Raw genomic sequence first — 56410 nt, 5'->3', positions numbered from 1 at the left:
CGGTCGGCATGAGGTCGAAGATGTCTCGGATCTGCTGCGGCGGCGACTCGATGACGTTCAACGCCCGGAGCGGCTCACCCGCCGCGTGCTGCTCGAGCGAGAGCCGGAGCCCCGCGGTGAGGTCGGCGCGCGTGACGGCGTCGACGGCATCCTGCACCGGCGCGGCCTGCAGGGCGTCGAGCGTCGCGCGCTCGACGCCGGCCAGTGCCTGCGCGCCCTCGGGCGAGTAGTCGGGGAGGCGCCCGTTCTCGGCGGTCCGTCCGATGTACGTGCCGATCGTGGGCTCGTGGGCGACGAGGGTGTCGACCCACCGCTCGGCGAGGGCATCGATGGGGGTCTGCGGGCGTGGTGCGGTCATGCCTCCAGCCTATTGCGAGCGCGGCCGCCGAATCGGGATAGGATGGTGGGGATCGGCGCCCCGGCGCCGGAACTGTCAGGAACCCGCGAGGAGTCAACGTGAAGATCCGCACCCGCATCGCAACCGCCGTCACCGTCGCCCTCGCGTCGGTGTTCGTGGCCGCGCCCGCATTCGCCTCGGGCGGCGAGCAGGACAACTCGCACTCGATGTTCTCGTCGGCGGGCCACCCGGTCGACGTCGTCGCGATCTCGATCGTCGGCGTGGTGCTCCTCGCGATCGTCCTCATCGGCTCGACGCTCGTGGGGAACCTCTTCCAGAAGAAGTAGCCGCAGACGCGGAAGGGGGCGGCGCCGATCTCACATCGGTGCCGCCCCCTTCTGCGTACTCGGATCCTCCGCGATGCGATCACCGCACGACGCGGATGCCCTCGACCGCCGGATCCACCGCACCGCGCACGTACCCGGTCGGCGACGCCGCCACGGCGCGCAGGAACGCCACCGTCTCCGCGGTGACCTCCTCGCCGGGGATCAGGTTCGGGATCCCGGGCGGGTAGGCCGCGAGGGTGTCCGCCGACACCCGGCCCACCGCGTCCACGGCCGGCACGATCTCGCTCGCGCCGAAGTAGGCGTCGCGCGGCAGCATCCGGAGCGCACCGGCCGCGGGAAGCGCGGGAAACGCGTCGGGGGCACCCGCGTCAGACGCCCCGCGGAGCGCATCCGCCTCGTCCGCGACCGCGCGCAGGGCGTCGATGAACCGCTCGGTGTCGGGGGTGGCGAGCGCACCGATGACCGCGACGACACTCGTCGCGGTGGACATCTCGAGGTAGATGCCGTGCGCCTCGGTCATCCGCTTGCGCACCCAGTGCCCGCTCTGCCCGGTCCCCGAGACATCGATCGGCACCCGGAGTGCATCGGTCTCGACGATGTCGGGGAACGCGCCGAAGTCGTCGCTGATGACGGCGAACCGCGGATCGGCCCGCACCCGATCCCGTACCTCATTGGCGGTCCGGATCGCGCGGCCGATCGTGGCCTCGCCCGTCACGAGCGCACGGCGGGCGACGTCGAGCGAGCCCATGAGGATCGCACTGGCCGACGTCGACGAGGTCATCGCGTAGGCGCGTTCGACGAGCGGTTCGAGTCGCTCCGCGAACGGGCCGTTGCCGAGGTGCAGCATGGCGGACTGGGTGAGCGAGCCGGCGAGCTTGTGCGTGCTGGAGACGACGAGGTCGGCGCCGAGGCGTGCCGAGGATTCGGGAAGGTCGGGGTGGAAGCCGAAGTGGGCGCCCCAGGCGCCGTCGACGATCAGTGCGGCGCCGTGCGCGTGCGCGACTCGGGCGAGGCCCGCGACGTCGGCGACCGACCCGAAGTAGCTCGGCGACACCGTGTACACGCTCGACACCGGACGACCGGCGCGATGCTCCGCCTCGAGTGCGGCGTCGAGCGCGTCGGGGGTGAGGCCGTGCGCGATGCCGTGGTGGGTGTCGATCGTGGGCGACACGAACGCGGGGACCAGGCCGGCGAGCAGCACACCGTCGGTGAAGCTCGAGTGCGAGCTGCGCTGGATCATCACGCGCTCGCCGAGGCTGCGGACCGCGATCGCGGCGGTGCGGTTCGCCTGCGAGGCGCCGTTCGTGAGGAACCAGGTCCGCTTCGCACCCCAGGCCTCGGCGGCGAGCCGCTGCGCCTCGACCAGCGGGGAGTCCGCCCCCAGGTCGATGCCCTCCAGCATCAGCGGCGCATCGAGCTCGGCCACGCGCTCGCCGAAGAGCTCGGCGAGGTGCTGCCCCCCGGCCTCGGGCGCGTTGCCGTGCCCCGGCACCATCAGCGACATGGGGTGCCCCGCTGCGAATCGCTGGAGCGCCTCCGCGTAGGGTGCGCCGCGTTGGGCGTCCGGTACCGCAGAGGTTCTGGTCACACGCCGCGCGGGGATCGAGGCCGAACGGACGCTCGGAGCATCGGCGGCCCCGCTCGAGACGGGGCTGGGGTCACGCGATTCCTGGTGCAGCATGTCCCCCAGACTGCCGCAGCGCCGGGGTCGGGCAGAACCCCGAATGCACTCGCGGGAACCATAGGGCGTCTTGAACGAATAGGGTGGAAGTACCGGAACAGCTCCATACGACGTTGGGAACCCCGTGATCGATCTCCGACAGCTCCAGGCACTCAGTGCGGTCGCGGCGGAAGGCTCCGTCGCGCGGGCCGCCACCCGCCTCGGCTGGAGTCAGCCGACCGTCGACTACCACCTCCGCAACCTGGACCGGCTCGTGGGGGCGGATCTCACGACCCGCAGCACCCGCGGCAGCAAGCTCACGACAGCGGGCACGCTGATGCTCGAGCGCGGCGAGGAGATCCTCGGACTCGCCGATCGTGCGCTCACCGACGTCCGCGACCTCTCGCAGCTCGGCCGCATCCGGTTGCGGTTCGGCACCTTCCCGACCGCGGCGGCACGCCTGCTGCCCGGCATCGTCGCGCGCATCACGGAGCTCGGGATCGAGCTCGACGCCACGCTCGAAGAGGTCTCCCCGCTCGTCACCCAGGTGAACCAGCACACGCTCGACGCTGCGCTCGTCTACGCCGCGGGCGGGTACCGTCTGCCGTTCCGAGCGGAGGTGCACACGACGCACCTGTTCACGGACCCGATGCTCATGGCATTGCCGTCGCACCACCCCGCCACGCAGCATCGGTCCTTCACATCGGAGACGCTGCTCACCCTTGCCGCGGACAACTGGGTGACGGGATCGACCCCGGGTGACACGCTGGACGACCTGGTGCGCGAGACCTTCCAGGCGGCCGGTCACCAGGTCAACGTCGCGATCCGCACGGACGACTACTCGGTGGTGCTGGGGCTCGTGGCGGCGGGGATGGCCGTGGCGCTCGTGCCGAGCCTCGTCGGCAACGATCTGCCCGACGGAGTGGTGCTCCGCCCCATCGAGGATCCGCGATTCGCCCGCGAGCTGCTCCTCGCCGCCCCGGCGGGCCCCGGCGGACCGTCCGCCGCCGTGCGACAGCTCGCCGAGGTCGTGCGGAGATCGATCACCGCGCTCGGCTGAGCTGGCCCCGCGGCTGCTCAGTGCCCACCGATCAGTGGCCGCTGACGGCACCCGCCTCGGTCGTCCGCGGTGCGGGATCCCGCACGAAGAACGCCACCACGACACCCACGGTGGCCGCGAGACCTCCGATGAGGAACGCCGTGCGGGTACCCGCGGCCAGCGCGTGCGGATCGACCGCGTCCGGGGAGCCCGCGACGGCCGTCGACACGATGGTCATCACCGTCACGAAGAGCGCCGTGCCCGCGGCGCCCGCGACCTGCTGCACCGTCGAGATCACAGCACTGCCGTGCGACGCGAGCTGGGGTGGCAGGGACCCGAGCGACACCGCGAACAGCGGCGTGAACACGCCCGACAGCCCGAGGCTCAGGAGCAGGTGCGTCGCGAGCACCTGCCAGATCGACGTGGTGTCGGTGAACAGGCCCATGCTCCAGAGCGCCAGCGCCGTGATGATCGTGCCCGGGATCAGTGCGGCCCGCGCGCCGCGGGAGTCGACGATCCGCCCCACGATCGGGCCCATGAGGCCCATCAGCAGGCCGCCCGGCAGCAGCAGCAGACCCGTCTCGAGGGTGTCGTGCCCCAGCACGTTCTGCATGTAGATCGGCAGCAGGATCAGCGAGCCGAAGAGCGCCATCGCGCTGAAGGCGAAGAGGATCACCGAGAGGGTGAACGGCCGCGAGCGGAACGTGCGCAGGTCGAGCAGCGCCCGGTCCTCGCGCTGGAGCCGGGTCTGGCGCCACACGAAGAGCGCCAGTGCGAGCGCGCCGACCACCGTCGGGACCCACGGCGGCATCGGCGCGTGGCCGTTCGCCGACTCGCCGATGAGGCTGAGGCCGTAGACGAGCCCACCGAAGGCCAGCACGGACAGGAGCACGGAGACGAGGTCGATCCGGGCCTTCCGCTGCACTCCGACATTGGGCATGCGGATCATGCCGAGCACGAGCGCGATCACGGCAATCGGCAGCACGGCCAGGAAGAGCCAGCGCCACGTCAGCACCTGCAGGATCAGCCCCGACAGCGTCGGCCCGAGCGCCGGCGCGACGGAGATCACGATCGCGATGCGTCCCATGAGTCGGCCGCGCTGGTGCTCGGGGACGAGGGTGACGACCGTGGTCATCAGCAGGGGCATCATGATCGCCGTTCCGCAGGCCTGCACGACACGACCTACGAGCAGCACCTCGAAGCCGGGCGCGATCGCGGCGATCAGGGTGCCGGCGGAGAAGAGGCTCATGGCGATGATGAAGAGCGGACGCGTCTGCACGCGCTGGATCAGCATGCCGGTGATCGGGATCACGACGCTCATGGTGAGGAGGAAGGCGGTCGTGAGCCACTGGCCGGCCGCGGCGGTGATGCCGAGGTCGATCATCAGCTTCGGAAGGGCGACACCCATGACCGTCTCGTTGAGGATGACGACGAAGGCGGAGATCAGGAGCAGCCAGATGGCGAGACGCTCGCGCGGCCCGAACTCCCGCTCAGAGGTGGTGGGCACGGGTGGAGAGGTTTCCTCGGCGGTGTGAGACATAAGAGATCCATCTTACCGAATCCGCGGAACGCCTCACGGCGACTTCGAGGATGAATTCTTCGTGTCCGACGCGCCCGGTTCGGGCTTCTCCGCCTCAGGCTTCTCTGACTCGGGCTTCTCCGCCTCGGGCTTCTCGGCCTCGGGCTCCTCGGCCTCCGCGCTCGCCTGCTGCTCCGCCCACTGCGCGCAGGCCGTCTCGGCGTCGGCGGGAAGCCCGAGCGCGGCGCGCGCGTCCGCGGCCGCCGTTGCGATGTCGTCACTTCCCTGCCAGGTGTACGCCACGATCTTCGATGCCGACATCTTCGAGACGGTGAGCGCCTGCCGCTCGTCCGCGGTGAGCGACGCACGCACCGCCGCGATGGCGGACGACGCCGACTCCGGCCACGACTGGCGTTTCGGCCCGAGCTCGTCGGCAGCCTCCGCGCTCGCGTCGGCGACGTCGCGCAGCGCCTCCGCAAGAGCCTCGGTGTCCGCCTCGCCGCGGCCGAGTGCGAGTCGCAGCCGGTCGAGCTCGAGGTCTGCGGCGTCCCAGGCATCGTTCACGGGGCAGACGGCAGAAAGATAGAGACCGCCCGCTCGCGTGGCGCTCAGCGGTTCCGGTTCCACGGGATCGGGGTCGCCCGATCCGCAGCCCGTCAGGAGCAGCACGACGGCCGCGAGCCCCGCGAGTCCGGCGCGACGCGTCCGAGAATGGCGCAGAGAGGTTCCCACACCCCGAGGATAGCCGGTGCGGATGAGGCCTGGCCGAGGGTCGGATCGGCGGTTAGGCTGTGGACATGGCGACCTACAGTGACGAAACCCAGGCGGCTGCAGCGGGATTCCGCATCGAGCACCAGCCCGAAGCGCAGCGCTACGCCGTGCTCCAGGCGGGCGACACCGGGGACCGGCTCGTCGGTGAGGCCCACTACACGCTCATCGGCGGCGCGACGATCAACTTCGACCACACGGTCGTGCTGCCCGAGTTCCGCGGCTCGGGACTCTCCGGACTGCTCGCGCACCACGCACTGACGGGCGAGGCGGTCGGGGATCGCCGGATCATCGCGTCCTGCTCCTACATCGCGGGGTACCTCGAGCGGCACCCGGAGCTGCAGCGCAGCTGAGTGACCGCGACCGACGGCGATCCGCCTACTCGAAGGGATCGCGCAGGCGCCTCAGGAATTCGCGCGTCTCCGCACGTTGCGGGCGCTCGAAGATCTGCTCGGGGGTGCCCGACTCGATGATCACCCCGTCCTTGAGGTACACGACCCGGTCCGCAACCCGGCGCGCGAACGACATCTCGTGCGTCGCCATCACGATCGTGGAGCCGCCGGCCTTGAGCTCGCGGACGAGGTCGAGGACCTCGCCGACGAGCTGCGGATCGAGCGCGCTCGTGATCTCGTCGAGCAGCAGGAGCTCGGGATCCGTGGCGAGTGCACGAGCGATGGCCACACGCTGCTGCTGGCCGCCCGAGAGCCGATCCGGGTACTCGTACGCCTTGTCGGCGAGTCCGATGCGCTCGAGCAGCGCGAGTCCGGTGCGCTCCGCCTGAGCGCGGGGCGTCCGGAAGACCTGCCGGGCCGCGAGCGTCACATTGCCGAGCACGTGCATGTGCGGGAACAGGTTGTAGTGCTGGAAGACCACACCGATCCGGGCCCGCACGGCGTCGACGTTCACCCGCGGGTCGGAGATGTCGTCGCCGGCGAGCACGATCCGGCCGTCGTCGATCTGCTCGAGCAGATTGACGGTCTTGAGCAGCGTGGACTTGCCGGAGCCCGACGCGCCGATGAGCGCGACGACCTCGTGGCGAGCCACATCGAGGTCGATGCCGCGGAGCACCGGGTGCTCGCCGAAGCGCTTGTGCACCCCCTGGATGGAGAGCACCGGGAGCTGCCCGTCCTGCTGCGCGCTCATACCGTGCCTCCGATCTGTTCGCGTCGCTGCGCCCGAGCAGTCAGCCAATCGGTCAACCGGATGAACGGCAGCGACAGGAGCACGAAGAGCACCCCCGCGAGCACGTACGGGGTGAAGTTGTAACTCGAGGCGACCTCGATCTGGGCGGCGCGGATCGCGTCGACGGCGCCGAGCACCGAGATCAGACCGACGTCCTTCTGCATCGACACGAAGTCGTTCATGAGCGCCGGAGTGACCTTGCGGACGGCCTGCGGCAGCACCACGAGCCGCAGCGTCTTGCCGTGGCTGAGACCGAGGGACCGCGCCGCGAGGCGCTGGGAGGGATGCACCGCGTCGATGCCGGCGCGGAGCACCTCGGCGACGTACGCCGAGTAGCAGAGGATCAGTGCGATCGTTCCCCAGAACTGCGCCGGAAGGCGGCCGGTCAGCTCGAGTCCCGGGATCCCGAATCCGACGAGGTAGAGCACCAGCAGCACCGGGATGCCCCGGAAGATGTCGGTGTACCCGGCGGCCAGGAGCCGGATCGGGGTGAACACCGCACCCTTGAGCGTCCGGGTGACCGCGAGCAGGGTGCCGAGGATCGCGACGCCGATGGCGGCCGCGACGAGCACATGGATGTTGAGCCACAACCCCTCGATGACCCGGGGGAAGGCGCCGATCGCGACCTCGAGGTCGAAGAAGGTGTCGCTCACCCGCTCCCAGCCGGGACTGTTCACGAGGATCACCGCGATGACCGCGGCGAACACCAGGGTGCTGAGCACGCTGACGAGCACCGAGCGCTGCTTGCGCACGCGGCGGTACGCGCGGCGCTCGAGTTCGATCTGGCTGACCGGGAGGGTCACCGCGCGCACCTGCGCACCGCGGCCACCGCGGAGCCCTCCGCCTGGGTGGTCACTTCAGGACCGGCGCGCCCTGGTCCGCGATCCACTTCGCGGCGAGCTCGTCGAGCGTGCCGTTCTCGCGCAGCGCGTCGACGGCGGCGGTGACCTCGGCGGTCAGACCCGAGTCCTTCGGCAGCACAAACGCGAACTCGTCGCCGCCCGTGCTCGAGTCGAGCTGTCCGACGATGACGCCGTCATCGAGCTGCGCGTCGCGCACGTAGAAGGCGCCCGGCAGATCGGTGACCATCGCGTCGATGGTGCCGTTCTGGAGCGCGGCGACCACGTCGTCGACGGTGTTGAAGACCTGCAGGTCCTGGGTCGGGGCGATCACGTCTTCGACGACGGTGAGCGACGTCGTGCCCGAGGCGACGCCGATCGCGGCGTCCTTCAGGTCGGCGATGCTGTTCGCGTCGGCGGCGTCGGTGCCCGCGGCAGCGACGACGGCCTGGGTGGTCGTGTAGTACGGCGAGGAGAAGTCGACGGCCTTCGCCCGCTCCTCGCTCACCGAGAACTGCTGGATGTTCAGATCGAAGTCCTTCGGGCCGGGCGCGATCGCGGCGTCGAAGCTCGTGCGCACCCACTCCACGTCGTCCGCCTCGTAGCCGAGTTCCTCGGCCACGGCATACGCCACGGCGGCTTCGAAGCCCTCGCCGCTCTCCGGGGCGTCCTCCAGCACCCAGGGCGCGTAGGCGGGCTCGCCGGTGGCGATCGTGAGCTTGCCCTCGGTGATGGTCGCGGAGGCGTCGCCGCCGTCCGTTCCCCCGGCGGTGCAGGCGGAGAGCGCGAGGATCGCCGCGGCTCCCGCAGCGATGAGCGCGGTACGTCGAAGGGTGCGTGACATCAGGAACTCCTAGAGCGTGAGCGGCGGTTCGAACGCGGGCGGACCCCGCGAAAGCCGTCACTCAGTGTAGCCGTGCTCTCCCCCGACACGATCACGGTTCGGACATCTCCCGACATCTGGCGGCGTGCTGGCCGGTGATCGCGTGAGATCAGGGGCGGCGGAAGCGCTCGACGCCCGCCACGACCGTGCGGGTCACCCGCCCGGCGCCCGCCTCGACGAGCTCGGCCAGGGCGACGTCGGCGTCGTGGGTCGGCACGTCGAAGCTCGCGAGGTCGGCGACCGCGCCCACCCCGAGCTGGCCGATGCGGCGCTTGCCGACGTGGAGGCCGAGCGCCGCTGCGCCGCCCAGGGTCGCCGCGCTGAACAGACGCTGGTGGAGGTCGTTCGCCCGGTAGCCCTGCTCCCGGGCGACCCGGTACAGCGCGGCGACGTCGGCGAGCAGGTCCAGAGATGGTGAGGACGACAGCGAGTCGGTGCCGACCGCGATCGGATTGCCCTCGCGCAGGTATGCGGCGACCGGGGGCATGTCGAGTCCGATGACCTCGTTCGAGCGGGGGCACAGGGCGACGCTCGACCCGCGGGCGCGGAGCAGCGCGCGATCCTCGGCATTGACGTACACGCCGTGGGCGATGTGGCAGTCGGGGCCGAGCACCCCGAGGTGGTCGACGAACTGGGTCGAGGACACCCCGATGCCGTGCGAGCGCAGCGCACGGAAGCTGTCGGCCGCGAGCTCGGGCCAGCCGCCGTGGCTGCCGGGCGCGGCGTACCCGTCGATGCCGTCGAACTCGCGCTCCATGTGCGCCTCGGCGAGGTGGATGTGGAGCCGCAGCCCCTCCTCGCGCACGATGTCGGGGATCTCCAGCAGCGGCTGCACCTCGAGCGAGTAGGGCGCGTGCGGGGACACGCCGGCTCCGGGCGGGGTCGGGATGCTCCGGATCTGCTGGCGCACCTCCTCCCGGGCCTCCGGGCTCCAGTCCGCGTTGCTCTTGCCGTAGACCTCCCAGTAGGCGATCCCGTGCATGCCGGCGTCGTGGAGGGCGCCGAGCGCGGACTCGTCGGTGACGACGTCCGCCGCGGCCGTGACCCCGGCCTCGAGGCTCAGCCGCGCGCCGTCCGCGGACGCCGCGGCCCAGTCGTGCCCGTTGCGGGCGTAGGCGAGGTCGAAGGCGTCACCCCAATCGTCGAAGCCGGTGTAGTTGCGCGCTGCGACCTCGGCCATGTGGGTGTACTGGAGGTGCGTGTGCGCGTTCACGAGCCCCGGGGCGAGCACACCCTCGCAGCGCTCCTCGTGCACGGTCGCACCCCGCGACGCGAGGGTCTCGAGCACCCAGCGGCGGTCCCCCACGTGCACGATCCGGCCCTGCTCCACGGCGACCGCGCCGTCCGCGATGCGCGGGCTGGTGACGGGGAAGACGAGGTCGGCGCTGTAGACGACGGTCGAGTGTGCGGTGTTCACTCGGACGAGTCTAGGGGCTCGTCGGGGCGGTGCCGGTAGCGGTGCACGGTCCACGGCTGGGCGGCGCCCCCGGGTCGCGCCGGCTCCGCTTCGGAAGGGCGGCGGGAACTCGACTCGGCACCGCGGTTCGCGCTGCCACTGCCATCGCCCTCGATCCCGCCCTCGGCGCGCTCAGCCGCAGCGCCGTCGCGCGCCTCCAGCGCGATACGCGCGACCCTTCGCTCATCGGCGGCGTCGAGCGTGTGCACGCCGGGCGTCAACTCGTCGTGCAGCAGCCGGGACAGCGCGGCCAACTGCGTCGCGAACGAGAGGTCCATCACCTCGATGGGGTTGCCCTCGGCCGCGGAGTAGTTGACACCGCCGCCGTTCGCGAGGAGCAGCACCCCACGATCACCGCCCGGCGGGCACCACTCGGCGACCGACGCGGTCCGGGGAGTGCTCGTCCAGCCGGCCGCGCGCAGCTCGTCCAGTGCGACCTCGTCGTCGATCCCGCCGGCCACCGCCACCGCGGTGCCCGGCCGGAGCGCCGCAACGGCGGCCGCATCGAGGGTGTGCCACACCCCGGTCGCGCTCACGACCACGTCCGAGGCGGGCAGGGCCTCCGACGCATCGCGGGCCTCATGCCCGTCGTGCAGCGCCGCGAGGGCCCGCACCGGATCCCGCTCCACGACGGTCACGGCTGCGCCGAGTGCCGCGGCGAATCGCGCCACCCCCACGCCGACGGGACCGTACCCGATGACCGTCCAACGCGACCCCGCCTGGCCGCGATACGCCGCACCGGCGGCCTCCTCGAGGCAATCGGCGATCGCGAAGACGCACGACTGCCCGGTCCCGATCAGGTTGTCGAAGTCGGTTTTGGTGCGGGCGTCGTTCACCGCGATGACGGGGATCGTCAGCGCTCCCCCGGCGACCATCTCGTGCAGCGGGCGCACGCCGCTCGTCGTCTCCTCCGCGGCCCCGCGGAGCGCGACGAGCGATTCCGGGAGCTCCGTGTGGGCGAGCCGGATCAGGTGCGATCCGTCGTCGATGAGGAGGTCCGGGCCCCAGCGCAGGACCGCCGCGGCGTGCGCGGCATCGACGGCGCGCGCATCCGCGGACGGATCCGCGACCGTCGGGTCGAGCAGCGCGCCGAGCGCCGTCGGCGCGAACACGGCGATGCGGCCGTCTGCGGCGAGCGCCCGGGCGACCTCGGGGTCGGTCTCGCTCGCCGCGCTGAAGACGGCGACCTCGCACCCCGCGTCGGCGAGGGCGATCGCGAAGGCGGCGGTCTTCGGCTCCAGGACGAGACTCACCGCGATCCTGAGGATCGGTCGCTCGCGCTCCTCCGCCCAGGGGCGGAATCCGCTCGCACCCGGGTTGGCCCGGAGCGTGCGCGCGAGTCGGGCCGTGACCGGCATGCCCCGGGCGGCCCATGCGATCCGCGACGCCGCATCGGACGCGCGCCCCGAGCAGGCATCGCCATCGACGGCGATCACGGTGGCCGGAAGCTCCGCGGCCGAGGCGCCGGACCCCTCGACGCGCGGTGCCGGCTCGGTGCGCAGGTGGGGGTCGATCGAGTCGACGAAGACGAACTCGGCGGCGGGAGGAGGCTGGTCTGCGGTACCCGATCTGATCCGGACCCCCATACGGCCGAGGACCGCCGCGAACGCCTCGCGGAGGTGCGGGTCGCTGACCTCGAGGCGCGCACGGTGCCCCGAGAGGAGCCGGTTGCCGGTGCGAGCCGCCGCGCGGACCGACCGCTCGACGATCAGGGCGCGCGCGGCGTGCTCGGGGGCCGGGTCGAGCAGCGGAGGCACCTAGGAGCCGTCCTTCCGACGGGACTTGCGCCCGCGCGCCGGTGCCGGGTTCTGCTGCTGCATGAGCGAGGTGAGGTCCTTCTCGATGAGCTGCTGGATCCGATCCTCCCGCGCGCTCTGGTATTCCGCGTTGTCGCCGCCGCTGTAGTACGGGTGCGTCGCGCGCTCCTTCAGCGAGTCGCCGATCTCGTCCCAGGCGAGGGCGTGCGCCCGCTTCGCGGTGCTCTGCAGGTACTCGGGATCCTCGGAGCGCGACCGGAGCTCTTCGGCCACCCGCTGGTACACCTCCTGGCGGTGCCGGAGCGTGCGGTTGTCGTCGTTGCCGTAGTCGGACTCGCTCCAGGAGCTGCGCCCGGTGTCCCGGATCTCGTCGCGCATGTGCGCGATGTGCTTCGCATCGCGCTCGCGCTCGACGGCGAGATCCTCCGTCGCACTGCGCACCATCTCGATGATCTGCGCCTCGTTGTAGTCGGCGTGCTTGTGCAGCGCGTTCATGATGATCGCGTTCTTCACGGTCATGCGCACGGCCACGTCCGCGACGAGCAGCCCCTGCTCGACGATCTCCTCGACCGGCGCGAGCACGCGTCGGGGCAGTCGCCGCGGTGGCCGCGACCCCTGACGCTTGCGTTTCTTCAACCAGCCGAACACTGTGCTCCTCCCGAGTGGGCGATGGCCCGGGTTCAATTATCGCGTATTCGGCGGCCCGCAGGCGTATGGGTTGACCGACGCACCCTGGGCAGCGCCTGTGCACGACGAATCGCCCCGTGTGCGACACTGATCTCAGACCCCGCGACATGGGGTGCGGACGAGGGAGCAGTACCCGCACACTGACGACTGCCAGAGAGAATCCCCATGTCACTCGCATGGATCGCACTCATTCTGAGCGGGATGCTGGAGGCCGTCTGGGCCACCGCACTCGACGCCTCGAAGGGCTTCCGCAGGTTCTGGCCGTCGGCGATCTTCCTGCTCACCTTCGCCGCGAGCATGGCCGGGCTCGCCTACGCCATGGGCGAGATCCCCGTCGGCAGCGCATACGCCGTGTGGGTCGGGATCGGGGCCGTGCTGACCGCGGCCTGGGCCCTGATCACGCGCCAGGAGCGCGCGACGGTGCTCCGCGTGGTGCTCCTGCTCGGGCTGATCGGCTGCGTCGTCGGTCTCAAGGCGGTGAGCTGACCATGGCGCGCTCGATGCAACCCGCGGAGTCCCCCACCCCGTTCGCCGCCGAGTCGACCCGCGTCGCGGCCGAGAAGGTCGCGAAGCCGAGTCACTGGCCCGTGCTCCTGGCGAGTGCGGTGCTCGAGGCCGTGTGGGCCATCGCACTGGCCGAGTCCCAGGGCTTCACCGTGCTCGGGCCGAGCATCGTGTTCTTCGTGACGAGCCCGCTCAGCATGGTCGGCCTCGCCTACGCGATGCGCGGGATCCCGGTCAGCGTCGCCTACGCCGTGTGGACCGGGACCGGGGCCGCGCTCACCGTTGCCGCCGCGATGGTGATGGGCAGTGAACCGGTCTCCGTGCTGAAGCTCGTGTTCCTCGCCGGCATCATCGGGTGCGTCATCGGCCTGAAGTTCGCGAAGGCGCCGCAGGAGTGAGGTGAGTGTGCAGGTCTCCGCGCTACAGCACCGAGACCCACACGGACGCGGCCGCCGCGGGCCCGAGGCTGACCGGGGAATCGCCGACCTGAACCGTCACCGTCTCGGAGTACGGTTCCCCGGGCAGCACCCGGAGCTCCGCGTCGACCACGATCCCGCGGCTCGCGAAGTACTGGAGCATCTCGTTGTCGGCGTCGGAGATACGCTCGACGCGGGTCCGGCACGGCGCCGGGGCATCCGCCAGGATCACGGCGTCGGGCCGGTGCACGAGCCCATCCGCGCTCGGGATCGGGTCGCCGTGCGGATCCCGCGTCGGGTACCCGAGTGAGCGATCGATGCGGTGCATCAGCTCGTCCGATACGGCGTGCTCCAGCCGATCCGCCTCCGAGTGCACCTCGTCCCACTCGTAGTCGAGCATGTTGACGAGGAAGGTCTCGAGCAACCGGTGGCGCCGGATCATCGACACCGCGTGCTCCCGGCCGAGCTCCGTGAGCGTCACGGTGCCGTAGCGGACGTGCTCGATGAGCTCCTGATCGGAGAGTTTGCGCAGCGCATCGGAGACGGTGGAGAGCCGCACGCCCGCGGCCTCGGCGATCGCCGAGTTCGACACCGGTTGGTCGGACCACTCCTGCAGCCCCCAGATGACCTTGAGGTAGTTCTGCATGCTGGGCGACAGCTCGTCAACGCTCACCGCACCAGGATACCGGCGTTCCCCCGGGCGTCCCCGGCACGACCGGGGCGCGACCCGTGCCAAACCGATTTGGCAACCCCTCCGCAGAAGAAATATCCTGAAGAGCATCGCCGCCGACCCGTCGGTGAGAGATCGAGGGGATGGCATGACGACGAGTGAGCCGGCGCGGGTCGACGGGAATCCGCCCCTTCCCACGGGCGAGCGGCTCGACGACACGATCGCGTCGATCGCCGCGGAGATCTCGGCCCGTCTCACCCGCGTGCTCGCGGGCGTGTCCGTCGAGGTGCCCGAACACGAGCTGCTCACGCTGCTCACCGGCGGCAAGCTCCTCCGATCGCGGCTGACGATCCTCGCGGCCCACGCCCTCGGCACCCCGGATCCGGCCGTGCTGCGCCCGGCGTGCGTCGCACTCGAGCTCCTGCACACCGCGTCGCTCGTGCACGACGACCTGATCGATGGCTCGCAGACCAGGCGCGGGCTGCCCACGCTGCATCGCCGCGCGAGCCCCGCGTCCGCGATCCTCCTCGGCGATCTCCTCGTCTCCACGGCGTTCGAGGTCGCGGCGCCGCTCGGCACGGACGCGACCGCGGCCATCGCGCACGCCTTCTCGCAGCTCTGCCTCGGACAGCTCGCGGAGGCGGGGCTCACCTGGGGATCCGATGCGCAGCCCCGCATGGAGGAGTACGCCCGTCGCAAGACCGGCGGGCTCTTCGGCGCGGCGATCGAGCTCGCGGCGCTTTCCTGTGCGGTACCGACGGCGAGCGCCGTCGAACTCCGCGCATCGGGCGAGGTGCTCGGCATCGCGTTCCAGCTCGCCGACGACCTGATCGACGTGCAGGACGACCTCAGCGCGCTCGACAAGGACCACGGTGCGGACCTGCGCAACGGCATCCCGACGCTGCCCATCTGGCACGCGACCCGGGCCCTGCGGGCCTCGGGCGCGACGGAGGCCGATCCCGACTGGGGAGAGGCGCTCGCGCGCGCGGCCGGCTCCCCCGAGTCCCGGGCCGTCACCCTGCGGCGGATCGCCGAACTCGTCGCGCTGTGCCGCGACCGGCAGCCCGAGCTCCGCCGCCCCGCCCTCATGGACGACGCCGTCGCCGTGGTGCTCGGCGCCCTGCCCGAGTACGCCCCCCGCGATCCGGAAGGCACCGACCGATGAAAGCTCGCCGCGTCACCATCAAGGACGTCGCCCGTGAAGCGGGAGTGTCCGTCGCGACCGCCTCCGAGGCGCTGAACGGCAAGGGCCGCGTCGCCCCGGCGACCCGCCAGAACGTGATCGAGGTGGCCGGGGCGCTCGGCTACACGGCGAGCCGCACGGCGAAGAACCTCAATGCCGGGCGGACGGGATCCCTCGTGCTCGCCGTCTCGCCGATGTCGGCCTCCGACGCGTCGAAGGGACCGCAGCCCGAGTGGGACGTGGAGTACTACTTCCGCGTGCTCAGCGGTGCCAGCGCCCGCGCGTTCAGCCGCGGCTTCCTGCTCTCCATGCTCCCGTTCCGGAGCCCCTCGAGCGAGTTCCTGATGGCGACCGACGGGCTCATCCTCGTCGACCCGAGCGAGGAGGACGACCTGCTCGACGAGGCGGTCCGCACCGGCGTCACCTGCGTCACGATCGGGCGGACCGCCCGGGACCTGAGCTGGGTCGACAACGACTTCTTCACCGGCACCACGGCGGCGCTGCAGCACCTGAGCGCAACGGCCCCGTCGCGACCGGCGCTGTTCCTCAGCGAGACGACCTCGTCGTACGTCCGCGATGAGCTCTCCGCCTACCTGGAGTGGTGCTCCACCGCGGGCCTCGAGCCGATCATCATCCGCTCCCCCGGCCCGCGCGTCGACGAGGCGGAGCCCGTCATTCGTGCCGCGCTGTCGGCATCGGATCGCAAGTTCGACGCCGTGGTCACCACGCTCGACACCCTGGCGAGCGCGACGGAGCGGAGCGCCCGGGCGCTGGATCTGCAGGTCCCCCGCGACCTGCAGATCCTCAGCCTCTCGGACAGTCGTACCCTGGACTACGGCCTGCACCACTCGATCACGGCGCTGGATCTTGATCCGGTGCGCCTCGGCGAGCTCGCGGTCGACCTCCTCATCGCCGAGGTCGAGGGCGATGCGGCGCGTCGCCGCGAGCTCGTGCCGGCCTCCCTTACCGTGCGGGATTCGACGCTGGCGCAGTAGCCGCGCCGTCCCCGCGCACGCCGGGGCCGTCCTCGTCGTCGTCCGACTCGTCGCGCTCGACGATCACGAGGGTGGTGCCGGTCGCGGCGGCGTGCAGGCGCTTCCGGTGCACCCAGGCCTCCACGAGGATCCCCGCGACGGCGACCACACCCACACCGATGACCGTCGACCAGTCCGTCGCCCATCCGGCGCCGCTCTCACGCGGCCACGCGACGTTCACGATCTGGAACAGCAACCACACGAGCGCGAGCCAGCTCACAGCGCGTCCCGCGCGCCCCAGGAAGAGCGACGGGTCGTCGCGCCACGCGCCGCGTGCACGGGCGATCGCCATTCCGAGGATCGGGAACAGGAACGAGACGAAGAAGCCGACCGACGAGAACGAGATGAGCGCCATCTGGATCCCCTCGCTCTGGAACGGGATGAAGAGCAGCGCGGCGATCACAGCCGTCACGATCACGGCGACACGCGGCAGACCGGTGTCGCCCGAGAGGCGGGTGAGCACCCGCGCGAACGGCAGCTCGCCATTGCGCGCGGTCGCCCACACGATGCGGGAGACGGTGATCTGGATCGTCATGAGGCTGGCGGCGAATGCGATCACGAAGAGCGCGAGGATGCCGCGGAAGATCGGCTCCGGGAACGTGGCCGCCATGATGGCGACCGCGGGGTCGGCGGCGTTCTCGGGATCCTGCAGGAAGGCGTCGTTCGGCACGGCGAGGGTGAACGCGAGGGTGCTCAGGATCACGATCATCATGATCGCGAAGAAGGACACCACCATCGCGCGCGGCACAGCGCGCTTCGGCCGCTTCACCTCCTCCGCGATCGAGCTCGCACTCTCGAAGCCGATGGCGAAGTAGCTGGAGAAGGCGATCGCCATCACGAGCGGCGCCGAGAAGAACACCCCGTCGAACCCGCCGAGCGACGCCGGCGAGAGGTAGCTCAGATCCTGGTGCCGCTCGAAGAACAGCAGCCAGATCGCCACGCCCACGGAACCGATCGCCTCGGCGACGATCACGCCGACCATGAGGATCTTGATGAACACGCGGCCCGCGAGATTCACGACGGTGCTGAGCACGAGCAGGCCGACGGCGAGCCAGGTGACGAACCCGGGATCGGCGGCGGGAATGTCGAAGATCGGCGGGATCAGCACGGCCCCCGCGTAGGCGACGGCGGGCAGGGTGATGAGCAGGGTGCAGATGTAGGTCCACGATGCGAACCAGCCGTAGCGGTGCCCGAGCAGGCGCCGCGACCACTGGTAGATCCCACCCGAATCGGCCCACTTCGACGCGAGCACCCCGAGGGTGAGCACCACCACGAACTGACCGGCGTAGAGGATCATCCCGCCCCAGATGAAGGCGGGCCCGGAGGCGGCCAGCCCCACGCCGAGCACGCTGTAGAGCGCCACGATCGGCGAGACGAATGCGAACGCGACCGAGAGCGCTGAAAAGGTGGTGAACTCGCGTTTCATCACCGTCGTCGTCGCTGTCATGGAAACTCCCTTGCTTCAGACCTGCGGGGTCACGGTGCGACGACCATCGGCGCACCCCGCCGGCGCGACATGCCAGCATCGATCGAGCGGGCCGCGTTCCAGCGCACCTTCACGGTACCCAATGCCGAAACGTTTTGGCAAGTCTGTTTTCGACTTTTATTGAGGCTAGGATGGGAATTCGAAACGCTTCGCCACTCCGGCGGCTCGCTCTTCGCAGCGGCCGACGAAGCCGGAATTCCTGTTCACGAACCGTGCCACCGACCGAAGGAGCCCGCATGACCCCCGCGCCATCCACCCGCACCGTGAGTGTCGTGCAGGCCGCCCCGCGCTCCCGCGACCTCGCCGCGAACATCGCGGCGACGGTCGAGCGGATCGCCGGGAGCGGGGTCGATCTCGTGGTACTGCCCGAGCTCTTCCTCACGGGATACCAAACGGTCGACCTCGACGAGATCGGCCTCACCGTCGCCGACCCGCGCCTCGCGCCGCTCGCCTCGGCCTGCGCCGAGCACCGCACGGCGCTGCTCGTCGGGTTCGTCGAGACCAGCGCCGAGGGGGCCTACGACGCGATCCTCGCGATCGACCGCGACGGGCGGATCCTCCCCGCGATCCGGAAGACCCACCTCTTCGGCGACGAGGGCGACGTGTTCCGCCGCGGCGACACCCTCGACCCGATCGACCTCTGCGGGGTTCGGATCGGGGTGCTCAACTGCTTCGAGGTGGAGTTCCCCGAGGTCGCCCGCACCCTGGTACTCAAGGGCGCCGAGCTGCTGGTCGCGGCGTCGGCGAACATGCACCCCTACGAGCCGGATCACCGCATCGCCACGATCGCGCGCGCCCTGGAGAACCGGGTGCCGCTCGCGTACGCGAATCGGGTCGGCTCGGAATCGGACCACGACTTCTGCGGCGCGAGCCGACTCGTCGCCGCCGACGGCACCGTCCTCGGCCAGCTCGGCACCGACGACGCGGGATCGGCGACCGCCGAGCTCTCCATCGGGGCACCGACGGCGCCCGAGACCGACATGCTCGCGCAGCGGCGCCCCGAACTGTACGCATAGCGCGAAGGGCGGGCCGGCGATCCTGCCGACCCGCCCCCTCGGACGTGCACTGCGGGGGTCCGCTACCCCACGCGCACCGGCGTGCTCGGGCTGCCGGCGTGGAACGCCAACGCCTCGAGGGCGATGCGCGCCGCGACGAGCTGCGTGCGCGTCGAGTGATCGAGCGACGGCGCGGGCTCCGCGATGTCCAGGCCGATGAGTCCCGCGGGGGCGATGCCACGAATGATCTGGATCGCCTCGCGCATCGTCATGCCCCCGGGGGTCGGTGCGCACGTGCCGGGCGCGAAGGCCGCGTCGAGCGCGTCCACGTCGAACGTGAGATAGAACCCCTCGTCGCCGACGCGCTCCAGGATCTGCTCGGCAGCCCACACCGCGCCGTGCTCCCAGATCTCCTCGAGCCAGATCACGCGGATCCCGTGATCGCGGCAGTACTTGAGCTCGGTCTTCGGGTTCATCCAGCCGCTGATGCCGACGAGCACCATCTTCGCCGGGTCGTAGCCGTTGTCGACCGCGCGCGTGATCGTGCAGCAGTGGTTGAGCTCCTCGCCTCCGACGTTCGGCGCCGCATCGAGGTGCGTGTCGAACTGCACCCAACCGGGGCTGGTGCCGGGCTTTTTCGCGGCCTTGCCGACGGGGATGCTCACGGAGTGGTCACCGCCGAAGACGACCGGGATCGCCCCCGCCGCGACGATCTCCTCGATATCGGCCTCGACCCGGGCGAACGTCTTCGGCGTGTTGCCGAGCGCCACGTGGCAGTCCCCGCCGTCGAACAGCGGCAGGTGGGCGAAGAGGTCGAAGTCGAAGGTCGCCTGGAAGTTGGTGAACTGGACCGAGGTCTCGCGGATCGCGCGCGGCCCGTAGTTCGCGCCACTGCGGCTGATCGTGGTCGCGTCGAACGGGAAGCCGTAGACGACCGCCTTCGCTCCCGCGGCGCGGATGGCGTCGCGGTTCAGCTCGACCTTCGGCACCCCCATGAAGGTGCCCCCGAGCCCACCGTGCAGGAGACCGTTCCACATGGTCTCGTCGAACGATCCACCGGCATCTGCAGTCATGATTCCCTCTGTTTCTCTCGTGACGGTCCCGCGGGGCCGCGCAACAACGTTGTCAAAACGTTTCGAGCAACTGCGCCAACGAGTAGTCACGGGTGCCGAAACGCTTCGGCAATCGTAGCATTGTGCAGGATCCCGTGTCCATGACGCCGCGCGGTGCGAGGATGGACGGATGGACATCGTGGTGAAACGCGTCTACGACCCGCCCGGTCCAGATGACGGCGTGCGGGTCCTCGTCGATCGCCTCTGGCCTCGCGGGGTGTCGAAGGCTGCGGCGAGTCTCGCCGAATGGGCCAAGGACGCCGCGCCGAGCTCCGGGCTCCGTCGCACCTGGCACGGCGATCCCGCGCAGCACTCCCCCGCCCACTTCGAGGCGTTCGCCACGGCGTATCGAGCCGAACTCGCGCGAGAACCCGGTGCGCGCGCACTCGACGCGCTGCTCGCACGGGCGGCCGGCGCGGAACGGCTGACGCTGCTCACCGCGACCCGGGATCCCGAGCAGAACCACGCTCGAGTGCTGCGTGCCGCACTGCTCGAGCGCGCGACGCGACCGGATCGCGCCGAGGGCTAGGCGAGCAGCGCGCGCAGCTCTGTGAGCGCCGTTCCGAACTCGGCGTCGTCCGCGCCGCCCATCCCGATCACGAGGCCCGCGATGCCGGCGTCTGACTCGCGCTGCTGCCAATAGCGGCTGAGCGCCTCGGCTCCGAGGCCGGCGGCGTCCGCGCGCGCGACGACCGCGGCCTCCCGCGCCCGCTGCGCGCCCCGATCCGCACCCGTGAACTCGATCACCGCGTGCAGACCGCCGTCCATCGGGCGCACCCGCACCCCGGCCGCACCCGCCAGCCGGTCGGAGACCTGGTCGCGCCGCGCCGCGTAGCGCCGGAGCATGCGGCTCGTGTGCCGTCGGAGCTCTCCGCTCGCGAGGTACTGGGCCAGCGCCTCCTGCACGATGGTCGACACCGGTCCGCCGAGCTCGCGCCGGATCGGCTCGATGCGCGACCGCAGCCCCTCGGGCGCGAGGAGGTAGCCCGCCGACAGCCCCGGCGCGATCGTGCGCGAGAAGGTACCGAGAAGCACCACGACCCCCGAGACCGGGTCGTCGAGCGCGGCGAGCGTCGGCAGCGGGCTCCCCGTGTACCGCAGCTCGGAGTCGAAGTCGTCCTCGACCACCAGGACACCGGCGCGACTCGCCCAGGCGAGGAGCTCGCGCCGCCGGGTCAGCGGGAGCGATCCTCCGAGCGGATACTGATGGCTCGGCGTGACGATGACCACGTCGAGCACACCCTCCGGCAGACGCGTCGTGTCGAGCCCCTCGGCGTCGGCCGGCAGGGCCACGATCCGCGCTCCGTACCGGGCCGCGACGGCGCGGAGTGACGGCAGCCCGGGATCCTCGACGCCGACCACCAGACCGTGGCCCCGGGTCGTGCCGAGCGCCGTGAGCAGGAGGCCCAGCCCATCGCGGGTGCCGGCGGTGACGAGCACGTCGTGAGCCGGGCGCGCCGTGCCGCGCATGCGACGGAGGTGGTCGGCGATCTCGGTGCGAAGCCGCGGGTGCCCGAGCTCCGGCGCCGTCAGGTGCGCCCGTGCGGCCGCGGCGCGCCAGGCGGAGCGCCAGGCCGCACTGTCGACGGCGTCCGTGATCGGGCGCCCGGGGGCGAGCGGACGGGTGGTGGGAGCGGGGTCGGACCGGTCAGTGAGCAGAGCGGGATCCCGAAGCACGGTCGGCTCCGGCGTCTCGACGGGATCCCGGCGCGAAACCCGATCCCGAGGTTCTGCCGACCCCACCTGCACCGCTTCGAGCGCGGGATTCACCCGGGTGCCCTGCCCGTGCGTCGCTGTGAGGTAGCCCTCTGCGACCAGCTGCTCGTACGCCGCGACCACCACGCCCCGGGCGACTCCGAGCCGGCGGGCGAAGGCGCGCGTCGCGGGGACGCCCTCCCCGGGCCGCAGCGTGGCGGCGTCGATCGCCTCGCGCAGCGCCGCCGCGAGCTGCACCGGGAGCGGCGCATCGGCGTCCCGGTCGAGGTGCACCGGGATCGAGCTCACCGCGCCGCCCGCGGGCGTCTCCCCCACCCGGCGCGTCACCGGAACTCCACGGACCGGCCGGCGAAGCGCCGCTGCATGACCTCGAGCGCCTCGGAATTCTCATCGATCAGCAGGAAGCGCCGATCCAGTTCCTGCGCAGCGGCACCCGTCGTGCCGCTCCCCGCGAAGGCGTCGAGCACCCAGTCGCCCGGGCGGGACGACGCCTGCACGATCCGGCGCAGCACCCCGACGGGCTTCTGCGTCGGGTAGCCGGTGCGCTCTTTGCCCGTGGGCGATACGATCGTGTGCCACCACGTGTCGGTGGGGAGCTTGCCGAGCGCCGCCTTCTCCGGCGTGACGAGGCCGGGGGCCATGTAGGGCTCGCGGTCGACGGCGGCTGCGTCGAAGTGGTAACCGGCCGGATCCTTCGCGTAGACGAGAATGTTGTCGTGTTTCGTGGGCCAGCGCTTCCGGGTGCGCGAACCGAAGTCGTACGCCCAGATGATCTCGTTGATGAAGCAGTCGGGGCCGAAGAGCGCGTCGAGCAGCACCTTCGCGTAGTGGACCTCGCGGTAGTCGAGGTGCAGATACAGCGTGCCGTCGTCGGCGAGCAGTCGCCAGGCCTCGATGAGACGCGGTTCGAGAAAGTCCCAGTAGTCGCCGAAGCGATCGTCGTAGGCGAGGGTCATCTCCCGGGTCACCGCGTACCCGCGTCCGCGGAAGCCGAGGCGCCCGCCCTCGGCCGGGTCGACCGGCACCCCGCGCACGCGCTCGGCGCGGCGCGCGCGGCCCGTGTTGAAGGGCGGATCGAGGTAGATCAGCGTGAAGGCGCCGTCGGGGAGCCCACGCAGCACCGGGAGGTTGTCGCCCCGGACCACCAGATTCGGCCCCGCCGGATCCCAGTACTCTGCCACGTCCCCAGCGTAGCGCGCGCCACTGTCGGAGGTGCGCGATAGGGTGCGGAGCACCGACTCGACGAAATGGAGCCCGCATGATCACCCTCGGCATGGTCACACTCGACACCCCCGATCCCCGCCCGCTGGCCGCCTGGTGGGCCGAGCGCCTCTCCGGCGAGATCGTGCACGACGCCGACGGCTGGTTCTGCATCGTCCGCGCCCCCGGGATCCCCGTGGCACTCGGCTTCCAGCGCGTGGACGAGCCGATCGTCGGCAAGAACCGCATGCACCTCGACCTCGATCGTGGCACCGACCTCGATCGCGCCGCGGTCGTGGCGGAGTGGGTGACGGCGGGGGCGACCCACCTCGGCCAGCGCGGTGAAGCGGACTTCCACTGGGACACCTTCGCCGATCCCGCGGGCAACGAGTTCTGCATCGGCGACCCGCACTAGGCGCGACGGGGGTTGCTGCTGGGGGAGCACGCCTCGGCACCGCACTCGCAGAGCGTGCGCGACGGCGGTTGCTGTCACAGTGCGAGCGCGACCTCGTCGTCGTGGAGCGGCGCAAGGATCCGCCGGATCTCCGCGGGGTCGAGGTCCTCGATCCGACCCGGATTCCATGCCGGGTTGCGATCCTTCTCGATCACCTGTGCGCGCACCCCCTCCGCGAAGTCGGGTCGGTGTGCGAGCCGCACGACCACCCGCAGGTCATCCGCCAGCACCTCCGCCAGGCTCAGCGCATCCGCGCGCGTCCGCGCGATCTGCGCGAGGGTCACCACGATCGACGTCGGGCACATGGCCCGCACCACACTCGCAACGCCCTGCGCGATGGGGTTCGGGTCGTGCTCGAGCGCTGCGATCAGGCGCACGGCACCGTCCAGGGCGGCATCGGCCCGGCTGTCGGCGGTCTCGCCGATCCCGCCGCCACCGATCCCACCATTGCCCAGGGCGAGCGCGGCGATCGGCTCCCACCACGTCATCTCCTGCAGCATCCGGGAGGGCGGCGCGGGCTCGGCGACTCCGGCGACCGCGGTCTCCGGATCCTCGCCCGAGGCGAGCGTGCGGCGCAGTCGCTCGAGTCGATCGGAGGGCACGTAGGCGTCGGCGAAGCCCAGCGCGATGGCGTCGCCCGCGTCCATCTCCCCCGAGGTGATGGCGAGGAGCTCGCCCAGCCGCCCGGGAGCGCGGGCCAGCAGGAGGTGCCCACCGACGTCGGGCACGATGCCGATCCGTGCCTCCGGCATCGCCAACCGGCTGCGCTCCGTGACCACCCGGATCGCGGCGTGACCGGTGAGGCCGATGCCGCCGCCCATCGTGATGCCGTCCATGATCCCGACGACGGGGATCCCCGAGGTCGCGACCGCGTGATCGAGCACGTACTCCGTGGAGAGGATCTGTCGGGGGTCGCCGGTCGAGATCTCCTTGACGTCTCCCCCGCCGCAGAAGCCGCGGTCCCCTGCACCGTCGAGCCACACGGCCGAGGAGCCGTCGGCGTTCGCCGCCGCGAGATCCCGCGTGAGCGTCTCGAACATCTCGAGATTGAGCGCGTTGATGGCGCGCGGCCGATTCAGGGTGATGCGGGTGATCGCACCGTCGCGCCGCGTCAAGATCAGGGCGTCGGACTGGGGGGCGTCGGAACGGGAAGTGTCGGACTCGGAGGCATGGGGAGTCGAGGCATCGGGTCGCATAGCAGCACCGTAGCAGGATGGCCCGGCCGGGCTCGGGTCACTATGGCGTCGGCATGAAGGCGTCGTAGTGCTGGAAGCCGCGTGCGATCCGGAGCAGCACCAGCATGAGCGCCACGATGATGAGCCCGCCGATGAGCGCGGGGGCCCACAGCGCGATCGCGGTGGCGACGGCGCCGGCGAGCAGGTCTCCGATCCGCGGGCCACCCGCGACGACGACGTAGAAGAGCCCCTGCATGCGGCCGCGCACGTCATCGGGAGCGGCGGCCTGCAGGATCGTGGTGCGGAACACCGCGCTCACGTTGTCCGCGGCCCCCGTCCCGGCGAGCGCGATCCCGGCGAGCACCACCGCGGGCACGTTGACGCCCTCCGGACCGGCGGACCCGACCATCATCCCGGTGACGAGCAGCACCACACCGAAGAGCGCAGTGAAGAGACCGAACACCGCGATGGCGAGCGTGACGGCGCGGCCCTGGCGCCGGACGCGCCCGAGCGGACCGGACACGAGGCTGCTCAGCAGGGCTCCCGCCGCGAAGGAGGCCGTGAGGACGCCGACCGTGACGGGCCCTCCGCCGAGGATGAGCGCCCCTGCCGCGGGAAACACCACACGCGGGGTGCCGAAGATCATGGCGATGAGATCGAAGATGAAGGTCGCGCGCACGTTCGGGGCGTTGCGGAGGAAGCGCATGCTCTCGACCACGGAGGAGAACCCCGGGCTCGCGGATCCACCCTCGGGCGTCATCGGCGGCAGGCTCAGGATCCCCAGGAAGGCGCCGGCGAAGAGCACTGCGTCCAGCAGGTACGTCCAAGGGAAGCCGACGGTCGCGACGAGCACGCCGGCGACCGCCGGGCCGACCGTGATGGCGAGGCCCATGGTGATCCCGCTGAGCGCGGCCGCGGCGGGCAGGAGCTGGGTCGGGAGCAGCCGCGGCAAGATCGCACCCCGCGTCGCGCCGAGGATTGTGGCCGACGCGGCGTTGATCGCGGCGAGGACGTAGTAGGGCCACGTCTGCGTCACGTTGAGGAACGCGATGAGGGTCATGGTGCCGATGCTGAGCCAGGCGACCGTCGCGGTGACGAGCGCGACGGTGCGGCGGTCGAACATGTCCGCGAGCGCGCCGCCGACGAACCCGGCGAGGATCATCGGGCCGAGGGCCCACAGGGCGACGAAGGCGACGGCGAGCGTCGAGCCGGTGAGGTCGTAGACGTGCAGCCCGACCGCGACGATCGTGATCTGCGCCCCGATCTGCGCGACCGAGGTGCCGGTCCAGAGTTTCGCGAAGGACGGGCTCGTGCGGAGCGGGGTGACATCGACCAGCAGGCCCCGCCACCCGGTCCGATCAGTTCGCTCGCGACTCTCCGGCGTCTCCTCGTTCCCCACCGCGCCAGACTATAGGCTCGGAGCGTGTGTGATGAACGCTACGACCGCGACGTGCTCGCCGACATGCGGCCCCGGCGAGGACCGGTGCAGCGCACCGAGGTGCCGCTGGCGAAGGGGCTCGTCGTCGAGCACACGGAATCCGAGTGGTGCGGGGCGGTCGTCGGGGCGCGCGAGGGGCTCGTGCAGCTCGAGGACTACCGGGGCAAGGTGCGGGCGTTCCCGATGTCCGACGGTTTCCTGATCGACGGGAAGCCGGTGTCGCTCGTCATGCCGAAGCGTGCGCCCGCGGGGCGGCAGCGCACCGCGTCCGGTTCGTTCGCGGCTCCCGAGCAGCGCGCTCGCGTCGCGATGCCGAGCCGGATCTTCGTCGAGGGCAAACACGACGCCGAACTCGTCGAGCAGGTCTGGGGCGATGACCTGCGGGTCGAGGGCGTCGTGGTGGAGCTGCTGCAGGGCGCCGACAACCTCGCCGACGTGCTCGCGGAATTTCAGCCCGGGCCGGATCGACGCGCGGGGGTGCTGCTCGACCACCTCGTGCGCGGCAGCAAGGAGACACGCATTGCGGAGGCGATCTCCCGTGGGCCGCACGGCGCGCACGTGCTCATCGTCGGACACCCGTTCGTCGACATCTGGCAGGCGGTGAAGCCGGAGCGCGTCGGACTGCAGGCGTGGCCGACGATCCCCCGCAATATCGAGTGGAAGAGCGGGATCTGCCGTGCGCTCGGGTGGCCGGGTGACGAGCCGGCAGATATCGCGGATGCGTGGTCGAGGATCCGCGGGCGCGTCCGCACCTTCCGCGATCTCGAGCCGGAGCTCGTCGGCCGGGTCGAACACCTGATCGACTTCGTGACCGTCGCGCCCTGAGCGGAATCGGGTGATTCCTCCCACCCCGGGCGTACGATGGAGTGGCTCGACAATCACCAGGAGGAACGCGTGCCACAGCCGGTTTTTCTACTCATGCCCGAGTGGCAAGGTTCCTCGTCGTCGCGTGCGATGCAGCTCGCCGAGGGCGCGGCGCTCCTTCGAGAGGACCTGCCGCAGTCCGCGCTCCGCGAGGTCCCCGTGCCGCTCGAGGCCGGGGATGCCATGGGCACCCCGGTCGCACGACTGAGCAGCGTGCTCCAGGCGAGGGACGCGGCCCGACGCACCCTGTCCGAGGTCGCGGACAACGTCCCGCTCATCGTCGGGGGCGACTGCGCCTCGTCGCTCGCCGGGCTCGAAGCGGCGCGAAACCGATTTGGTGACGACCTCGCCGTGCTCTGGTTCGACGCCCACCCCGACCTGCAGCACCCCAGTACATCACCGTCCGGATCGGCCTCGGGGATGACGCTCCGCCACGCCCTCGGCGACGGATCACCGGACCTCACTGCACAGCACGCGATCACCGCCTCTCAGCTCACCCTGATCGGCACCCGCGTATTCGACCCCGAGGAGGAGTTGGAGCTGGAGCGGCGCGGAATCACCGTGCTCGGCGCGACGCCATTCGAGATTCCCGAGGTTTTTGGGGCTTCTGAGGCTTCTGAGGCTTCTGAGGTCGCAGAAACTCCCGGGGCTCCTGAGACTCCCGAGGCTCCCGAAGCTCCCGAAGCTCCCGAAGCTCCCGAAGCTCCCGAGCAACTCGCGGAGCGTCTCACCGCGATCCTCAAGGACTCAGGTGCTACCCGCGTCTACATTCATGTGGATCTCGATGTCCTCGACCCCGCGGAATTCTCCTCGGTTCACGCTCCGGTGCCGTTCGGACTCACCGTCGCCCAGCTCACCTCGGCGATCCGCGCGGCCGTCGCTGCATGTCCTCTCGCTGGAGCGTCGATCTGCGAGTTCGCCCCAGCCGATCCCTCGATGGCGGCCGAGGATCTCCCCTCTGTGTTGCGGATTCTCGGAGCACTGACCTCTGGAGACCGCGCCTGATGTCGAAGCCGGTGACGCGTCCCTCGAGTGAGACGACGCACACTTCGGTCCCGGAACGCGCCACATTGTATGCAGACCGGAGACCCCTTCCCTTTGCGCGCTTGGGGTATATCTACGCGACGGCCGTCGGTTTCGTGTGGGGGTCGATCATGAGCACCGGGAAGGTCGAGTACCGGAACGGACTGTGGATCTTCCGGGGCATGCCGCGCTGGGCCTTCGGCCGAGGCGGAAGCTGCGTGGGCTCGTGTTACCTTACGGATCACAACGTGACCCCCGCGATCGTCCGACATGAACTCGTCCACCGCGATCAATGGCGTCATTACGGCCTGGCTCTTCCTCTCCTGTATTTCCTTGCCGGTCGGGACCCGCTGAAGAACCGCTTCGAAATCGAGGCGGGGCTGCACGATGGCGGCTATCTTCGCCGCTGACCGTTTCTCATCCCATCGTCATGTCGTTTCTCCTTTCGACCCCTGAGTGATGTCTCGTGCTCTTGGCTTCATCATGGCGTGATAGGACGACTTCGGGGCCGCTGCCGTCGATCTGTGGAGAGCCATTTCGGGAAACTTCGATGCACACTTTCCTGTGGGCGACAAAGCGTCTGCAGTCAACTCTCAGCGCATATTCGGATTCGAGAATATACCTGTGACGCTCCCTGAAATTCGGGGACTCTGGTGCCGTGAATGTCGGTGGGTGCTGGTTGACTGCGGGCATGCGCACCAGCACCGAGCCTCCCGTCACGGACCGCAGCACCGCGGGCCCGGACGCTGGTCGCGCTGCGTCTGGCGGGCCTGGTGGGTCTTCGGCTGGCCGGGTGGCGGATCTTGCCGCTCCGGCGTACGCGATCCTGGCCGAGTCGCTCGTGAAGATCCGCGCCCAGATCAACACCCTCCACGCCGCCGAGGCCGCGCTGCTCGTTTTGGGTGACGAGCTCGCTGCTCTGGTTGCGGCGCGGGATGGGCACACGGATCATGGGGAGTTCGAGCATCGTGCGGTCGCGGCGGAGTTCGCGGCCGCCGTGCACGAATCGGACCGGACCATGGCTGGCCGGATCAGCCGGGCACGCACCCTCGTCGAGCACTACCCGACGGTCATGGCGGCACTCACAGCCGGACGCATCTCTCACGCCCACGCGGCGGTGATCACTGATGCCGGGAGCACCCTCACCGATCCTCAGTCCCGTGCCGGATACGCGGCCGCGGTGCTCGAAGTTGCTGAAACCAACACGGTGGGCCGGTTGCGGCCGGTCGCTCGTGAGTTCGCGGAACGGTTCGCAGACCGCACCCTCGACGACCGCCACACCGAAGCCCGCGCCTGCCGCATGGTGCGCGTGACCGAACTCGACGACGGCATGGCCGACCTCACCGCCACCCTTCCCGCCGTGTACGCCTCCGGCATCAAAGACCGACTCACCCAGATGGCCCGGTTGGTGAAGCAGCACGAACAGGCACGGGCCGATGATCAGGCCCATAACGTCTCTGGCTTGGGTACCGAACCGGGCAGCGGCGCACCTTCAGGGGAATCCGAAGGGGAATCAGCAGCCACGACCGCGACGGTCCGATCCATGGACCAGATCCGCGCCGACCTCCTCACGGACCTGCTCCTCGCCAGCGACCCCAACCAGGCCGCCACCAGCGGCCTCACCGGCATCGCGGGCATCCAAGCACGGATCCAGGTCATCGTGCCGAAGGAGCACGCCACGGGCGAAGATGAACCCTCACCCCCGGGCACCGAGTCCGGCGGTCACCGAGCAACAGGCACCCCGCCGGCCACCCTCGCCGGATACGGGCCCCTCGATACCGACACCGCGAGACACCTCGCCGGCAACGCCACCCACTGGGAAGAAGTGACCGTCGACCCCGACACCGGCACCGTGCTCTCCGTCGACACCTACCGACCCAACACGAAACTCAGACAGTTCCTCCGAGCACGGGACCTCCACTGCCGGTTCCCCGGCTGCCACACCCCCACCGCACACTGCGACATCGATCACACGGTTGATGCCGCACACGGCGGACCCACCACCAGCACGAACCTCGCACACCTCTGCCGCAGGCATCACACTCTGAAGCACCACAGCAGGTGGACCGTGACCCAGGCACGCGACGGCACCCTCACCTGGACCAGCCCTGCTGGCACCGCATACCCCGAACGAGCACCCAGCACGGTCAGATTCCGGAGGATGCCTCTCCCCGGCGTTGATTCAAGAGAACGCCAAGCACCTCAGCCACCAGGAGAATCGGACTCCAGAGCATCCGATCCGCCAGGCCGGACCAACACCGGGCCTTCTACTCCACCGGGTGACGCCAGCACCGGAACATCAGCGGCGTCCCCTTCTAACTGAGCAGTCATTGTCGATTCGGCGGGTGCCGATGCCGCCGATCTCGACACGGCCGGTGTGGCTGCGGCTCCTGCAGAGACCTGCACCGCAGCCGCCAAGTCCACAACGCAGCGCTGCCCACCGACGCACCAGCTCATCCATCACACTATCTCGGCAGGCTCAAGGAACGACCATCTAGGCTCGAAGTGTGAACGACATCATCACATGGATCCTCGAGACGGTGCAGAGCGTCGATCCCGCGCTCCGCATCCTCATCGCGGGGATCGCGATCATGCTCGAGACGAGCGTGATGATCGGGTTGATCGTTCCTGGAGACACAATCGTGATCGTCGCGGGAACCGCCGTGAGCTCCCCCACCGAGGGTGCCTTCCTCGTGCTCGCCTTGGTCGTCGGCGCGCTCATCGGCGAGAGCATCGGCTTCTGGCTCGGCCGGTGGGCCGGACCGAGGATCCGCGCCTCGCGCCTCGGCCGCAAGCTCGGCGAGCACAACTGGATCCGCGCCGAACGCTACCTGCTCCGACGCGGCGGCGCCGCGATCTTCCTCTCGCGATTCCTCCCGGTGCTGCACTCGCTCGTTCCGCTCACCGTGGGCATGAGCGGCTACTCGTACCGGCGCTTCCTGGCCTGGACCGCTCCCGCGTGCGTCATCTGGTCGGTGCTCTACGTCACCGTCACCGCGACGGCGGCCAACTACTACCGCGACCTCTCCGACAGCCTCCACTACGCCGGGTACCTGTTCGTGGGCGCGATCGTCGTGTTCCTCGCCCTCGTCTACCTGGGCAAGCGTCTGATCCAGCGACGCGAAGCCGCGCACCTGCTCCCCCTGCACCCCGAGTCCCCGGAAGCGACACCCGGCGCCGCACCCGGCGCCGACGCACCTGCCCAGCCCCGCTCGGTCGACTGACAAGGTCGGATCCCGCCCCGAGCCACTTCCCCGCCTGGAGCGGGTTCCGGGATAGTCTGCAGGGGTGATCGATGACGAGTTCCGCTTCCTGCCGAGCGACGCCCAGCGTGTGGGCCGCACTACTCCGCTCCCCGCGGTCGAACGCATCTCGACTCCGGTGGGCGACGGCCGACTACTGAGCGGCCTGCGCTTCGGCGCACCGGATGCCCCGCGGTTCGTCATGCTCCACGGCGCCGGCCTGAACGCGCACAGCTTCGATCCCGCGCTCCTCGCACTCGACCAGCCGGCCCTCTCCCTCGACCTCCCCGGCCACGGGCGGAGCGACTGGCGGGCGGACGCAGACTACCGGCCCGACCATCTCGCCGCCGACGTCGCGACCGCGCTCGAGCAGTTCGCGCCGGATCCCGTGACCCTCGTCGGCCACTCCCTCGGCGGGCTGACCGCAGCACTCGTCGCGTCCGCCCTTCCCGACCTCGTCCACCACCTCGCCATCGTCGACATCACCCCCGGTATTTCCCCGCAGGGCGACGCGGGCTCGGTCACCGAGTTCATCACCGGGCAGCGCGACTTCGGATCGGTCGACGAGATCGTCGACCGCGCCATCCGATTCGGGATCGGCTCTGACCGCGCCTCGCTGACCCGCGGCGTCGCACTGAATACCCGCCACCGCCCCGACGGCCGCCTGGAGTGGACGCACCACCTCGCGCATCTCGATCGCCTTCCCGCTGGCGACCCGGCCGATCCTCAGCCGTACGCGCCGATCTGGGCGTCGCTCCAGTCCCTCGACATTCCCGTCACTCTCATCCGGGCGGAATCGGGCATGGTCTCGGAACCGCTCGCCGCCGAGTGGCGCGAGCACCTGCCGGGGAGCAGCATCATCACGCTCGCCGGCCCGCACAACCTCCACGAGGCCGCACCGCGCGAACTCGCCGCCGTGCTGCGCGACCTGGGGCCAGCGGCAGGCTGAGGCCAGCTGCAGGCCGGGGCGCGGCCGTCAGCCGAGCCCGGGCCGCCGGCGCCCCACCCGACCCACTCTTCGTAACAACCCTGCAACAAGGCGGCGCTCACCGCGACTTCCACTCCGAGTGAGCGTATTCTCGGCTATCGACACCCGCGCGAGGCCGCGCGCACTCAGCGGTTCCGCTGACCGTATCTGTGACCTGCCGCGGCCCCGCCCCGCGGCGCAATCCGAGGAGTCCTCACCGTGACCGAGTCCCCTGCTGCCCAGGGCCAGTCCCCTGCCGCCCAGGGCGAGACCCGAACCCGCCGTCCACGCCGCATCACGCGAACGGTCGCGATGATCGCCGTCGCGGCCATCGCCGCGCTCGGTGTGACCGCCTTCGCCCTGAACCGCACGAGCGGTGGCACCGGCGAGACCCTCACGGTGGGCATGATCCTCGAACCCACGAGCCTCGACGTCCGATCGAACACCGGCGTCGCGACCAGCCAGATCCTGCTCGACAACGTCTATCAGGGCCTCGTCGGCATCGCACCGAACACCGTGTCCGAGATCGTCCCCGTGCTCGCCGAGGAGCTCCCGGAGATCAGCGACGACGGCCGCGAGTACCGCTTCGCACTCCGTGACGACGTCAGCTTTCACACCGGCGCCGCGCTCACCGCGGACGATGTCGTCGCGTCGCTCGAGGAGACGCTCACGGACGAGACGGTCGGTTCCGATCCCGAGGTGACCGCGGAGCGCGACGGCACGATCCTCATCACCCTCGAGGAGCCGAACAGCGAACTGCTCTGGCACCTCGCGAATTTCGCCGGCACGATCCGCGAGGCCGGCGCGACCAATCCCCTCGCGAGCACGGCGAGCGGTACCGGCCCGTTCCGCTTCGAGAGCTGGGAGCGCGGCGACCGCCTCACCCTCGTCAAGAACGACGACTACTGGGGCACCCCCGCGACTGTCGACACCGCGGTCTTCCGGTTCCTCCCCGAGAGCCGCGCCGCCCTGGCCGCCCTGCATGACGGTGAACTCGACGTGCACACGGCTCTCCTGCCGCCGCTCCGCGAGGAGTTCGTCGACGACCCCGACTTCACGCTCCAGCGCGCCGCGGGAGCCGACGTCTTCACGCTCGCGTTCAACTCGGAGAAGGCTCCGCTCTCCGATCCGCGGGTCCGCACGGCGCTGAGCCTCGCCATCGACACGGACGCGATCATCACCTCGCAGAGCGGCGACGGCGCCCCGCTCGGCAGTCCCATCACGGCACTCGAACCGGGGTACGTCGACCTGAGCGACGTGCATCGCTTCGATCCCGAGGCCGCACGCGACCTCCTCGCCGAAGCCGGCCAGCCGAACCTCAGCCTCACGATCACCGCTCCCGATCACTACGACGCGACACCGCTCGAGCTCATCAAGAGCCAGCTCGCCGACGTCGGGGTGTCGGTCCGGGTGAAGCAGGTCGAGTTCCCTGTCTGGCTGGAGCAGGTGCACGAGAACCACGACTTCCAGCTCAGCTACGTGGATCACGCGGAGGCGCGGGACTTCCGGGCCTACGCGACGCCGGACTCCTACTTCGGCACCGACAACCCGCGCGTCCAAGAGCTGTACCATCAGGCGCTCGCCACGACCGATCCCGCCACCGAGGACGACCTCCTGCAGCAGGCCGCGCGGCTCGTCGCCGAGGACGCGCCGGCCAAGTGGCTCTTCAACTACACCCCGACCAATGTCGTCGGAACGCACGTCTCCGGCTTCCCGTCGGTCAACACGAACTCGCGGTTGAACCTCGAGGGTGTGCGGCTGGGCTAACCGGCGCTCTCGACGCGCAGGCCGCGCAGGATCGCGTCGCGCAGATCCACGGGGGCGCAGTTCTCGCGCTCTTCCTCGCAGGCCCGTCGTACGACCTCGGTCAGCTGGATGCAGACCGACTGCTCGTTCTGGCAGCCCGGGCAGGTCTCCAGGTGCTCGCGGATGGGCGCCGACTCTTCGGCGCAGAGCTCCCCACGAAGCAGTTCGTACAGATTGGCCTGTGCCTCATCGCACCCGCAATCGCTCATCGTGCGGCTCCTTTCTGTGATTCGCCAGACACGTTCCTAGTCAGTCCAACGCCCTGCTCGCGCGCGTATTCCCCCAGCGACTTCCGGAGCCTCGCGCGACCGCGGTGCAGCCGACTCATCACCGTGCCGATCGGCACCTCCGCGATGTCCGCGATCTCCTGGTAGCTGAACCCCTCGACGTCCGCGAGGTAGACCGCCATGCGGAAATCCTCGGGCAGGGCGTTGAGCGCGTCGCTCACGACGGCGTCCGGGGTGCGATCGATCGCCTCCGCCTCGGCGGACCGGGCGGACATGGCGGTCGTCGACTCGGCTCCGCCCAGCTGCCAGTCCTCGAGCTCGTCGACGGCGCCGAGGTACGGCTCGCGCTGCTTCTTGCGGTAGGTGTTGATGTAGCTGTTGGTCATGATGCGGTACAGCCAGGCCTTGAGGTTCGTGCCCTCCTCGAACGAGCCGAACGCGGAGAAGGCCTTCATGAAGGTCTCCTGTACGAGATCCTGGGCATCCGGCGGGTTGCGCGTCATCTTCATCGCCGCGCCGTACAGCTGATCGAGCAGCGGCAGCGCCTCCGCCGTGAAGCGCTGCTCCAGCTTCGCCTGTGCCCCAGAATCACTCACGGTGACGATCCTATCCCCGGGCTCGTGGGCCGCCCCTGATTGAATCGGGCTAAACTCGTGAGCGATGCTGATTGCGAAGCTTAACCAGGGCAAAGACGGTGACGAGACCGGGATCTCCGAGGGTGCCGACGAGGCGCAGGAGGTCTGGCCCGCGCCGCTCGCCAGCGCACGGCTCGGCGCCCGGATCGCGCTCCCGGGATCCAAGTCCCTCACGGGCCGCGAGCTGATCCTCGCCGCACTCGCCGAGGGCCCCGGGATCCTCCGCGCTCCCCTGCACTCGCGGGACTCCGCGCTGATGATCGACGCGCTCCGCGCGCTCGGCACCGGCATCGACCCGATCGCCACGCCGACGGAGCGCCCCTTCGGGGCCGACCTGCGAGTGACCCCCGCCGCCGAGCTCACCGGCTCGACGTCCGTCGCCTGCGGTCTCGCGGGCACCGTGATGCGCTTCGTCCCGCCCGTCGCTGCGCTCGCCCTCGGACCGGTCGCCTTCGACGGTGACGCCTACGCCCGGAAGCGGCCGATGCGACCGGTGCTCGAGGCGCTCCGCGCGCTCGGCGCGGATATCGCCGACGAGGGCCGCGGGGCCCTGCCGTTCACCGTGCACGGCGCCGGTTCCCTCCGAGGCGGCCGCGTCGAGATCGATGCCTCGCTCTCGAGCCAGTTCGTCTCGGGGCTCCTGCTGTCGGCGCCCCGCTTCGAGGAGGGCGTGCACGTCGTCCACACCGGTGCCCGCCTGCCGAGTGTGCCGCACATCGAGATGACCATCGCCGCGCTGCGCGCCCGCGGCGTCACGGTCGATGCCCCCGCTCCCGGCGAGTGGCGGGTGCAGCCCGGTCCGATCCGCGCGATCGACACGTCCATCGAGCCCGACCTGTCGAACGCCGCCCCCTTCCTCGCCGCCGCGGTCGCGGTCGGCGGCAGCGTGACCGTGCCCGACTGGCCGACCGTCACGACGCAGGTCGGCGATCAGCTGCGGCGGCTCTTGCCCGAGTTCGGCGCGGAGGTCGCGCTCGGGGCCGACGGGGCACTCACCGTCACGGGCGACGGTACGGTGCGCGGCGTCGAGCTCCACGTGCCCGAGGCGGGAGAGCTCGCTCCGACACTGGTCGGCCTCGCGGCCCTCGCCGACGGTCCGAGCCGCATCACCGGCATCGGCCACATCCGCCACCACGAGACCGATCGCATCGCCGCGCTCGTCACGGAGATCCGCGCGCTCGGCGGCGACGTCGAAGAGCTCGAGGACGGCATCGCGATCCGCCCCGCGACACTGCACGGCGGGCTCTGGCACAGCTACGCGGATCACCGCATGGCGACCACCGGCGCCCTCATCGGATTGCGTGTGGCCGACGTCACGATCGAGGACATCGCGAGCACCGGCAAGACGCTGCCGCAGTTCCCCGAGATGTGGCACCGCCTGCTCGGGATCGCCTCCCCCGCGGCCCCCGATCCCTTCGGCCTGCCGGGTGGCGGGAGCATCATCCTCTGATGAGCTGGCTCACCCCCGACGACGAGGACGAGGACGTCCCCTACGGCGAGTACGCGGATCACACCGTGCGTGCGCGCCCGAACCCGAAGTCGAACCGGCCGCGGACGAAGCGGCGGCCGGAGCACGCCGACGCCGTGATCGGCATGGTGACCGGGGTGGATCGCGGACGGTACAGCGTGCTCGTGACCGCGGACGCCGACCCCGCGGATCCTCGCGAACGCTCGCTGACCGCCGCGCGCGCCCGCGAGTTGCGTCGCACGTCGATCGTCACGGGCGACCGGGTGCAGCTCGTCGGCGACACGAGCGGAGCGGAGGGATCCCTCGCTCGGATCATCGGTCTCGAGGAGCGGCGCACGCTGCTCCGCCGCAGCGCGGACGACAGCGACCGCGTCGAGCGGGTCATGGTCGCGAACGCCGACCAGATGCTCATCGTGGTCGCCGCCGCGAATCCGGAGCCCCGGGTCCGACTCGTCGACCGGTATCTCGTCGCCGCCTACGACGCCGGGATCAGGCCGCTCATCTGCATCACGAAGGTCGATCTCGCGGATCCCGAGGCGTTTCTCGAGCACTTCGCCGCACTGGAGGTCGAGGTGTTCCGCTCGGCCCAGGGCGCCGAACCGCTCGCCGCGATCCGAGAGACCCTCGCGGGGCAGACGACCGTGTTCGTCGGCCACTCGGGCGTCGGCAAGTCCACCCTCATCAACGCGCTCGTGCCCGACGCGGATCGCGCGACCGGACACGTCAACGAGGTGACCGGCCGCGGTCGCCATACGTCCTCGTCGTCGGTGGCCCTCCGCGCCGAGACACCCGGGTGCGCCGGCGGCTCGAGCGGGTGGGTCATCGACACCCCCGGGGTGCGCTCCTTCGGCCTCGGCCACGTCACGAGCGAGGGGATCCTCCGCGGCTTCACCGACCTCGCGGTGCTCATCGACGCCTGCCCGCGCGGGTGCAGCCACGAGGCCGACGCGCCCGACTGCGAGCTCGACGCCGCGATCGCCGACGGACGGCTCGACGCCGCCGGCACGGCTCGCGTCGAGTCCCTCCGCCGCCTGCTGAAGTGAGCGGCACCGCTAGGCTGGACGCATGACCGAACGTGTGATCCTCGAAGCCGGACAGCCCGCCCCCGCATTCTCACTGCCCGACCAGGACGGCACGGTTCGCAGCCTCGCCGAGCTGCGCGGCCAGAAGGTCATCCTCTTCTTCTACCCCGAGGCCATGACCCCGGCGTGCACGACAGAGGCCTGCGAGTTCCAGGAGTCGACCGCTCCCCTGGCCGCGGCGGGCTACCGCGTGCTCGGCGTCTCCCGCGATGCGGTCGAGAAGCTGCGGCGGTTCGCGGATCGCGACGGCCTGGAGTATCCGCTCCTGAGCGACCCCGACACGACGGTGCACCGCGCCTACGGCGCCTTCGGCACGAAGAACAGCTACGGCCGGATCGTCGAGGGCGTCATCCGCTCGACGTTCATCATCGACGCCAACGGTCGCATCGAGCACGCGCAATACAACATCAAGGCGACCGGACACGTCGCCCGGGTGCGGAAGCTGCTCGGGGTCTAGGCTCCCTCGCCAGCACCCTCACCCGCGGTGTGCACCGGGGCGACCGGCCTCGCGAGCACCGCACCCAGGAATCCGACGAGCGCAAGCGCCAGGAGCGCCCAGCCGAGCAGGATCGCCTCGCCCAGGATCCCCTGCAGCACGCCGGTCGCGGCCGCGAGCATCAGCACGTGCAGGGTGATCGCCGATCCGCGCACCCAGCTCGCTCGGAGCGCGAGCGCGCCCCACAGCGTGATCGCGATCCACGCCCAGGAGATGAGCACCGCGAGCAGCAGACTCACCCGGGCACCGAGCGGCTCGTCGCCCGCCGCGAGGAAGGCCTGGAAGACATTCCAGAGCAGAATCGCGCCGCCGACCACCTCGATCACGAGGACGAGCCGGAGGATCGTCCACCCGGTTCGGGATCGTGGGTGATCAACGGGTTGCGAGCTCATTACGAGAACCTTTCGAGACAATTGCACATTACCTATTGATTTGCTTCTACATCCGTGAAACTATATATTCCGTCGAGTTTCGCGCACACCGACGTGAGCATTCTCAGCCACGTATCGGAAAATACGGCGCGAGATCTAGGCTACCCGCCTCTGATGCTTTCGCGCGCGTACAGTGCACAGAGGAGAGTAAAATGGATTGGCGCGAAAAGGCTGCATGTCTGACGGTAGACCCCGAGCTGTTCTTCCCGGTGGGCAACACCGGCCCCGCGGTCGACCAGATCGAGCGCGCGAAGTCGGTCTGCGCCCGCTGCACGGTGACCGAGATGTGCCTGCAGTACGCGATGGACACCGGTCAGGATTCCGGCGTCTGGGGCGGCCTGAGCGAGGACGAGCGCCGCGCCCTGAAGCGCCGCGCCGCACGCGCACGCCGCGCGTCCTAGTCACCGCACCAGGTGAACGACGAAGGGCCCCGGGTTTCCCCGGGGCCCTTCGTCGTGCCCGGACCCTAGTCCGTGCCGGCGTCGAACGCTGCGGCGAGGCCCATGGCGTCGCCCTCCTCGTCGATGCCCGGTACGGCATCGGCGATCTGCGCCGCGCCGCCGCGCTCCAGTTCACCGACGAGCTCGGCGGTCGCACCGCCGACGAGGCCGAGCGCAGCGTACTGCTCGAGACGCTGACGGGAGTCGGCGATGTCGAGGTTGCGCATGGTGAGCTGACCGATCCGGTCCTCCGGGCCGAAGGCCGCGCCCACGGTGCGCTCCATCGAGAGCTTCTCGGGGTGGTAGCTGAGGTTCGGTCCCGTCGTGTTGAGGATCGTGTAGTCGTCGCCGCGCCGCAGCCGCAGCGTCACCTCACCCGTGATCGCCGATCCGACCCAGCGCTGCAGCGCCTCGCGGAGCATCAGCGACTCGGGATCGAGCCAGCGGCCCTCGTACATGAGGCGACCGAGCTTGCGCCCGTCGGAGTGGTAGCTCGCGAGTGTGTTCTCGTTGTGGATCGCGTTGACGAGCCGCTCGTAGGCGATGTGGAGCAGCGCCATGCCGGGGGCCTCGTAGATGCCGCGCGACTTCGCCTCGATGATCCGATTCTCGATCTGATCGGAGACGCCGAGTCCGTGACGGCCGCCGATCGTGTTCGCCTCAAGCACGAGTGCCACGGGATCGCTGAACTCCACGCCGTTGATGGCTACCGGGCGCCCGGCCTCGAAGCGCACCGAGACCTCTTCGGTCGCGACCTCCACGTCGTCCCGCCAGGCGGCGACGCCCATGATCGGCTCGACGATGTCGAGCCCGGCGTCGAGGAACTCGAGCTTCTTGGCCTCGTGCGTCGCGCCCCAGATGTTCGCGTCGGTCGAGTAGGCCTTCTCGGTCGCGTCGCGGTACGGGAAGCCGCGCTCGACGAGCCACTCGCTCATCTCGTGGCGGCCACCGAGCTCGGTGACGAAGTCCGCGTCGAGCCAGGGCTTGTAGATCCGGAGCGCCGGGTTGGCCATGAGCCCGTAGCGGTAGAACCGCTCGATGTCGTTGCCCTTGTAGGTCGACCCGTCACCCCAGATGTCGACGCCGTCCTCCTTCATGGCGCGCACGAGGAGGGTGCCGGTCACGGCGCGGCCGAGCGGCGTCGTGTTGAAGTAGGTCTTGCCGCCGGAGCGCACGTTGAAAGCGCCGCACTGGAGCGCCGCGAAGCCCTCCTCGACGAGCGGCAGCTTGGCGTCGACGTGGCGGGCGATCTCAGCGCCGTACTCCTTGGCACGGTCGGCGACGCCGTCGATATCGGGCTCGTCGTACTGGCCGATGTCAGCGGTGTAGGTGCAGGGCACGGCACCCTTTTCGCGCATCCAGGCGACGGCGCACGAGGTGTCGAGGCCACCGGAGAAGGCGATGCCGACACGCTCGCCGACGGGAAGAGAAGAAAGAACCTTGGACATGCCCTCTATCCTATGGCCCGCCGGGGGCCACGAATGCCGCCCGGCGCCGCAGGAGCCCCGGCGATGCGTGCGGCGTCAGCCGAGCAGCCCCAGTTCGCGCACCGCATCCCGCTCCGAGACGAGTTCGGCGACCGAGGCGCCGATCCGCTCGCGCGAGAACGCGTCGACCGCGAGCCCCTCGACGACCTCCCAGGCGCCGCCCGTCGACCGCACCGGGAACGACGACACCAGCCCCTCGGGGACCCCGTACTCGCCGCGCGACACGACCGCCGCGCTCGTCCGGCGCTCGCCGGTTCCGAGCACCCAGTCGCGCACGTGGTCGATCGCCGCGTTGGCGGCCGACGCGACGGAGGATCCGCCGCGCACCTCGATGATCTCGGCCCCGCGCTTCGCGACCCGGTCGATGTACGCGCCCCGCGCCCAGTCCGCATCGACGACGTCGAGCGCGGCACGGCCCGCGATCGTCGCGTCGCTGAGGTCGGGGTACTGCGTCGCCGAGTGGTTGCCCCAGATGGTGATGCCATCGACGTCGGAGACCGGTGCGCCCGCCTCCGCCGCGAGGAGGCCGACCGCGCGGTTGTGGTCGAGCCGCGTGAGCGCCGTGAAGCGATCCGCGGGCACGTCGGGCGCGTGCTGCTGCGCGATGAGCGCGTTGGTGTTCGCGGGGTTGCCCACCACGATCACCCGCACGTCATCGGCCGCGCGCTCGCCGATCGCGCGACCCTGGGGGCCGAAGATCGCCCCGTTCGCCGAGAGCAGGTCGCCGCGCTCCATGCCCGCGGTGCGGGGCCGCGACCCGATGAGCATCGCGAGGTTCGCGCCGTCGAACGCTGCTCCCGGGTCGTCGCTCAGTTCGACCCCGGCGAGGAGCGGAAAGGCGCAGTCGGCGAGCTCGAGCGCCGCGCCCTCCGCGCCGCGCATGCCCTGCGGGATCTCGAGCAGCCGAAGCCGCACGGGCTGATCGGCGCCGAGCATCGCACCGGAGGCGATCCGGAACATCGTCGCGTAGCCGATCTGGCCTCCGGCGCCGGTGATCGTGACGGTGACAGGGGTGCGTGACATGGGTCGCTCCGTTCGATGTGCTGCAGGGTGCGCGGCGGGAAGCGCTGCGGATTCCGGGTCTCGACCCGGGTGCTCAGCGCTGGTTGTAGGTGGCGGGATCGGGGCCGAAGTTGTGCTGCTGATCGAGTCCGTCGATCGCGGCCATCTCCGCGCCGCTGAGCTCGAAGTCGAAGAGGTCGGCGTTCTCCACCATGCGCTCGCGACGCACCGTCTTCGGGAACACGATGATGTCGTTCTGCAGGTGCCAGCGCAGCACCACCTGAGCGGCGGTCTTGCCGTGCGCCTCAGCAGCGGACGTCACCTCTGGGCGCGTGAGCAGGTCGCTCTTTCCCTGCGACAGCGGACCCCACGACTCGACGGCGATCCCCTGCTCGCGGCAGAACGCGCGCAGCTCGCGGCGCTGGTGCAGCGGGTGCAGCTCCACCTGGTTGATCGCGGGCACGACGCCGGTCTCGTCGATGAGCTGCTGCAGGTGCGGGATCTCGAAGTTCGAGACGCCGATGGACGTGGACCTGCCGGAGGCGGCGATGTCGATGAGGCCGCGCCAGGCGCCCAGCGCGGTGCCGAGGGCGGGGACGGGCCAGTGGATCAGGTAGAGGTCGACACGATCGAGCCCGAGGCGCTCGAGGCTCGCGTCGATGGCACCGTTCGGATCCTCCTGGTCCGAGTTCCAGAGCTTCGTCGTGATGAACAGCTCATCGCGCGGGATCCCGCTCGCCGCGATCGCCCGGCCGACCTCCGCCTCGTTCTGGTAGATCGCGGCGGTGTCGATGTGGCGGTAGCCGACCTCGAGGGCCTCGCTCACGATCCGCTCGGTCTCTCCGGGCTCGACGAGGAACACCCCGAGGCCGAGCTGCGGGATCTCCTTGCCGTCGTTGAGGGTGCGGGTCGGAATAGGCAGCGCGGTCATGATTCCCCTTTGCGGATGCGGTGATCTCAATCTGCGCCCAGTCTATGCCGCGCGCGAATTCAGAGGATAATGGGGACGTCATGTCGTCAGTCACCCCGCACATCGAGTTCCCCGAGGACCTGCCGGTCTCCCAGATGCGGGCGGAGATCGCCGACGCGATCCGCGAGCACCAGGTCGTGATCGTGGCGGGTGAGACCGGGTCGGGCAAGACCACCCAGCTGCCGAAGATCGCGCTGACCCTCGGCCGCGAGCGCATCGCGCACACGCAGCCGCGCCGGATCGCCGCGCGCACGATCGCGGAGCGCATCGCAGAGGAGCTCGGCTCCGAGCTCGGCGGGCTCGTCGGGTACCAGGTGCGATTCACCGACAAGGTGTCGGCGGACACGAAGATCCGGCTCATGACCGACGGCATCCTGCTGAACGCGATCCACCGCGACCGCGACCTCACCGCGTACGACACGATCATCATCGACGAGGCGCACGAGCGCAGCCTGAACATCGACTTCCTCATCGGGTACCTGCAGACGCTCCTCCCCCGACGGCCGGACCTGAAGGTGATCATCACCTCGGCCACCATCGATCCCGAGTCGTTCGCGAAGCACTTCGCCGATCCCCGCACGGGCGAACCCGCGCCGATCATCGAGGTGTCGGGACGGACCTACCCGGTCGAGGTCCGCTACCGGCCGCTCGTCGAAGAGGTTGAGGTCAAGGATCCCAAGAACGGTCCGCCGAAGATCCGCACCGTCGAGCGCGATCTGTTCGACGGCATCGGCGACGCGGTCGACGAGCTCGCGCGCGAGGACGCGGGTGACGTGCTGGTGTTCCTGTCGGGCGAGGCGGAGATCCGCGACGCCGCCGACGCGCTGAACGGTCGACTCCGAACCTCGAGCCGCGCGGCGCGCACGCAGATCCTCCCGCTCTACGGGCGACTGAGCGCCGCGGAGCAGCACCGGGTCTTCGAGCGCGGCACCCCGGGCGTGCGGCGCATCGTGCTCGCGACGAACGTCGCGGAGACGTCCCTCACGGTGCCCGGGATCCGGTACGTCATCGACTCCGGCACCGCGCGCATCTCGCGCTACAGCGCGCGGAGCAAGGTGCAGCGCCTCCCGATCGAGGCGATCTCGCAGGCGAGCGCGAATCAGCGCTCCGGCCGCTCCGGCCGCACGAGCCCGGGCATCGCGATCCGGCTCTACAGCGAAGAGGACTTCGAGGCCCGCCCCGCCTACACCGAGCCCGAGGTGCGCCGCACCGGGCTGGCCTCCGTGATCCTGCAGATGCTGGCGCTGGGGCTCGGCGACATCGCGGGCTTCCCGTTCCTCACGCCGCCCGACCAGCGCGGGATCGCCGACGGCCTCGGCCTCCTCGCCGAGCTCGGGGCGGTGCGCTCCTCGGGCTCCGACCACCGCATCACGAAGATCGGGCGCGAACTGTCGCGACTGCCGATCGAGCCGCGATTCGCACGCATGGTCGTCGAGGCGCGCCGGCACGAGGTCGTGCCCGAGGTGCTCGCGATCGTCGCGGGCCTCACGATCCAGGACGTGCGGGAGCGGCCGCAGGCGGAGCGCGGGCGGGCGGATGAGAAACACGCCCGCTTCGCGGATCCCCAGGGCGACCTGATGACCCTGCTCAACCTCTGGAACTACCTGCAGGAGCAGCAGCGAGAGCTCTCGTCGAGCGCGTTCCGGCGCCTCTGCAAGTCGGAGTTCCTGAACTTCCTTCGCGTGCGCGAGTGGATGGATCTCAACCGGCAGCTCGCGCGGATCGCCGGGGTGAAGTCGGCGAAGACGACCGGCGGAACTTTCGAGCCCGTCCACCGCTCGGTGCTCGCCGGGCTGCTCTCGCAGCTCGGGGTGCGCGACGACCGGCAGGATCGGCGCGGAGCCCCGGGGCGCGGCCAGTCGAACGCCCCCGGCGCGGCGAAGCGGAAGCCGGCTCAGGAGTTCCTCGGGTCCCGCGGTACTCGGTTCGTGCTGTACCCCGGCTCGGTCCTCGCCAAGAAACCACCCGAGGTCGTGATGAGCGTGGAGCTCGTCGAGACGAGCCGGCTCTTCGCACGCAACAACGCGGTCGTCGATCCCACCTGGGCCGAGGAGCTCGCCGGGCCGCTCGCGAAACGGCAGCTCAGCGAGCCGCACTGGGAGAAGAAGCAGGGCGCCGCCGTCGCCTACGAGCGGGTCACGCTGTACGGGGTGCCGATCGTCGAGCGCCGCCGGGTGCAGCTCGCGCGCTCCGACCAGGCGCACGCGCGCGAGCTGTTCATTCGGCACGCGCTGGTGGAGGGCGAGTGGGAGTCGCCGCAGGCCTTCGACCGCGCGAACCGGCAGCTGCGGCGCGAGCTCGAGCAGCTCGAGGAGCGCACCCGGCGCCGCGACATCGTGAGCGACGACGACGCGATCTTCGACTTCTACGACGCGCGGATCCCGGCCGACGTCGTGTCGACGCGGAGCTTCGAGGGCTGGTGGAAGCAGACGCGACTCACTCAGCCGAACCTGCTGACGCTGCGCCGCGAGGATCTGCTCGAGGACGAGGCCGAGCCGGTCGACGAGGCCGAGTTCCCGCGGCAGTGGACGCACGGCGACCAGTCGCTCAAGCTGAAGTACCGTTTCGATCCCACCGCAGAGGACGACGGCGTCACCGTGAACGTGCCGCTCCCCCTGCTCCCCCGCCTCGACGGCACCGACTTCGAGAAGCTCGTGCCGGGCCTCCGCGAGGAGCTCGTGACGGCGCTCATCAAGACGCTGCCCAAGTCGATCCGGAAGCACGTCGTGCCGGCCGCGGACTGGGCGCGCACGCTACTCGGCACCGTCGGGCCGCAGCTCGATGATCCCACAGTCGACACCCCGCTCACGACGCTGCTCGCCGCGGAGATCAAGCGCCGCACGAGTGTGCCGGTGACCGCCGCCGACTTCGACAGTGCGCGGCTCCCCGCGCACCTCACCCCGACCTTCCGGGTGATCGACGGGCGCGGGCGCACGGTCGGCACCGGGAAGAACCTGAGCGAACTGCAGACCGCGCACAAGGCGCAGGCGACGAAGGGCGTGGCCCGGGTCGCGGCCTCGGCGATGCCGAAGAACGAGCTGGAGCAGCAGGGCGCGACGACGTGGTCGTTCGGCGACCTGCCGCGGCACGTCGACACGGCCTACGCGAAGGGTCGCGCGAGCGGCGCGGGGGTCGTGCGCGCGTATCCGGCGATACTGGATCGACGCACCAGCGTCGACCTGGTTCTCGTTGCAGACGAGGCGGAGCAGGCCCGGGTGTCGCGACGCGGGATCCGGCGCCTCGTTGCGCTCAGCTCGCCGTCGCCCGCGAGCTACGTGCGGGATCACCTGTCGAACCAGGAGAAGCTGCTGCTCGGGGCGGGGCCGTATCGAAGCCTCGACCTCGCGATCGCGGACGTCTCGCTCGCCGTCGCGGATCGGCTGATCCGCCGGCACGCACCCGACGGGCTCGTGTGGAGCGCGGAGGTGTTCCAGCGCATCACCGACGACTACGCGCGCACGCTGATCGACGAGATCTACGGCACGATCGCGCTCACCGCGCGGGTGCTCGACGGCGCCCGGCTCGCGAAGAAGGCGATCGACGGGGCGAAGTCGATCCAGGTGCTCGGCCAGGTCGCGGACGCGACCCAGCAGCTCAGCGGACTCGTCTGGGCGTCGAACACGGACGGCTTCGTGTCGCGCACAGGACTCCCCCAGCTCGAACGCCTGCCGGTGTATCTGGAGGCGATCCGGCACCGCATGACCGGGCTGACCGAGAACCCCGGGCGGGATCGCGCGTGGCAGAACGAGGTGGACCGCGTGATGGCGCTGTTCACGGATGCGGGCGGCACGATCCCGCTGCCGGATCCCGCGCCGGAGCTGCTGACGCGGGTGCGGTGGCTGATCGAGGAGCTGCGCATCAGTCTGTTCGCGCAACAGTTGCGGACGGCGGGGCCGGTGTCGGCGCAGCGGATCCAGAAGCTCCTGCGCGAGGGGTAGGGGTGGCGGGGCGGCCGGGGCTTGCCGTGCCTGCGCGGTGACTGCGCGTGCCTGCGCGTGCCTGCGCGGTGCCTGCCCGTGTCTGCGCGTGCCTGCCAGCTCTCGCAGAGCTCCTTCCGCCGAACTGCCATCATTCAGCCGACTTGCCACCCGCTCGCCGCCGAAACGATGGCAGCTCGGCGAGACGATGGCAGCTCGCGTGCGGCCCCGTTTCTGAGCGTTCCCCGTCACGGCGGTGGCGCAGGGATACGGAACGACACCATCCACGCTCGGAACGCCGCGTCACTCACGAGTTCGGGCGCCGCGATACGAACGATGCGCTTCCCCGTGGTGCCCTCGATCCAATCCGCCCGGCGCTTCTCCGCGTAGACGATCTCGTCGGCCGTTCGTCCGGATCGCAGATCGGCGCTCGTGTACTTCGCCCGACCGTCGACCTCGCAGAGGATCCCGAACCCGCGCAGTTCGAGGTCGACCCGGTAGGTGCCACCGTTCGGGGACGGGACCGGGACCTGCGTGTCAACCGCGTACCCGTGGCTGATGAATCGCCACCGCGCCACACTCTCCAGCGGAGATTCGGCTCCCCCATCGATCGCACGGACGATCTCGGCAGCCCGACGCACGCCTCGATGACCCGCGTACCCACGGAGTCGCCCGAGCAGCGCGTCCTGCCACTCCCGCAGCGCTTCCCAGGGCACCCGCCCTTGGACCTCGGGGATCCGCGCTCGTGCGGCCGCGTCCGCGCACACGATCGCGCGCTCCGGTGTGGCGTGTCGCGCCAGGTCAAGGACGGTGCGTTCGAGCGACGTGCACCGGATTCCGCTCGCACGCGTGAGGTCGTCGCTGGTGCACACACTGACGCGCCGCTCGACGCACCGGGTGCTCGAGGCGTACGCTCGGTTCGGAATCAGCACCAGTGGCCGAGCCGAACGGAATTGGAACAGCGGCAACCGGTGGAGCGACGCGGCGGAATGGCCGGCGAACGGGAAATCGGTCCGTGTCGACCGTGCAACGGCGAGGATCTGGAGGACGTGGCGATCCTCAGGGCTCAGGTCGGCTACTTCGCCGACCCGCAGGTAGAACCCGCGACTGAGACGCAGGAGCGCACCAGCGCGGACGCCCTGGGTGATTCCGCGGTCAGATGCGCCCGAGGCGAGCAGTTGCGCGCGCGTTCGGATCAACGATCCGAGAGCGTTGATCTCACGCGGTGCCATGCATTGAGACTGTCAGCCCGCGTGCTCACTCCGGCCGGATCGGGCCACGTGTGGACACCGTGCGTGCGCGGCCCCGGGCCAGACCTCCGGTGAGCGGTGAATCACCCCGACGCCCCACACGACCCGGCGCTCCCGCGAGCAATGCGCCACCCGAGACGCCACCGCACTGTCAACTCGCCAGCCTCTTGCCGACCTGCCACCGTCTTGCCGACCTGCCATTGTCCACCCGACCTGCCACCCCTCATGCACCTGGAAAATGGCAGGTCGGCGAGACGGTGGCAGCTCAGCGGCGGAGCGTGGAGGTACGTGGCGAGACGGGCGCGGATCGGCAGAACGGCAGCAGTGGCTCGCCCCGCCGGCTACCCCCGGGACTTCTCGATGAGCGTCTGGCGGGCCGGGTGCACGAGCTCGGGCTCCGTGATCAGGTCGTACCGCGTCGCGACCATCTGCATGACCGACGAGAAGTCGCGGCGGTTGCGGTTCATGCCGTACGAGAGCACCCCGAACAGCATGCCGAAGCCGGCACCGATCACCACCGCCGCGATGAACACGCCGAAGATCGCCGCGTTGTCGGGCTGGAAGATGAAGAGCAGCAGGCCGAGGAACAGACCGAGGTACGCGCCCGAGAGCGCTCCCATCAGTGCCACGCGCCCGTAGGTGAGCCGACCGGTCACCCGCTCGACGCTGCGCAGGTCGTTGCCGAGGATGCTGATCTGCTGCACGGGGAAGCTCGCGCGCGCGAGCACATCGACGGCGTGCTTCGCGTCTTCGTAGCGGTCGTAGGTCGAGATGATCTCGCCCTTCGGAAGCTCCGGCATCGGCATCTGGCGCCGGGAGTTGCCCGGGGTCGGTGTGCTCATGCGATCATTCTCCCACGGCGCGCTCCGGTTCTCCCTGCCCGTCGATTCCGCGGGCGGCGAACGACGACCGACACGCTTGCCCAGCTACACGCACAATCACGCGGCAGGAACCACCGGCACGACCACCTGCGGATACCCCGCCACCGGCAGCGCCCGCACCGACAGGTCGGCGAGCGACACGATGGTGAGTCCGTCCCACCCGGCATCCCGCGTGTTCCCGCCCGCCACGGCGGCATAGGCGTCCCCGCCAGCGTCCCGCCACACCGCCACCGTCTCGTGCGGCGGCGCGAGCGGCACCACCCGCTCGGCACCCGTGTCGAGGTTCAGGATCGAGAGGTTCGGTTCTCCCGTCGCGGTACCGAACGCCCCCGTGCCGACCGTCAGCAGCTCCCGCCCGGCGAGCGCCGTGCCGTGGGCGTGCGAGTTCGCCGCGCTCGGCACGGTCGTGACCGCACCCGTCCGCGGGTCGAGACGGGCGACCACGAGCCCCTGGTACGGCAGCAGGATCGTACCGTCGGCATCGACGGCCCCGTAGTGCGGCTTCTCCCAGGAGGCGAGCCCGCCCTCTGTGCCGAACGGCGCGACCGTGTGCGGCACCACCTCGAGCGACACGGCATCGACCACACTGATGGTGAACCCGTCGTGGTCCACCGTCGCCGCCCAGGAGCCGTCGGGGGCCACGAGCACGTCGAACGGTCGGGCGCCCACGGGCACCGACCCGACGAACACCGCGGTCGCGCCGGATCCGGCACCCCCGGCACCCCCGGCACCCCCGGCACCATCCGCACCGCCCGGCACCGCGTCGTAGATCTCCAATGTGTCGGCGCCGTCTCCGGTCGTCACGGCGACGTACACCCGGCTCCCATCGGGAGACACCGCCAGCCCGAGCCCGCCCGGTCGGTACTCCCCGCTCGAGATGCGCGGCGCGGGCCGGTCGTACGGCACCAGCGCGGTGCGGGATCCCGCCGCGAGGTCGACCACCGCCAGCCCCTCCGCGGTGGCCGCGTAGGCCGTCCCGCTCGCCGCGTGCACCCCCACGCCCCACGGCGCCGCGCCCACGTGAATGGTCTGCACGACCGCCGCCTCGTCGGGCAGCGCGGGGTCGATGACCGCGATCTCCGCAGCACGAGCGAGCGATGCGAGCAGCAGCACGGGCTCGGGGTCCGGTGTCACGGCGGGCTCGGGTGACGGGCTCGGTCGCGGCGTCGCACTCGGCTCGGGATCAGCCTCCGGCTCCGCCGCGCAGCCCACGAGCGCGATGCCGAGCATGATCGGCACCCCGAGCAGTGCCCGTCTCGTGAGTCCCGCTCGCCCTCCCCGATCCCCCGTCATGCCCCCAGTGTCCCCCGCGCCCCCTCAACACCGCCTGTACGCGGTGAGTTCACCTCCGTCTGGTCGGATTCGGCGGTTCGCGGCATGCGGGAGCGCTACCGTAGGGGTGTGAGTACTTCGAGAGTCTTCGTCGGGCGTCTCGCCGGACGCGGGGTGTTCGACCCCGTCGGCGACCGGATCGGCAAGGTCCGGGACGTCCTCATCGTCTACCGCGCCGCGAGCGCCCCGCGTGTCGTCGGCCTGATCGTCGAGATCCCGGGCAAACGTCGCGTCTTCGTGCCGATCAGCCGGGTCACCTCCATCGGCTCGGGTCAGGTCATCACCACCGGCCTCATCAACATCCGTCGCTTCGAGCAGCGCGGTGGCGAGACCCGCATGATCGCGGAGCTCATCGGACGAGAGGTGCAGGTCGCCGCCGCGCGGGACGCGCGCACCGACCGCGCGGGATCCGCCGCCGGCATGGCCAGGATCGAGGACGCGGCGATCGAGCGCGCCCGCACCGGCGAGTGGCTCGTGACGGAGCTCTTCGTCCGCTTCCCGAAGCCCGCCGCGCCCTTCAGCCGCGGCGATGCCCGCATCGTCCGGTGGGCGGAGGTGCAGCTGCCGAGCGAGCACACCGGCGCACAGTCCGCCGAGCTCCTGATCCAGACCATGGTCGATCTGAAACCCGCCGACCTCGCCGAGGCCCTACTCGAGCTGCCGCAGCCGCGCATGGTCGAGGTCGTGCAGGAGCTTCCCGATGAGCGCGTCGCCGATGCGCTCGAGGAGATGAGCGAGACCGACCAGTTGGCCCTGCTCGCGCAGATGCCGCCGGATCGCACCGCGGACGTGCTGGACCGGATGGAGCCGGACGACGCGGCCGACCTCATCGCCGCCCTGCCCGCGGCGAAGGGCGAGGAGCTCCTCGACCTGATGGAACCCGAGGAGGCCGAAGACGTGCGTCGCCTCCTCGAGTACGACGGCGACACGGCGGGCGGGCTCATGAGCCCGGCCCCCATCGTGCTGTCCGGAGAGTCGAGTGTCGCCGAGGGGCTCGCGATGATCCGGCGCGCCGAGATCCCTCCAGCGATGGCCTCCGCCGTCTACGTCACCCACCCGCCGTACGAGACCCCGACCGGCGAGTACCTCGGCATGGCGCACTTCCAGCGCATGCTCCGTTTCCCGCCCCACGAGCGTCTGTCCGCGCTCATCGACACCGAGATCGAGGCGGTCCCCGTGCAGGCGAGCGCCGCGGAGGTGTCGCGGCGGCTGGCGAGTTACGACATGGTGGCGATGCCCGTCGTCGATGACCAGAACCGGCTCGTCGGGGTGGTCACGGTCGACGACGTGCTCGACCATTTGCTGCCCGACGACTGGCGTCACGCCGACGACGAGCCCGGGGGTGCGTCGTGAGCTTCTTCACGCGCCGGGATCCCGGCTTCGACGCTCCGCTGGCCTCCGGCACCCGCGCCGCCCGGCCTGCCCGCGGCGGCGGCCGCGAGTCCAACCGGAACGAGCGCTTCGGCCGCTGGACCGAGAGCATCGCGCGCGGCATGGGCACCCCGTGGTTCCTGCTGATCCTCACGCTCATCAGTGTCGCCTGGCTCGCCTGGAACGGGTTCGGCCCCGAGGAGTGGCGGTTCGATTCCGCGGCGCTCGGCTTCACCGCGCTCACCCTGATCCTGTCGCTCCAGGCGTCGTACGCGGCGCCGATGATCCTGCTCGCCCAGAATCGTCAGGACGACCGCGACCGAGTGCAGATCGAGCAGGATCGCCAGCGCGCGGAACGCAATCTCGCCGACACGGAGTTCCTCGCGCGCGAGGTGGTCGCCCTGCGGCTCGCCATGAAGGACCTGCCCGACCGCGAGTTCGTGCGCGCCGAGCTCCGGGCGCTGCTCGCCGATCTCGAAGCCGAACGGGCGCCGGCGCTCCCGGAGCCGAGTGAGCCCGATGCCGATGCCGATGCACCCCCTGCGCTCGGCCCCCTCGACGCGCAGCCCGACCCCGCGGCGGCCCAGCGCGCGGCCGCCGCCGAGCCCGAGTGATGACGACGCCCGATATCCCGGCCGAGACCCGCGACCAGGCCGGGCCCCGCGAACGCCCGGTCTGGACCGAGCTCGACCGGGTGCGCGACCCCGAGATCCTGCGCCCCATCACCGAGCTCGGCATGGTCCGCGCCGTGCGCGTCGACGCTGAGGGCCGCGCGACCGTCTCGATCCTCCTCACGATCGCCGGCTGTCCTGCGGCCCGCCGGATCGAGGCCGACACCCGCGAGGCCGCCGCGGCGGCGGCGGGGGTGACCGAGGTCGACGTCGAGGTCGGCGTCATGACCCCCGCCGAGCGCCAGGCGTTCATCGCGCGCGTCCGCGGCGACCGCGGCACCCGCCCCCTGCAGTTCGGCCCCGATTCCCTCACGCGCGTCATCACCGTCACGAGCGGCAAGGGCGGCGTCGGCAAGTCCTCGCTCACCGCGGGTCTGGCTGTGTCCCTCGCCGCGGAGGGGCTGTCGGTCGGCCTCGTCGACGCGGACGTGTTCGGGTTCTCGATCCCGGGCATCCTCGGCCTCAGCAGCGAGGGCACCACCGTGCAGCCGACGCGCGTGGGCGACATGATCCTGCCCCCGGTCGCCCACGGCGTGAAAGTGATCTCGATCGGCATGTTCCTCGGCGAGCAGGATCCCCGCACCACGGCCGTGTCGTGGCGCGGCCCCATGCTCCACCGCACCATCGAGCAGTTCCTCCGCGACGTCTGGTTCGGCGACCTCGACGTGCTGCTCCTCGATCTGCCGCCCGGCACCGGCGACATCGCGATCAGCGTCGGCCAACTGCTGCCGCAGGCCGAGGTGCTCGTCGTCACGACCCCGCAGGAGGCCGCGGCCGACGTCGCGGTGCGCAGCGCCCTCGTCGCGCGGCAGACCGGCCAGCGCGTCATCGGCGTCGTCGAGAACATGGCCGGCCTCGTGCAGCCCGACGGTTCGGTGGTCGATGTCTTCGGCACGGGCGGCGGCGCCCTCGTCGCGGAGCGGCTGAGCGACGCGGAGCACGGCGCGGTGCCGCTCCTCGGCAGCGTCCCGCTGAGTCCGCCGTTCCGGATCGCCGGCGACGCGGGCACCCCCGCGGTACTGGCCGCGCCCGACGACCCGGCAGCGGCCGAGGTCGTGCGGATCGCGGCTCAGCTGGCCCGCGGCGGTCGCGGGCTCGCGGGCCGTTCGCTCGCGGTCACACCTCGCTGATCGGCCGGGGCTTGCTGAAGAGGAAGCCCTGGAACGCGTCGACCCCGAGCTCGGCGAGCCGCTGGAACTGCGGCTCCGTCTCGACGCCCTCGGCGACGACGTGCAGGCCGAAGGCGCGGCCGAGCTGCACGATCATGGTGATCACGGCGGCCGTCTGCGCATTGTCGACGACCGTGTCGACGAACGACTGGTCGATCTTGAGCTGCTGCACCGGCAGTTGGCGCAAATAGCTCAGCGAGGAGTACCCGGTGCCGAAGTCGTCGAGCGACGTCAGCACGCCGTCGGCCCGGAGCAGCGAGAGGAGCCGGATCGTGCGGTCGAGGTCCGTGTTGAGCACACTCTCGGTGAGCTCGAACTTGAGCTTGCCCGCCGGAACGCCGTAGTGGTCCATGCGGTCACGCACCTGCTCGGCGAAGTCGCGCTCGCGCAGCTGCCGCTCGCTCAGATTGACCGACAGCGTGAGGTGCTGCGTCGCCGGATCCCGGGCCCACACGGCGAGCTGCCGACAGGCCTGGTCGAGCACCCACTCCCCGATCTCGATGATCATGCCGGTCTGCTCGGCGAGCGGGATGAACTCGTCCGGCGGGATCAGCCCGCGCTCCGGACTGCGCCACCGGATCAGGCCCTCCTCGCCGAGCACTCGCCGGTGCCGATCCACGATCGGCTGCGCGAACAGGCGGAGCTCCCCGCGCTCGATCCCGCGCCGCAGCTCCGAGACGAGCTGCACGCGCTCGCGCGCGTCGTCGAGCATGCTGCGCTGGAAGTGGCGGAGACGACGGTGCCCGCCGCTCTGCCGCGCCCGTTTACGGGCGATCTCCGCGCTGTTCACGACGATCGCGGGGTCATCGGTGCCGACGAACGCACCGAGGATGTAGCGGGGCGATCCCGTGTCCTCGCTCACGACGGGATCCGCGGGGACCGTGCTCCCGTCGGCCCAGAGCACCGATCCGATGCTCACCGACGCGTCGACCACGACCCCGTCGCCGAGGTCCACCGGCCCGCTGAGCGCGGCGTGGAGCTCCTCCATCACCTCGCGGCAGCGCGCGCCGGCCACGCGCTCCTCGCCGAGATCGACGAGCAGGAGTCCGAAGACGCCGGAGCCGAGTCGGGCGATGGCGGCGATCGGGTGATCGAGCTGCAGGATCCGCGTTGCGACGCTCTGCAGCAGGAGCTCGCCCGCCTCGAATCCGAACGCATCGTTCACGACGGAGAGCTCGTCGACACTCACCGTGACGAATCCGCAGAAGCCCGGCGCGCGGTGCTCGACGGCTCGCAGCATCGCCGCGAGCATCGCCGCGCGGTTCGGCAAGCCCGTGACCGCGTCCACGTAGGCGAGGCGCCGCACCTGCTCCTCGGCCAGGTGGCGTCGAGTCTCCTCGACCCGGATCGAGACGTAGCGCTCCGGGGTGCCGTCGTCGCCGAGGATCGGCGCGATGAGCGTCTCCACCCAGTACTCGCTGCCGTCCTTCGCGCGATTGCAGATCACGCCGCGCCAGGATTCACCGCGCCGGATCGTCCGCCACATCTCGGCGAAGAACTCCGGATCGTGGTGCCCCGAGTTCACGACCGCGTGCGTCCGCCCGACGAGTTCCGATCGGGGGTACTGCGAGACCTCGCAGAACCGGTCGTTCGCGTGGAGGATCACACCGCGTCGGTCCGTGACCGACACCAGCGCGTGGGAGTTGAGCGCCGCGAAGATGTCCGCGACCAGGCGCCGGGCGGAATCGCCGCCGAGGTCGGCGAGCCGGGTGTCGCTCACACGACCGCTCCGGGAATCACGTGGCTTCCTCGTCGAAGCGCAGCCCGGCTGCGGGATCGGCGCCGGACTCCGTTGCTCCCGCGGCGGCCACCGCGCCCGCGGCGACGGCTGCGCCGGCTACCCCCGCCGCGGCTCCGGCCGTCCCCGCCGCCGCGCCGCCGATCCGCCGGGACTTCGCCGCGTCTGAGGCCTTCGCCCGTTGCGCGGCCGACCGCGCCTCCTGCTCGTCCTCCAGCAGCGCATCGCGGATGATCCGGCGCGGGTCGTACTGCCGCGGATCGAGCTGCCGCCAGTCGACCTCGTCGAACTCCGGACCCATCTCGTCTTTCAAGCGCTCCTTCGCACCCTCGGACATGCGCCGGATGCTGCGCACCAGTTCACCGAGCTTCTTGGCGTAGACGGGCAGCCGATCGGGGCCGATGACAAACATGGCGATCACCATGATCACCAGAATCTTGTCTATCGTGAGGCCCATCTCCCCCATCGTAGTCCTCGGCGAGTGAATCGTGATGTCTCCCGTCGCCCTGATTTCTGCCGGGGCCACGCGTGTGCGCGGGCTCACCGGGGCGCGGGCCCGTACGCTTAGGGTGCGCGGTGCCCGCCGCAGCTGAACCCCCGGAGGAGAACGTGAGCAAGCTCGAACGCAATTGGCAGTACGCCGAACAGTATCCGGGCGAGACCGACGCCCAGGTGCGCGCGCGCCGACTCTCGCTCGAGCTCGGGATCGAACCCGTCAGCCGGTCCATCGCGGCGCAGCTCTCCGGGCTCACGGCGCTCAGTCGCGCCCGGGCGATCTGCGAGGTCGGAACGGGCGTCGGCGTCAGCGGACTGTCGCTGCTGCGGCACGTCGACGACGCGACCCTGACGTCGATCGAGATCGAGGCCGAGCATCTCCGCGAGGCGCGCACGGTGTTCGCTGAGGCGGGCATCCCGGCCGCGCGCCTGCGTCTGATCGAGGGCGACGCGCTGCACGTGCTGCCGCGACTGAACCTCGGCTCCTACGACCTCGTGCTGCTCGACGCGAACCCGACGCAGCTGCTCGACTACTTCGAGCACGCCCTCGGCATCGTCCGCCCCGGAGGCTGCGTCGTGGTTCCCGGAGCCTTCTCGCACGGGCGGGTGCCGGATCCCGCCGCCCGCGACGAGGCCACGCAGGCCATGCGCGACCTGCTCGCGCTCGTCGCCGAGTCCAGTGCCATCGCGTCCATGCTCTCCCCCGCCGGCGACGGGGTGCTCACCCTGGTGAGACTCGACGACTGATACCTCTGCCCTGACGTTCGCACGCTTCGCGGAGAACGCTGAAGGGGCCCCGCTTCCGCGGGGCCCCTTCAGCTCTGAACAGCGTCAGCTGCACTCGATGATCGAATGCCTATCCGTCGAGCACGGCGGCGAGCACGTCGCGGAGCTCACCGGCCTCCTGGTCGTTCACGGACACCACCAGGCGTCCACCACCCTCGAGCGGCACACGCACGACGATCACCCGGCTTTCACGCACCGCCTCCATGGGTCCATCCCCAGTCCTCGGTTTCATTGCAGCCATGGCGCCTCCTCGCAAGTTTGGTCGTTCGTTCCCATTATCCGCTAGCCGAGGGCTTCAGCGAAATCCCAACACGCTATATTGCGCCCGACAACCACGCCCGGAGCGCCTCCGCACCGGCCGTGATCTGGTCCACGGGAACGGATTCGTCGTCCGCGTGCGCGAGCAGCGCATTGCCCGGTCCGAAGTTGACGGCGGGGATCCCGAGCGCTGAAAAGCGGGAGACGTCCGTCCACCCGAGCTTCGCCGTCGGCGTCTGTCCCACGGCGGCGACGAAGCGCTGCGCGAGGGGGGCTTCGAGACCGGGGCGAGCCCCGGGTGAGAGATCGACGATCTCGACCACGTCGGCGTCGGCGAAGAACGCCCGCACGAACGCCTCGGCCTCGTCGGTGCTCCGGCTCGGGGCGAAGCGGTAGTTCACCTCGAAGCTGCAGCGATCCGGGATCACGTTGCCCGCGACCCCGCCCTCGATGCGGACGGCGTTGAGCCCCTCGCGGTACTCGAGCCCGTCGACCGCCACCCGCTCCGGCTCGAAAGCGGCGAGCCGCTCGAGCAGCTCGCCCGC

At 70.6% G+C, this 56410-nt stretch carries 56 protein-coding genes (2 of these 56 cut by a window edge); 26 read left to right on the top strand and 30 right to left on the bottom strand.

Going from position 1 to position 56410, the window contains the following annotated elements:
- Positions 1-358: the start of a DUF885 domain-containing protein gene (locus tag MUN76_RS01100; RefSeq protein ID WP_244686391.1), read on the bottom strand. The gene continues 1394 nt to the left of window position 1, outside the view; only the first 358 of its 1752 coding nucleotides appear in the window; it begins with the start codon at positions 356-358; its stop codon lies off the left edge, out of view.
- 98 nt (positions 359-456) lie between these two features.
- Between MUN76_RS01100 and MUN76_RS01095 the strand changes: the two genes are divergently transcribed.
- Positions 457-684, top strand: a complete 228-nt coding sequence (locus MUN76_RS01095) for a hypothetical protein (RefSeq protein ID WP_244686390.1) — start codon at positions 457-459, stop codon at positions 682-684.
- A gap of 79 nt (positions 685-763) precedes the next feature.
- Here the strand turns inward: MUN76_RS01095 and MUN76_RS01090 are convergent, their stop codons facing one another.
- A complete protein-coding gene (locus tag MUN76_RS01090) occupies positions 764-2365 on the bottom strand; it encodes an aminotransferase class I/II-fold pyridoxal phosphate-dependent enzyme (RefSeq protein ID WP_244686389.1) in 1602 nt (533 codons plus the stop codon).
- A 124-nt stretch (positions 2366-2489) separates the two neighbouring features.
- Between MUN76_RS01090 and MUN76_RS01085 the strand changes: the two genes are divergently transcribed.
- Positions 2490-3404, top strand: a complete 915-nt coding sequence (locus tag MUN76_RS01085) for a LysR family transcriptional regulator (RefSeq protein WP_244686388.1) — start codon at positions 2490-2492, stop codon at positions 3402-3404.
- 31 nt (positions 3405-3435) lie between these two features.
- On the opposite strand, the gene MUN76_RS01080 is transcribed toward MUN76_RS01085, so the two are convergent.
- Positions 3436-4923: an MDR family MFS transporter gene (locus MUN76_RS01080; RefSeq protein ID WP_429952968.1), complete on the bottom strand. Its 1488-nt coding sequence runs from the start codon at positions 4921-4923 to the stop codon at positions 3436-3438.
- Between the two features lie 33 nt (positions 4924-4956).
- Complete coding sequence (locus MUN76_RS01075; RefSeq protein ID WP_244686386.1) at positions 4957-5634, bottom strand: hypothetical protein; 678 nt, start codon at positions 5632-5634, stop codon at positions 4957-4959.
- A 65-nt stretch (positions 5635-5699) separates the two neighbouring features.
- On the opposite strand from MUN76_RS01075, the gene MUN76_RS01070 reads away from it, so the two are divergent.
- Positions 5700-6023 carry a GNAT family N-acetyltransferase gene (locus MUN76_RS01070; RefSeq protein ID WP_244686385.1) on the top strand — a complete coding sequence of 108 codons (324 nt, stop codon included), beginning with the start codon at positions 5700-5702 and terminating at the stop codon, positions 6021-6023.
- Positions 6024-6048: 25 nt separating this feature from the next.
- On the opposite strand, the gene MUN76_RS01065 is transcribed toward MUN76_RS01070, so the two are convergent.
- The 6 genes from MUN76_RS01065 to MUN76_RS01040 all read right to left on the bottom strand — a co-directional run bounded on the left by MUN76_RS01065 (position 6049) and on the right by MUN76_RS01040 (position 12435).
- The gene (locus MUN76_RS01065; protein ID WP_283248110.1) at positions 6049-6813 is read right to left on the bottom strand and encodes an amino acid ABC transporter ATP-binding protein; all 765 of its coding nucleotides are present in this window, start codon (positions 6811-6813) and stop codon (positions 6049-6051) included.
- Complete coding sequence (locus tag MUN76_RS01060) at positions 6810-7655, bottom strand: amino acid ABC transporter permease (RefSeq protein WP_244686384.1); 846 nt, start codon at positions 7653-7655, stop codon at positions 6810-6812. Before MUN76_RS01060 ends, MUN76_RS01065 begins: the two co-directional genes overlap by 4 nt.
- 49 nt (positions 7656-7704) lie before the next feature.
- The gene (locus MUN76_RS01055) at positions 7705-8535 is read right to left on the bottom strand and encodes an ABC transporter substrate-binding protein (RefSeq protein WP_244686383.1); all 831 of its coding nucleotides are present in this window, start codon (positions 8533-8535) and stop codon (positions 7705-7707) included.
- Positions 8536-8683: 148 nt separating this feature from the next.
- Positions 8684-9991, bottom strand: coding sequence for an amidohydrolase family protein (locus tag MUN76_RS01050; protein ID WP_244686382.1), 1308 nt, complete (start codon positions 9989-9991; stop codon positions 8684-8686).
- Positions 9988-11787 (bottom strand): adenosylhomocysteinase, encoded by a 1800-nt coding sequence (locus tag MUN76_RS01045; protein WP_244686381.1) that lies wholly within the window; start codon positions 11785-11787, stop codon positions 9988-9990. The genes MUN76_RS01050 and MUN76_RS01045 overlap by 4 nt, the downstream gene beginning before the upstream one ends.
- Positions 11788-12435, bottom strand: coding sequence for an asparagine synthase (locus MUN76_RS01040; RefSeq protein ID WP_244686380.1), 648 nt, complete (start codon positions 12433-12435; stop codon positions 11788-11790). It lies immediately after the preceding gene.
- Positions 12436-12639: 204 nt separating this feature from the next.
- On the opposite strand from MUN76_RS01040, the gene MUN76_RS01035 reads away from it, so the two are divergent.
- Together MUN76_RS01035 and MUN76_RS01030 are read left to right on the top strand one after the other, a co-directional pair.
- Entirely contained in the window at positions 12640-12960 is a 321-nt protein-coding gene (locus MUN76_RS01035; RefSeq protein WP_244686379.1) for a DMT family transporter, read from the top strand.
- Between the two features lie 2 nt (positions 12961-12962).
- Positions 12963-13376, top strand: a complete 414-nt coding sequence (locus MUN76_RS01030; protein ID WP_346730401.1) for a DMT family transporter — start codon at positions 12963-12965, stop codon at positions 13374-13376.
- Between the two features lie 22 nt (positions 13377-13398).
- Here MUN76_RS01030 and MUN76_RS01025 read toward each other — a convergent pair whose 3' ends face one another.
- Positions 13399-14067, bottom strand: a complete 669-nt coding sequence (locus tag MUN76_RS01025) for a metal-dependent transcriptional regulator (protein ID WP_256451796.1) — start codon at positions 14065-14067, stop codon at positions 13399-13401.
- 145 nt (positions 14068-14212) lie between these two features.
- On the opposite strand from MUN76_RS01025, the gene MUN76_RS01020 reads away from it, so the two are divergent.
- Both MUN76_RS01020 and MUN76_RS01015 read left to right on the top strand, forming a co-directional pair.
- Positions 14213-15229, top strand: a complete 1017-nt coding sequence (locus tag MUN76_RS01020) for a polyprenyl synthetase family protein (protein WP_244686378.1) — start codon at positions 14213-14215, stop codon at positions 15227-15229.
- Positions 15226-16242, top strand: coding sequence for a LacI family DNA-binding transcriptional regulator (locus MUN76_RS01015; RefSeq protein ID WP_244686377.1), 1017 nt, complete (start codon positions 15226-15228; stop codon positions 16240-16242). The genes MUN76_RS01020 and MUN76_RS01015 overlap by 4 nt, the downstream gene beginning before the upstream one ends.
- Here MUN76_RS01015 and MUN76_RS01010 read toward each other — a convergent pair.
- Complete coding sequence (locus MUN76_RS01010) at positions 16211-17728, bottom strand: APC family permease (RefSeq protein WP_244686376.1); 1518 nt, start codon at positions 17726-17728, stop codon at positions 16211-16213. The two genes, MUN76_RS01015 and MUN76_RS01010, sit on opposite strands and share 32 nt — an antisense overlap.
- Before the next feature lie 275 nt (positions 17729-18003).
- On the opposite strand from MUN76_RS01010, the gene MUN76_RS01005 reads away from it, so the two are divergent.
- Positions 18004-18783: a nitrilase-related carbon-nitrogen hydrolase gene (locus tag MUN76_RS01005; RefSeq protein ID WP_244686374.1), complete on the top strand. Its 780-nt coding sequence runs from the start codon at positions 18004-18006 to the stop codon at positions 18781-18783.
- Positions 18784-18845: 62 nt separating this feature from the next.
- Here the strand turns inward: MUN76_RS01005 and speB are convergent, their stop codons facing one another.
- Entirely contained in the window at positions 18846-19835 is a 990-nt protein-coding gene (speB, locus tag MUN76_RS01000; RefSeq protein WP_244686372.1) for an agmatinase, read from the bottom strand.
- 169 nt (positions 19836-20004) lie between these two features.
- On the opposite strand from speB, the gene MUN76_RS00995 reads away from it, so the two are divergent.
- On the top strand, positions 20005-20403 hold the full coding sequence (locus MUN76_RS00995) for a DUF488 domain-containing protein (RefSeq protein ID WP_244686370.1): 399 nt from the start codon (positions 20005-20007) through the stop codon (positions 20401-20403).
- Here the strand turns inward: MUN76_RS00995 and pdxR are convergent.
- Positions 20400-21917, bottom strand: coding sequence for a MocR-like pyridoxine biosynthesis transcription factor PdxR (gene pdxR, locus MUN76_RS00990; protein ID WP_244686368.1), 1518 nt, complete (start codon positions 21915-21917; stop codon positions 20400-20402). The two genes, MUN76_RS00995 and pdxR, sit on opposite strands and share 4 nt — an antisense overlap.
- Positions 21914-22771: a DNA-methyltransferase gene (locus tag MUN76_RS00985; protein ID WP_244686367.1), complete on the bottom strand. Its 858-nt coding sequence runs from the start codon at positions 22769-22771 to the stop codon at positions 21914-21916. Before MUN76_RS00985 ends, pdxR begins: the two co-directional genes overlap by 4 nt.
- A 77-nt stretch (positions 22772-22848) precedes the next feature.
- Between MUN76_RS00985 and MUN76_RS00980 the strand changes: the two genes are divergently transcribed.
- The gene (locus MUN76_RS00980; RefSeq protein WP_244686365.1) at positions 22849-23205 is read left to right on the top strand and encodes a VOC family protein; all 357 of its coding nucleotides are present in this window, start codon (positions 22849-22851) and stop codon (positions 23203-23205) included.
- Positions 23206-23279: 74 nt separating this feature from the next.
- Here MUN76_RS00980 and MUN76_RS00975 read toward each other — a convergent pair whose 3' ends face one another.
- Together MUN76_RS00975 and MUN76_RS00970 are read right to left on the bottom strand one after the other, a co-directional pair.
- Entirely contained in the window at positions 23280-24440 is a 1161-nt protein-coding gene (locus MUN76_RS00975; protein WP_244686363.1) for an enoyl-CoA hydratase/isomerase family protein, read from the bottom strand.
- Between the two features lie 40 nt (positions 24441-24480).
- Entirely contained in the window at positions 24481-25818 is a 1338-nt protein-coding gene (locus tag MUN76_RS00970) for an MFS transporter (RefSeq protein ID WP_244686361.1), read from the bottom strand.
- Between the two features lie 24 nt (positions 25819-25842).
- Here MUN76_RS00970 and MUN76_RS00965 point away from each other — a divergent pair, with 24 nt between their 5' ends.
- The 7 genes from MUN76_RS00965 (at position 25843) to MUN76_RS00935 (ending at position 33720) form a co-directional block, all read left to right on the top strand.
- Positions 25843-26682 carry a DUF3097 domain-containing protein gene (locus tag MUN76_RS00965; RefSeq protein WP_244686359.1) on the top strand — a complete coding sequence of 280 codons (840 nt, stop codon included), beginning with the start codon at positions 25843-25845 and terminating at the stop codon, positions 26680-26682.
- A gap of 69 nt (positions 26683-26751) precedes the next feature.
- A complete protein-coding gene (locus MUN76_RS00960) occupies positions 26752-27726 on the top strand; it encodes an arginase family protein (RefSeq protein ID WP_244686358.1) in 975 nt (324 codons plus the stop codon).
- A gap of 65 nt (positions 27727-27791) precedes the next feature.
- The gene (locus tag MUN76_RS00955) at positions 27792-28154 is read left to right on the top strand and encodes a Fe-S oxidoreductase (protein WP_244688591.1); all 363 of its coding nucleotides are present in this window, start codon (positions 27792-27794) and stop codon (positions 28152-28154) included.
- Between the two features lie 383 nt (positions 28155-28537).
- The gene (locus tag MUN76_RS00950; RefSeq protein ID WP_244686356.1) at positions 28538-30067 is read left to right on the top strand and encodes an HNH endonuclease signature motif containing protein; all 1530 of its coding nucleotides are present in this window, start codon (positions 28538-28540) and stop codon (positions 30065-30067) included.
- 184 nt (positions 30068-30251) lie between these two features.
- Positions 30252-30968: a DedA family protein gene (locus tag MUN76_RS00945; protein ID WP_244686354.1), complete on the top strand. Its 717-nt coding sequence runs from the start codon at positions 30252-30254 to the stop codon at positions 30966-30968.
- Positions 30969-31032: 64 nt separating this feature from the next.
- Positions 31033-31935 (top strand): alpha/beta fold hydrolase, encoded by a 903-nt coding sequence (locus MUN76_RS00940; RefSeq protein WP_244686352.1) that lies wholly within the window; start codon positions 31033-31035, stop codon positions 31933-31935.
- Between the two features lie 237 nt (positions 31936-32172).
- On the top strand, positions 32173-33720 hold the full coding sequence (locus tag MUN76_RS00935) for an ABC transporter substrate-binding protein (protein WP_244686350.1): 1548 nt from the start codon (positions 32173-32175) through the stop codon (positions 33718-33720).
- Here the strand turns inward: MUN76_RS00935 and MUN76_RS00930 are convergent.
- Positions 33717-33968, bottom strand: a complete 252-nt coding sequence (locus MUN76_RS00930; RefSeq protein ID WP_244686349.1) for a zf-HC2 domain-containing protein — start codon at positions 33966-33968, stop codon at positions 33717-33719. The genes MUN76_RS00935 and MUN76_RS00930 overlap by 4 nt on opposite strands.
- On the bottom strand, positions 33965-34582 hold the full coding sequence (locus MUN76_RS00925; protein ID WP_244686347.1) for a sigma-70 family RNA polymerase sigma factor: 618 nt from the start codon (positions 34580-34582) through the stop codon (positions 33965-33967). The genes MUN76_RS00930 and MUN76_RS00925 overlap by 4 nt, the downstream gene beginning before the upstream one ends.
- Before the next feature lie 64 nt (positions 34583-34646).
- On the opposite strand from MUN76_RS00925, the gene aroA reads away from it, so the two are divergent.
- From aroA to bcp, 3 genes are read left to right on the top strand one after another with little or no spacing between them, the layout of a single operon-like run.
- Positions 34647-36071 (top strand): 3-phosphoshikimate 1-carboxyvinyltransferase, encoded by a 1425-nt coding sequence (gene aroA / locus MUN76_RS00920; RefSeq protein WP_244686345.1) that lies wholly within the window; start codon positions 34647-34649, stop codon positions 36069-36071.
- A complete protein-coding gene (gene rsgA, locus MUN76_RS00915; protein ID WP_244686343.1) occupies positions 36071-37132 on the top strand; it encodes a ribosome small subunit-dependent GTPase A in 1062 nt (353 codons plus the stop codon). The genes aroA and rsgA overlap by 1 nt, the downstream gene beginning before the upstream one ends.
- Positions 37133-37154: 22 nt before the next feature.
- A complete protein-coding gene (gene bcp / locus MUN76_RS00910; protein WP_244686341.1) occupies positions 37155-37628 on the top strand; it encodes a thioredoxin-dependent thiol peroxidase in 474 nt (157 codons plus the stop codon).
- Here bcp and MUN76_RS00905 read toward each other — a convergent pair.
- Positions 37625-38059, bottom strand: coding sequence for a hypothetical protein (locus MUN76_RS00905; RefSeq protein WP_244686339.1), 435 nt, complete (start codon positions 38057-38059; stop codon positions 37625-37627). The two genes, bcp and MUN76_RS00905, sit on opposite strands and share 4 nt — an antisense overlap.
- A gap of 191 nt (positions 38060-38250) precedes the next feature.
- Between MUN76_RS00905 and MUN76_RS00900 the strand changes: the two genes are divergently transcribed.
- Positions 38251-38499, top strand: coding sequence for a WhiB family transcriptional regulator (locus MUN76_RS00900; RefSeq protein WP_166288715.1), 249 nt, complete (start codon positions 38251-38253; stop codon positions 38497-38499).
- 65 nt (positions 38500-38564) lie between these two features.
- On the opposite strand, the gene argG is transcribed toward MUN76_RS00900, so the two are convergent.
- The 3 genes from argG to MUN76_RS00885 form a co-directional block, all read right to left on the bottom strand.
- Positions 38565-39986, bottom strand: a complete 1422-nt coding sequence (argG, locus tag MUN76_RS00895; RefSeq protein ID WP_244686337.1) for an argininosuccinate synthase — start codon at positions 39984-39986, stop codon at positions 38565-38567.
- A 75-nt stretch (positions 39987-40061) separates the two neighbouring features.
- Positions 40062-41048 carry a malate dehydrogenase gene (locus tag MUN76_RS00890; protein ID WP_244686335.1) on the bottom strand — a complete coding sequence of 329 codons (987 nt, stop codon included), beginning with the start codon at positions 41046-41048 and terminating at the stop codon, positions 40062-40064.
- A gap of 73 nt (positions 41049-41121) precedes the next feature.
- Positions 41122-41958, bottom strand: coding sequence for an aldo/keto reductase (locus MUN76_RS00885; protein ID WP_244686334.1), 837 nt, complete (start codon positions 41956-41958; stop codon positions 41122-41124).
- A gap of 80 nt (positions 41959-42038) precedes the next feature.
- On the opposite strand from MUN76_RS00885, the gene hrpA reads away from it, so the two are divergent.
- Positions 42039-45935 (top strand): ATP-dependent RNA helicase HrpA, encoded by a 3897-nt coding sequence (hrpA, locus tag MUN76_RS00880; RefSeq protein ID WP_244686332.1) that lies wholly within the window; start codon positions 42039-42041, stop codon positions 45933-45935.
- Between the two features lie 227 nt (positions 45936-46162).
- On the opposite strand, the gene MUN76_RS00875 is transcribed toward hrpA, so the two are convergent.
- The 3 genes from MUN76_RS00875 to MUN76_RS00865 all read right to left on the bottom strand — a co-directional run bounded on the left by MUN76_RS00875 (position 46163) and on the right by MUN76_RS00865 (position 49338).
- Positions 46163-47146 (bottom strand): type IV toxin-antitoxin system AbiEi family antitoxin domain-containing protein, encoded by a 984-nt coding sequence (locus MUN76_RS00875; RefSeq protein ID WP_244686330.1) that lies wholly within the window; start codon positions 47144-47146, stop codon positions 46163-46165.
- Between the two features lie 359 nt (positions 47147-47505).
- Entirely contained in the window at positions 47506-48006 is a 501-nt protein-coding gene (locus MUN76_RS00870) for a YflT domain-containing protein (protein WP_244686329.1), read from the bottom strand.
- Between the two features lie 96 nt (positions 48007-48102).
- Positions 48103-49338 (bottom strand): YncE family protein, encoded by a 1236-nt coding sequence (locus tag MUN76_RS00865; protein ID WP_244686327.1) that lies wholly within the window; start codon positions 49336-49338, stop codon positions 48103-48105.
- Between the two features lie 108 nt (positions 49339-49446).
- Here MUN76_RS00865 and MUN76_RS00860 point away from each other — a divergent pair, with 108 nt between their 5' ends.
- The 3 genes from MUN76_RS00860 to MUN76_RS00850 are packed head-to-tail and all read left to right on the top strand — an operon-like array spanning position 49447 to position 52549.
- Positions 49447-50730: a magnesium transporter MgtE N-terminal domain-containing protein gene (locus tag MUN76_RS00860; protein WP_244686326.1), complete on the top strand. Its 1284-nt coding sequence runs from the start codon at positions 49447-49449 to the stop codon at positions 50728-50730.
- Positions 50727-51362 carry a DUF1003 domain-containing protein gene (locus tag MUN76_RS00855; protein WP_244686324.1) on the top strand — a complete coding sequence of 212 codons (636 nt, stop codon included), beginning with the start codon at positions 50727-50729 and terminating at the stop codon, positions 51360-51362. Before MUN76_RS00860 ends, MUN76_RS00855 begins: the two co-directional genes overlap by 4 nt.
- Positions 51362-52549 (top strand): P-loop NTPase, encoded by a 1188-nt coding sequence (locus MUN76_RS00850; protein ID WP_244686322.1) that lies wholly within the window; start codon positions 51362-51364, stop codon positions 52547-52549. Before MUN76_RS00855 ends, MUN76_RS00850 begins: the two co-directional genes overlap by 1 nt.
- Here the strand turns inward: MUN76_RS00850 and MUN76_RS00845 are convergent.
- Entirely contained in the window at positions 52536-54308 is a 1773-nt protein-coding gene (locus tag MUN76_RS00845) for a putative bifunctional diguanylate cyclase/phosphodiesterase (protein ID WP_244686320.1), read from the bottom strand. The two genes, MUN76_RS00850 and MUN76_RS00845, sit on opposite strands and share 14 nt — an antisense overlap.
- Before the next feature lie 16 nt (positions 54309-54324).
- Complete coding sequence (locus tag MUN76_RS00840) at positions 54325-54783, bottom strand: twin-arginine translocase TatA/TatE family subunit (RefSeq protein WP_244686318.1); 459 nt, start codon at positions 54781-54783, stop codon at positions 54325-54327.
- 152 nt (positions 54784-54935) lie between these two features.
- Between MUN76_RS00840 and MUN76_RS00835 the strand changes: the two genes are divergently transcribed.
- Positions 54936-55568: an O-methyltransferase gene (locus tag MUN76_RS00835; protein WP_244686316.1), complete on the top strand. Its 633-nt coding sequence runs from the start codon at positions 54936-54938 to the stop codon at positions 55566-55568.
- Positions 55569-55677: 109 nt separating this feature from the next.
- On the opposite strand, the gene MUN76_RS00830 is transcribed toward MUN76_RS00835, so the two are convergent.
- Together MUN76_RS00830 and dapE are read right to left on the bottom strand one after the other, a co-directional pair.
- Positions 55678-55848: a DUF3117 domain-containing protein gene (locus tag MUN76_RS00830; protein ID WP_244686314.1), complete on the bottom strand. Its 171-nt coding sequence runs from the start codon at positions 55846-55848 to the stop codon at positions 55678-55680.
- A gap of 73 nt (positions 55849-55921) precedes the next feature.
- Positions 55922-56410, bottom strand: partial view of a succinyl-diaminopimelate desuccinylase gene (gene dapE / locus MUN76_RS00825; RefSeq protein WP_244686312.1) — the 3' end only. Its footprint extends 618 nt past the window's final position; 489 of the gene's 1107 nt are visible here — the last part of the coding sequence; its start codon lies off the right edge, out of view — the gene reads right to left on this strand; the stop codon is at positions 55922-55924.

The sequence above is a fragment of the Leucobacter rhizosphaerae genome, assembly GCF_022919175.1.
Classification (GTDB): domain Bacteria; phylum Actinomycetota; class Actinomycetes; order Actinomycetales; family Microbacteriaceae; genus Leucobacter; species Leucobacter rhizosphaerae.
Note: the sequence above shows the minus strand (reverse complement) of the source record. Positions and strands in the feature narration are given on the sequence as shown.

Excerpts from the sequence above, each read along its gene's own strand:
- MUN76_RS01020 (WP_244686378.1), top strand. The coding sequence starts at position 14,213 with ATGACGACGAGTGAGCCGGCGCGGGTCGACGGGAATCCGCCCCTTCCC.
- MUN76_RS01055 (WP_244686383.1), bottom strand. The coding sequence starts at position 8,535 with ATGTCACGCACCCTTCGACGTACCGCGCTCATCGCTGCGGGAGCCGCG.
- MUN76_RS00995 (WP_244686370.1), top strand. The coding sequence starts at position 20,005 with ATGGACATCGTGGTGAAACGCGTCTACGACCCGCCCGGTCCAGATGAC.
- MUN76_RS01070 (WP_244686385.1), top strand. The coding sequence starts at position 5,700 with ATGGCGACCTACAGTGACGAAACCCAGGCGGCTGCAGCGGGATTCCGC.
- MUN76_RS01005 (WP_244686374.1), top strand. The coding sequence starts at position 18,004 with ATGACCCCCGCGCCATCCACCCGCACCGTGAGTGTCGTGCAGGCCGCC.
- MUN76_RS01035 (WP_244686379.1), top strand. The coding sequence starts at position 12,640 with ATGTCACTCGCATGGATCGCACTCATTCTGAGCGGGATGCTGGAGGCC.
- MUN76_RS00980 (WP_244686365.1), top strand. The coding sequence starts at position 22,849 with ATGATCACCCTCGGCATGGTCACACTCGACACCCCCGATCCCCGCCCG.
- aroA (WP_244686345.1), top strand. The coding sequence starts at position 34,647 with ATGCTGATTGCGAAGCTTAACCAGGGCAAAGACGGTGACGAGACCGGG.
- MUN76_RS00865 (WP_244686327.1), bottom strand. The coding sequence starts at position 49,338 with ATGACGGGGGATCGGGGAGGGCGAGCGGGACTCACGAGACGGGCACTG.
- MUN76_RS01080 (WP_429952968.1), bottom strand. The coding sequence starts at position 4,923 with ATGTCTCACACCGCCGAGGAAACCTCTCCACCCGTGCCCACCACCTCT.
- MUN76_RS00900 (WP_166288715.1), top strand. The coding sequence starts at position 38,251 with ATGGATTGGCGCGAAAAGGCTGCATGTCTGACGGTAGACCCCGAGCTG.
- MUN76_RS01015 (WP_244686377.1), top strand. The coding sequence starts at position 15,226 with ATGAAAGCTCGCCGCGTCACCATCAAGGACGTCGCCCGTGAAGCGGGA.
- MUN76_RS00875 (WP_244686330.1), bottom strand. The coding sequence starts at position 47,146 with ATGGCACCGCGTGAGATCAACGCTCTCGGATCGTTGATCCGAACGCGC.
- MUN76_RS00890 (WP_244686335.1), bottom strand. The coding sequence starts at position 41,048 with ATGTCACGCACCCCTGTCACCGTCACGATCACCGGCGCCGGAGGCCAG.
- MUN76_RS00840 (WP_244686318.1), bottom strand. The coding sequence starts at position 54,783 with ATGGGCCTCACGATAGACAAGATTCTGGTGATCATGGTGATCGCCATG.
- argG (WP_244686337.1), bottom strand. The coding sequence starts at position 39,986 with ATGTCCAAGGTTCTTTCTTCTCTTCCCGTCGGCGAGCGTGTCGGCATC.
- hrpA (WP_244686332.1), top strand. The coding sequence starts at position 42,039 with ATGTCGTCAGTCACCCCGCACATCGAGTTCCCCGAGGACCTGCCGGTC.
- bcp (WP_244686341.1), top strand. The coding sequence starts at position 37,155 with ATGACCGAACGTGTGATCCTCGAAGCCGGACAGCCCGCCCCCGCATTC.
- MUN76_RS00830 (WP_244686314.1), bottom strand. The coding sequence starts at position 55,848 with ATGGCTGCAATGAAACCGAGGACTGGGGATGGACCCATGGAGGCGGTG.
- MUN76_RS00930 (WP_244686349.1), bottom strand. The coding sequence starts at position 33,968 with ATGAGCGATTGCGGGTGCGATGAGGCACAGGCCAATCTGTACGAACTG.
- MUN76_RS01010 (WP_244686376.1), bottom strand. The coding sequence starts at position 17,728 with ATGACAGCGACGACGACGGTGATGAAACGCGAGTTCACCACCTTTTCA.
- MUN76_RS01030 (WP_346730401.1), top strand. The coding sequence starts at position 12,963 with ATGGCGCGCTCGATGCAACCCGCGGAGTCCCCCACCCCGTTCGCCGCC.
- MUN76_RS00885 (WP_244686334.1), bottom strand. The coding sequence starts at position 41,958 with ATGACCGCGCTGCCTATTCCGACCCGCACCCTCAACGACGGCAAGGAG.
- rsgA (WP_244686343.1), top strand. The coding sequence starts at position 36,071 with ATGAGCTGGCTCACCCCCGACGACGAGGACGAGGACGTCCCCTACGGC.
- MUN76_RS00850 (WP_244686322.1), top strand. The coding sequence starts at position 51,362 with ATGACGACGCCCGATATCCCGGCCGAGACCCGCGACCAGGCCGGGCCC.
- MUN76_RS01090 (WP_244686389.1), bottom strand. The coding sequence starts at position 2,365 with ATGCTGCACCAGGAATCGCGTGACCCCAGCCCCGTCTCGAGCGGGGCC.
- MUN76_RS00905 (WP_244686339.1), bottom strand. The coding sequence starts at position 38,059 with ATGAGCTCGCAACCCGTTGATCACCCACGATCCCGAACCGGGTGGACG.
- MUN76_RS00975 (WP_244686363.1), bottom strand. The coding sequence starts at position 24,440 with ATGCGACCCGATGCCTCGACTCCCCATGCCTCCGAGTCCGACACTTCC.
- MUN76_RS01065 (WP_283248110.1), bottom strand. The coding sequence starts at position 6,813 with ATGAGCGCGCAGCAGGACGGGCAGCTCCCGGTGCTCTCCATCCAGGGG.
- speB (WP_244686372.1), bottom strand. The coding sequence starts at position 19,835 with ATGACTGCAGATGCCGGTGGATCGTTCGACGAGACCATGTGGAACGGT.
- MUN76_RS00870 (WP_244686329.1), bottom strand. The coding sequence starts at position 48,006 with ATGAGCACACCGACCCCGGGCAACTCCCGGCGCCAGATGCCGATGCCG.